The sequence below is a fragment of the Psychrobacter sp. MES7-P7E genome (assembly GCF_002863645.1).
Taxonomy (GTDB): domain Bacteria; phylum Pseudomonadota; class Gammaproteobacteria; order Pseudomonadales; family Moraxellaceae; genus Psychrobacter.
Genome location: NZ_PJBU01000071.1, coordinates 1 through 57,671, shown reverse-complemented (window position 1 = coordinate 57,671; position 57,671 = coordinate 1). Strand labels below are relative to the sequence as shown.

General features: G+C 43.3%; 49 protein-coding genes (1 of these 49 running past the window's edge). 19 read left to right on the top strand and 30 right to left on the bottom strand.

Going from position 1 to position 57,671, the window contains the following annotated elements; genetic code table 11:
- The 3 genes from CXF62_RS02570 to ispH form a co-directional block, all read right to left on the bottom strand.
- Positions 1–608, bottom strand: partial view of a thioesterase family protein gene (locus CXF62_RS02570; RefSeq protein ID WP_102092784.1) — the 5' portion only. 208 nt of this gene lie to the left of the window's left edge; only the first 608 of its 816 coding nucleotides appear in the window; its start codon is at positions 606–608; the stop codon falls past the left edge of the window.
- A 63-nt stretch (positions 609–671) separates the two neighbouring features.
- Complete coding sequence (locus CXF62_RS02565; RefSeq protein WP_102092783.1) at positions 672–920, bottom strand: hypothetical protein; 249 nt, start codon at positions 918–920, stop codon at positions 672–674.
- 53 nt (positions 921–973) lie between these two features.
- Positions 974–1,930, bottom strand: a complete 957-nt coding sequence (gene ispH / locus CXF62_RS02560; RefSeq protein WP_057761392.1) for a 4-hydroxy-3-methylbut-2-enyl diphosphate reductase — start codon at positions 1,928–1,930, stop codon at positions 974–976.
- 373 nt (positions 1,931–2,303) lie between these two features.
- Here ispH and gmk point away from each other — a divergent pair, with 373 nt between their 5' ends.
- The 8 genes from gmk (at position 2,304) to CXF62_RS02520 (ending at position 13,229) form a co-directional block, all read left to right on the top strand.
- Positions 2,304–2,930 carry a guanylate kinase gene (gene gmk / locus CXF62_RS02555; protein ID WP_102092782.1) on the top strand — a complete coding sequence of 209 codons (627 nt, stop codon included), beginning with the start codon at positions 2,304–2,306 and terminating at the stop codon, positions 2,928–2,930.
- Between the two features lie 164 nt (positions 2,931–3,094).
- Positions 3,095–3,355 carry a DNA-directed RNA polymerase subunit omega gene (gene rpoZ, locus CXF62_RS02550; protein ID WP_057761396.1) on the top strand — a complete coding sequence of 87 codons (261 nt, stop codon included), beginning with the start codon at positions 3,095–3,097 and terminating at the stop codon, positions 3,353–3,355.
- A gap of 339 nt (positions 3,356–3,694) precedes the next feature.
- Positions 3,695–5,893 carry a RelA/SpoT family protein gene (locus CXF62_RS02545; protein ID WP_057761397.1) on the top strand — a complete coding sequence of 733 codons (2,199 nt, stop codon included), beginning with the start codon at positions 3,695–3,697 and terminating at the stop codon, positions 5,891–5,893.
- Between the two features lie 113 nt (positions 5,894–6,006).
- Entirely contained in the window at positions 6,007–6,387 is a 381-nt protein-coding gene (locus CXF62_RS02540; RefSeq protein WP_057761400.1) for a RidA family protein, read from the top strand.
- Between the two features lie 147 nt (positions 6,388–6,534).
- Positions 6,535–8,823 carry a primosomal protein N' gene (locus CXF62_RS02535; RefSeq protein WP_102092781.1) on the top strand — a complete coding sequence of 763 codons (2,289 nt, stop codon included), beginning with the start codon at positions 6,535–6,537 and terminating at the stop codon, positions 8,821–8,823.
- 234 nt (positions 8,824–9,057) lie between these two features.
- Positions 9,058–10,239, top strand: a complete 1,182-nt coding sequence (locus CXF62_RS02530; RefSeq protein WP_102092780.1) for a cation diffusion facilitator family transporter — start codon at positions 9,058–9,060, stop codon at positions 10,237–10,239.
- Between the two features lie 307 nt (positions 10,240–10,546).
- Complete coding sequence (locus tag CXF62_RS02525; protein WP_102092779.1) at positions 10,547–11,251, top strand: hypothetical protein; 705 nt, start codon at positions 10,547–10,549, stop codon at positions 11,249–11,251.
- A 91-nt stretch (positions 11,252–11,342) separates the two neighbouring features.
- Entirely contained in the window at positions 11,343–13,229 is a 1,887-nt protein-coding gene (locus tag CXF62_RS02520) for a monovalent cation:proton antiporter-2 (CPA2) family protein (RefSeq protein WP_102092778.1), read from the top strand.
- A gap of 58 nt (positions 13,230–13,287) precedes the next feature.
- Here the strand turns inward: CXF62_RS02520 and CXF62_RS02515 are convergent, their stop codons facing one another.
- A complete protein-coding gene (locus CXF62_RS02515) occupies positions 13,288–14,217 on the bottom strand; it encodes a DUF2628 domain-containing protein (RefSeq protein ID WP_102092777.1) in 930 nt (309 codons plus the stop codon).
- A gap of 201 nt (positions 14,218–14,418) precedes the next feature.
- Here CXF62_RS02515 and trmB point away from each other — a divergent pair, with 201 nt between their 5' ends.
- The 3 genes from trmB to CXF62_RS02500 all read left to right on the top strand — a co-directional run bounded on the left by trmB (position 14,419) and on the right by CXF62_RS02500 (position 18,500).
- A complete protein-coding gene (trmB, locus tag CXF62_RS02510; RefSeq protein WP_102092776.1) occupies positions 14,419–15,258 on the top strand; it encodes a tRNA (guanosine(46)-N7)-methyltransferase TrmB in 840 nt (279 codons plus the stop codon).
- 1,057 nt (positions 15,259–16,315) lie between these two features.
- The gene (gene recA / locus CXF62_RS02505; protein WP_102092775.1) at positions 16,316–17,368 is read left to right on the top strand and encodes a recombinase RecA; all 1,053 of its coding nucleotides are present in this window, start codon (positions 16,316–16,318) and stop codon (positions 17,366–17,368) included.
- Between the two features lie 40 nt (positions 17,369–17,408).
- Positions 17,409–18,500 carry a regulatory protein RecX gene (locus CXF62_RS02500; protein ID WP_102092774.1) on the top strand — a complete coding sequence of 364 codons (1,092 nt, stop codon included), beginning with the start codon at positions 17,409–17,411 and terminating at the stop codon, positions 18,498–18,500.
- Positions 18,501–18,673: 173 nt separating this feature from the next.
- Here the strand turns inward: CXF62_RS02500 and CXF62_RS02495 are convergent, their stop codons facing one another.
- From CXF62_RS02495 to CXF62_RS02470, 6 genes are all read right to left on the bottom strand, one after another.
- On the bottom strand, positions 18,674–19,387 hold the full coding sequence (locus tag CXF62_RS02495; RefSeq protein ID WP_102092773.1) for a YidB family protein: 714 nt from the start codon (positions 19,385–19,387) through the stop codon (positions 18,674–18,676).
- Positions 19,388–19,628: 241 nt separating this feature from the next.
- Entirely contained in the window at positions 19,629–20,087 is a 459-nt protein-coding gene (locus CXF62_RS02490) for a hypothetical protein (protein WP_102092772.1), read from the bottom strand.
- A 52-nt stretch (positions 20,088–20,139) separates the two neighbouring features.
- A complete protein-coding gene (locus CXF62_RS02485; protein ID WP_057761419.1) occupies positions 20,140–20,421 on the bottom strand; it encodes an FAD assembly factor SdhE in 282 nt (93 codons plus the stop codon).
- 126 nt (positions 20,422–20,547) lie between these two features.
- Positions 20,548–21,441: a dihydropteroate synthase gene (folP, locus tag CXF62_RS02480; protein WP_102092771.1), complete on the bottom strand. Its 894-nt coding sequence runs from the start codon at positions 21,439–21,441 to the stop codon at positions 20,548–20,550.
- Positions 21,442–21,897: 456 nt separating this feature from the next.
- Complete coding sequence (gene ftsH, locus CXF62_RS02475) at positions 21,898–23,793, bottom strand: ATP-dependent zinc metalloprotease FtsH (RefSeq protein WP_057761422.1); 1,896 nt, start codon at positions 23,791–23,793, stop codon at positions 21,898–21,900.
- Positions 23,794–24,194: 401 nt separating this feature from the next.
- The gene (locus tag CXF62_RS02470; RefSeq protein WP_102092770.1) at positions 24,195–24,827 is read right to left on the bottom strand and encodes an RlmE family RNA methyltransferase; all 633 of its coding nucleotides are present in this window, start codon (positions 24,825–24,827) and stop codon (positions 24,195–24,197) included.
- A gap of 334 nt (positions 24,828–25,161) precedes the next feature.
- Between CXF62_RS02470 and CXF62_RS02465 the strand changes: the two genes are divergently transcribed.
- Together CXF62_RS02465 and CXF62_RS02460 are read left to right on the top strand one after the other, a co-directional pair.
- On the top strand, positions 25,162–25,473 hold the full coding sequence (locus CXF62_RS02465; RefSeq protein WP_102092769.1) for a YhbY family RNA-binding protein: 312 nt from the start codon (positions 25,162–25,164) through the stop codon (positions 25,471–25,473).
- A gap of 219 nt (positions 25,474–25,692) precedes the next feature.
- A complete protein-coding gene (locus CXF62_RS02460; RefSeq protein WP_102092768.1) occupies positions 25,693–26,463 on the top strand; it encodes a DOMON domain-containing protein in 771 nt (256 codons plus the stop codon).
- Between the two features lie 155 nt (positions 26,464–26,618).
- Here CXF62_RS02460 and CXF62_RS02455 read toward each other — a convergent pair whose 3' ends face one another.
- Complete coding sequence (locus CXF62_RS02455) at positions 26,619–27,347, bottom strand: CHAP domain-containing protein (RefSeq protein ID WP_102092767.1); 729 nt, start codon at positions 27,345–27,347, stop codon at positions 26,619–26,621.
- Positions 27,348–27,596: 249 nt separating this feature from the next.
- Between CXF62_RS02455 and CXF62_RS02450 the strand changes: the two genes are divergently transcribed.
- Positions 27,597–28,112 carry a hypothetical protein gene (locus CXF62_RS02450; RefSeq protein ID WP_102092766.1) on the top strand — a complete coding sequence of 172 codons (516 nt, stop codon included), beginning with the start codon at positions 27,597–27,599 and terminating at the stop codon, positions 28,110–28,112.
- A gap of 298 nt (positions 28,113–28,410) precedes the next feature.
- On the opposite strand, the gene lpxC is transcribed toward CXF62_RS02450, so the two are convergent.
- The 12 genes from lpxC to CXF62_RS02390 form a co-directional block, all read right to left on the bottom strand.
- A complete protein-coding gene (gene lpxC / locus CXF62_RS02445; protein ID WP_185156583.1) occupies positions 28,411–29,328 on the bottom strand; it encodes a UDP-3-O-acyl-N-acetylglucosamine deacetylase in 918 nt (305 codons plus the stop codon).
- 323 nt (positions 29,329–29,651) lie between these two features.
- The gene (gene ftsZ, locus CXF62_RS02440) at positions 29,652–30,857 is read right to left on the bottom strand and encodes a cell division protein FtsZ (protein ID WP_102092764.1); all 1,206 of its coding nucleotides are present in this window, start codon (positions 30,855–30,857) and stop codon (positions 29,652–29,654) included.
- Between the two features lie 266 nt (positions 30,858–31,123).
- On the bottom strand, positions 31,124–32,416 hold the full coding sequence (gene ftsA, locus CXF62_RS02435) for a cell division protein FtsA (RefSeq protein WP_102092763.1): 1,293 nt from the start codon (positions 32,414–32,416) through the stop codon (positions 31,124–31,126).
- 164 nt (positions 32,417–32,580) lie between these two features.
- Positions 32,581–33,369 carry a cell division protein FtsQ/DivIB gene (locus CXF62_RS02430; protein WP_102092762.1) on the bottom strand — a complete coding sequence of 263 codons (789 nt, stop codon included), beginning with the start codon at positions 33,367–33,369 and terminating at the stop codon, positions 32,581–32,583.
- A gap of 377 nt (positions 33,370–33,746) precedes the next feature.
- Positions 33,747–34,739: a D-alanine--D-alanine ligase gene (locus tag CXF62_RS02425; protein ID WP_228153139.1), complete on the bottom strand. Its 993-nt coding sequence runs from the start codon at positions 34,737–34,739 to the stop codon at positions 33,747–33,749.
- A gap of 23 nt (positions 34,740–34,762) precedes the next feature.
- Positions 34,763–36,202 (bottom strand): UDP-N-acetylmuramate--L-alanine ligase, encoded by a 1,440-nt coding sequence (gene murC, locus CXF62_RS02420; protein WP_102092761.1) that lies wholly within the window; start codon positions 36,200–36,202, stop codon positions 34,763–34,765.
- A gap of 66 nt (positions 36,203–36,268) precedes the next feature.
- Positions 36,269–37,354: an undecaprenyldiphospho-muramoylpentapeptide beta-N-acetylglucosaminyltransferase gene (gene murG, locus CXF62_RS02415; RefSeq protein ID WP_102092760.1), complete on the bottom strand. Its 1,086-nt coding sequence runs from the start codon at positions 37,352–37,354 to the stop codon at positions 36,269–36,271.
- A 295-nt stretch (positions 37,355–37,649) separates the two neighbouring features.
- Positions 37,650–38,621, bottom strand: a complete 972-nt coding sequence (gene gshB / locus CXF62_RS02410) for a glutathione synthase (RefSeq protein WP_102092759.1) — start codon at positions 38,619–38,621, stop codon at positions 37,650–37,652.
- 65 nt (positions 38,622–38,686) lie between these two features.
- On the bottom strand, positions 38,687–39,403 hold the full coding sequence (gene pyrE, locus CXF62_RS02405) for an orotate phosphoribosyltransferase (RefSeq protein WP_102092758.1): 717 nt from the start codon (positions 39,401–39,403) through the stop codon (positions 38,687–38,689).
- A 62-nt stretch (positions 39,404–39,465) separates the two neighbouring features.
- The gene (locus CXF62_RS02400) at positions 39,466–40,500 is read right to left on the bottom strand and encodes a hypothetical protein (RefSeq protein ID WP_102092757.1); all 1,035 of its coding nucleotides are present in this window, start codon (positions 40,498–40,500) and stop codon (positions 39,466–39,468) included.
- Positions 40,501–40,580: 80 nt separating this feature from the next.
- Positions 40,581–41,420, bottom strand: a complete 840-nt coding sequence (locus tag CXF62_RS02395; RefSeq protein ID WP_102092756.1) for an SDR family oxidoreductase — start codon at positions 41,418–41,420, stop codon at positions 40,581–40,583.
- A 101-nt stretch (positions 41,421–41,521) separates the two neighbouring features.
- A complete protein-coding gene (locus CXF62_RS02390) occupies positions 41,522–43,684 on the bottom strand; it encodes an Lnb N-terminal periplasmic domain-containing protein (protein WP_102092755.1) in 2,163 nt (720 codons plus the stop codon).
- 151 nt (positions 43,685–43,835) lie between these two features.
- Between CXF62_RS02390 and ampD the strand changes: the two genes are divergently transcribed.
- From ampD to CXF62_RS02375, 3 genes are all read left to right on the top strand, one after another.
- Positions 43,836–44,465, top strand: coding sequence for a 1,6-anhydro-N-acetylmuramyl-L-alanine amidase AmpD (gene ampD, locus CXF62_RS02385; RefSeq protein ID WP_102092754.1), 630 nt, complete (start codon positions 43,836–43,838; stop codon positions 44,463–44,465).
- Positions 44,466–44,577: 112 nt separating this feature from the next.
- Entirely contained in the window at positions 44,578–46,128 is a 1,551-nt protein-coding gene (gene murJ, locus CXF62_RS02380) for a murein biosynthesis integral membrane protein MurJ (RefSeq protein WP_102092753.1), read from the top strand.
- A 141-nt stretch (positions 46,129–46,269) separates the two neighbouring features.
- A complete protein-coding gene (locus CXF62_RS02375) occupies positions 46,270–46,893 on the top strand; it encodes a hypothetical protein (protein ID WP_102092752.1) in 624 nt (207 codons plus the stop codon).
- An 11-nt stretch (positions 46,894–46,904) separates the two neighbouring features.
- Here the strand turns inward: CXF62_RS02375 and CXF62_RS02370 are convergent, their stop codons facing one another.
- Entirely contained in the window at positions 46,905–47,615 is a 711-nt protein-coding gene (locus CXF62_RS02370; protein ID WP_228153138.1) for a GNAT family N-acetyltransferase, read from the bottom strand.
- A 125-nt stretch (positions 47,616–47,740) separates the two neighbouring features.
- Between CXF62_RS02370 and ribF the strand changes: the two genes are divergently transcribed.
- On the top strand, positions 47,741–48,820 hold the full coding sequence (gene ribF / locus CXF62_RS02365; protein WP_102092751.1) for a riboflavin biosynthesis protein RibF: 1,080 nt from the start codon (positions 47,741–47,743) through the stop codon (positions 48,818–48,820).
- Positions 48,821–48,895: 75 nt separating this feature from the next.
- Here ribF and CXF62_RS02360 read toward each other — a convergent pair whose 3' ends face one another.
- The 4 genes from CXF62_RS02360 to CXF62_RS02345 form a co-directional block, all read right to left on the bottom strand.
- Positions 48,896–49,135, bottom strand: coding sequence for a DUF2789 family protein (locus CXF62_RS02360; protein ID WP_102092750.1), 240 nt, complete (start codon positions 49,133–49,135; stop codon positions 48,896–48,898).
- A gap of 295 nt (positions 49,136–49,430) precedes the next feature.
- On the bottom strand, positions 49,431–50,414 hold the full coding sequence (locus CXF62_RS02355) for a malate dehydrogenase (RefSeq protein ID WP_102092813.1): 984 nt from the start codon (positions 50,412–50,414) through the stop codon (positions 49,431–49,433).
- Between the two features lie 376 nt (positions 50,415–50,790).
- Positions 50,791–51,471 carry a T2 family ribonuclease gene (locus CXF62_RS02350; RefSeq protein WP_228153137.1) on the bottom strand — a complete coding sequence of 227 codons (681 nt, stop codon included), beginning with the start codon at positions 51,469–51,471 and terminating at the stop codon, positions 50,791–50,793.
- Between the two features lie 488 nt (positions 51,472–51,959).
- The gene (locus CXF62_RS02345) at positions 51,960–54,080 is read right to left on the bottom strand and encodes a lytic transglycosylase domain-containing protein (RefSeq protein ID WP_102092749.1); all 2,121 of its coding nucleotides are present in this window, start codon (positions 54,078–54,080) and stop codon (positions 51,960–51,962) included.
- A 347-nt stretch (positions 54,081–54,427) separates the two neighbouring features.
- Here CXF62_RS02345 and miaB point away from each other — a divergent pair, with 347 nt between their 5' ends.
- Positions 54,428–55,921, top strand: coding sequence for a tRNA (N6-isopentenyl adenosine(37)-C2)-methylthiotransferase MiaB (gene miaB, locus CXF62_RS02340; protein ID WP_102092748.1), 1,494 nt, complete (start codon positions 54,428–54,430; stop codon positions 55,919–55,921).
- 99 nt (positions 55,922–56,020) lie between these two features.
- On the opposite strand, the gene CXF62_RS02335 is transcribed toward miaB, so the two are convergent.
- Both CXF62_RS02335 and CXF62_RS02330 read right to left on the bottom strand, forming a co-directional pair.
- Positions 56,021–56,257, bottom strand: a complete 237-nt coding sequence (locus tag CXF62_RS02335; protein ID WP_102092747.1) for a hypothetical protein — start codon at positions 56,255–56,257, stop codon at positions 56,021–56,023.
- 150 nt (positions 56,258–56,407) lie between these two features.
- Positions 56,408–57,622, bottom strand: a complete 1,215-nt coding sequence (locus tag CXF62_RS02330) for an RtcB family protein (RefSeq protein WP_102092746.1) — start codon at positions 57,620–57,622, stop codon at positions 56,408–56,410.
- Positions 57,623–57,671: the final 49 nt, after the last annotated feature.

Below are 57,671 nucleotides of genomic sequence, written 5' to 3'. Positions count from 1 at the left end.
AGACCCAATCTTGGTACAACACCATTGGCAGTATCGACCATACCTAATAGATGCACCAAGTCATCAGTCGGCTTGCCTTCAATCATGTCGAGATCATTAGTAATCCATACCATACCGCGACCAGAGCGACGGTCTTCTGTCGCTACTAGACGTACGCTTTCGATAAAGCCGCCCGGCCAGCCTTTCATGCCTTCCCAAACTGGCAACTCTTCAGGTTTGTATTCTGCTGGTTGATCTTCAAGTCCAGCAATCTCACTGGTATCTTGAGTAATAAGTCGCCATGCTCTTGCAATGATGGCATCGCGGCCACGGCTACTCATGACCGCTTCGACCAGCTCAATAGTCTTGCCCGGTCGGATACAGCGAGTAGTAATAGTAAAATCGTCAAGCGGTATTAACCCCAAGATATCAAGGCTCACACGTGCGATACGGGTGTTAGGCTGCGGCGCAAAGCTGTTGATCTCGGCTGTTAATAGGCCTGTTGCTGGCGCCATGTGCTGCTCATGCTCATTCCAAGCACCTTGAGCATGCTTGGTTGGCTGATAATGCGCCACACTGACACCGTCTTCTTGTAATTCTCGTTTGATAAATTTGTAATAAGCAGTCATAGCTATTCTCTCTTTCCTATATTTGGCACTTTCACCTGTATTTTTTATTTATGCTTGTACTTTCTATTTATGAATAAGCTCTTGTTTTCTTAGCGTGAGAATACGGCGAGCCTTTTGTAAGAAAAATAACAAACAGATCATAACTACTGCAAGCATCGCGTAGAAAAAGCTTTTTTCTGCCATAAACTTCATGATATTCATAAACAATACGAAAACTACTGCTGCCATCACTAGCATATTGAGTTTTAGTTGCTTGTTGACTTCAGCGAGCGTAGCCTCTGCCAATACAAATCTGGCTTTTGGTTCTTTCATGCGAGCTTATCCATATCAATGATGGTTCATACAAATATAAATACAAACACTAATTACTTACCAACCTGAGTGACAGGAATCCGCAACGCTTTTGGCAGACTAAACGTCACATTTTCTTCAATACCAGATAGCTCACTAGGTAGATCGCCACCCCAGTCTTGCAGCTGTTGCAATACTTCTTGGATCAACACTTCAGGCGCAGATGCACCAGCGGTCACGCCTATACTCTGCACGCCATCTAACCAACGCTTGTCCATCTCACTGGCATTATCGATTAAATACGCTCGGCAATTCATACGCTCAGCCAGCTCACGCAAGCGATTGGAGTTTGATGAGTTTGGCGAACCGACTACCAAGACTACTTCACAGCGACTGGCCAAATCTTTTACCGCATCTTGGCGGTTCTGTGTGGCATAGCAAATGTCGTCTTTGCGAGGGCCTTGGATACTAGGAAATTTTTCACGCAGCGCATCGATGACGCGCGCAGTATCATCCATCGACAAGGTTGTCTGAGTTACAAATGCCAAGCGTTCAGCATCTTGGACGGTCAATGCGGCCACATCACCTTCATCTTCGACCAGATGAATCTGCCCACCATGGCGACGATTAAAGCGTCCCATAGTGCCTTCGACTTCCGGATGTCCTGCATGTCCTATTAACACTGCATCCATTCCATCTTGCGCAAACTTTGCCACTTCGATATGTACTTTAGTCACTAACGGACATGTTGCATCAAACACTGTCAAATCTCGGCGCTCAGCCTCATCTTCAACCGCTTTGGAGACCCCATGAGCGGAGAAAATAACGATGGAGCCGTCTGGCACTTCGTGAAGCTCTTCAACGAATACCGCACCACGATTGGCCAAGTCTGACACCACAAACTTATTATGCACAACTTCATGACGGACATAAATGGGCGGCTCGAAACGTGTCAATGCTTCATTAACAATCGCAATTGCACGGTCCACACCAGCACAAAATCCACGGGGATTGGCAAGATAAATTTGCATAAAAAGGCCTATCATTGGATAATTTATAGTTAAAACGTATTTTTGAATTTTTTATTCAAAAGTTGGGGCGAAATCAATGCTCTACTTTAGCATAATTTGCTTTTATCGCTCTCTAAAATAGCTGTCTGCTCATAGCAATATTTTATAGGCAAATCTCAGCATACTTACGACATATTGCAAAACCAGCTTTAACTTGTATAAAAGCAGTTTATAATAATGCATCTATTATAATTTCTATCGCCATACATGATGGCGTTTTTTATTTTTTCCAGTCTTTGTTTTTGACTGAGGCACTGCTTAACTTTTTATCAACACGCATTTATTACAATACATTTTACGAGTTACTAAGACACCTTCTATTAGGATAAATTGTATGACAGGTTCATTATTCATCGTTACTGCCGCTTCAGGTACTGGCAAGACCTCACTGGTTAAGCAATTGCTTGCGACCACCAATGACTTGACTGTCAGCGTCTCTCATACCACTCGCGCACCACGTCCAGGCGAGATTGATGGTCAGCACTATCATTTCACAGATACCGATAGTTTTACCAATGGTATCAATGCAGGTCTATTTCTAGAGCATGCTGAAGTATTTGGTAACTATTATGGCACGTCAGAGGAAAGTGTTCGTACCCAGCTAGCGGCGGGTATTGATGTTATTTTGGAGATTGACTGGCAAGGGGCGACGCAAATTAGAAATATCTTCGCCGATGCCATTATGATTTTCATTCTACCACCCAGTATTGCTACATTGCGCCAACGTCTCTCAACCCGTGCGCAGGATTCTGTAGAAGTGATAGAGCGCCGCCTAGCTGGCGCGGTCACCGAAATGGCACAATACGTGAATGCTGACTATGTGGTGATCAATGATAATTTTGACGTAGCCTTAGCTGAGCTAAAAGCCATTATCGTGGCCGACAGGCAGACACTTGGTCGTCAGCAGCAGCGCTATCATCGCACGATTAGCAACTTGCTAAACACTCAGGTAGAAGAGTAAACTACGCACAAGCAGCTAATCTCGTAAGTAGATATAAAAAGCAACTACGCGACTTGGCAAAAAATGCTATAATATTTAGCTATCCCCCTTTATATTTTTGATATTATTTTTATTGAGTGGCGGGCAAGGTCCGTTACTAATAAAAACAACCGAGGTAGCTATTTATGGCACGAGTGACGATTGAAGATTGTTTGGATAATGTTGATAATCGCTTTGAGCTAATTTTGGTCGCAAGCAAACGCGCCCGTCAATTGGCCAAAGGTATTGCCGAGCCGTTGGTTGACGTTGATAACGACAAGCCTACAGTATTGGCACTACGTGAAATTGCCGCTGGCAAAATCACACGCGACATTCTAAATCAGCCAGAGCATAATTTTGCTACTAGCTCATTAGATTTAGCATTATCAGGCGACCATAGCTTCTAATAAGCTGTTTTGATAAGATGTATTTTATAGAGCCAATCGTGTTTTTATAAAATAAATACACATCTTGATCAACTATAGAGACCACAGCATAGGCTGTGGTTTTTTGGTTGTAATAATAATGTATTGGCTATTTTGGTCACCATTTATCCCCAAAATAGACCACTGAGTGAAATTTTTTCATCGCCCACACGCTTATCAGTTGACATTGAAAGCGATTTGCGATTAATTAGAGAATGGCGTACTCATCCTTAAGTTTTGTATGGTAGGTCATTATTTAGCCTCCATTTGCTTCGGTAAGTGGCCCAACAAGTAGGTCATGGAAAATAGGATCATTATTTTATGAGTCAAACCCTACCCAAACTCAGTCATCACCTCGTCGATGATGCTCAATATAATTTACTACGTTCGGTAGGTTATCTCACTGCTGCTGAGCGCCGTGATATTGTTGATGCTTGTGAGTTCGGAGATATTGCGCACATTAAAGACAAGCGCAAATCAGGGGAACCTTATATCACGCATCCAATCGCTGTCGCTGAGATACTAGCGGGCTTTCGCTTAGATCGAGATACCATTATTGCAGCAATTTTGCATGACACGGTCGAAGACACCGAAGTTAGTGATGAACAAATCAAGCAGCGTTATGGTGAAATTGTATCAAGACTGGTCGATGGTGTGACCAAGCTAAAGTCCTCTTCACATAACAAGCAGCAGAATAAAGCGGCCACCTTTCATAAAATTTTAACCGCCACTCTCGCTGACCCGCGTGTACTCATTATCAAGCTTGCTGACCGTCTACATAATATGTCTACGCTTGACGCAGTACGTCCTGAGAAGCAGCGCACCACAGCTCAAGAAACCTTGGATTTTTATGTGCCATTTGCCCGATTAATGGGTCTGAATGATATTGCTGACTATATCGAAGTATTGTGTTATCGCAATTTAGACTCTGATATGTACAACAAGCTGTCCGATAAACTGCTACAGCATGGGCTTGGACGTAACTTTCAAAGAGAGTCCATTCATCGTTATTTGAGTATCGTACTAAACAACTTGGATCTCAATGGTTTGGTCAAAGTGTTAGACAATCGCGTGGTCATATATCGTCAGTTTTTCCGCAATCGCGGTGAGATTAATGCGCTACTACGTCACTACGCGTTTGAAATCGTTCTCGACAATATCGAAGCCTGCGACAAGCTCGCCTATTATTTGATCAAAAAATATCAGATTGATGATACCCATATTGCGGATAATATTCGTCGTCCGCTGCCAGGTGGTAACCAGTCCCTCACCCTCATCTATGAGCGTGACAATGATGTGGTAAAAGTCACTATATTGACCAAGCAAATGCAGAGCGCCGCGAGACTTGGGGTCATCGGGGCAGAGCATGCATCTGATGTTAGCCAATCGGTCATCCAAGCGTCATTGCGCAACATGAAAGATTTGGTCGATGAAGACAATCTAAATGAAAACAGTCCTGATTTCTCAGCAGCAGTATCTACCATTAATGAGCTGATGGATTATCTACACTCTAGTAAAATCATTTGTTATAGCCCTCAAGGGCGTGCTTACGAGCTTCCACAGGGTGCAACGGCGCTAGATTTTGCCTACGCGGTCGGGCCTATGATTGGTAACGTTGCCGTTGGTGCAAATATCGATGGTAAAGCTGCAAAGCTTGGCACCGTGGTAAAAAATGGACAGTCCGTTGAGATAGAAGTGAATAGCCACTCAGAACCAAAAGCTGAGTGGTTGGGATTTGTAGTGACTAACAAAGCCCGTGAAGAGATTTTACGTTGGTTCAAAGATTTGTCTGTCGCTGACAAACAACACCATGGCAGACAAGCATTAGATCGTGCACTCCGAACGCATCAGAAAAGTTTTGATGACTTAACAGACGCTGATTGGAAAGACCTGACTGAATGGCGCGGTCTGACAGAAAAAGATGCGTTATTTGAACAAATAAGCTCAGGTACGCTACTTCCTCAGCTAGTCGTGACACGTTTGTTTAGCGACGAGCTAAGCGATCTACAGGCAAAAGTACATAGCGATGACATGACTCAACCGCAACAGCTGATTGCAAATGCTGCTGGCGTCGAGCTTGATTTTGCCAACTGTTGTCATCCGATATATGGCGACCCTATCGTAGGGCATTTATCACGTCATGGTTTGGTCGTTCATCGTCATAAGTGCTTCTCACTGGACGATATCCGTAAAGACAATCCTTATCAGGTGATCCAGTTACGTTGGCGCAATGACAATGCAGTCAAACAAGGCGACATCGGTGAGCATGACTTAAAAAACAGCGGCAAGATTCGTTTTCCTGCTTATTTAAAGCTCTCTATTGCGCTTAGTGACGAGCAAATCAGTGAAGTTATCTATCACTTGCGCCAGCTCAATATGGGGGTTGAAACCGTTGATGTTCGCAATACTGATACCATTATTCATATCGTGGTACGTAGTCGCAACCACTTAGCACAGGGTATCCGTGAACTACGCTCGCTGCTAGGTTTCCCTAACATTATACGGTTATATCAATTATAATAAGCGCATTTGCTGATTTGCATAACTGATATAGTCATGATGCAAATAGCTAAAATAGAACTGCTATTCTAGTAGCAATGAATCACTCACATAAAATATAAAAGGGATACCCCATGACTCGTCAAACCATCCAAACTGATAAAGCACCTGCAGCGGTCGGCACTTATTCACAAGCTGTAAAAGTCGGCAATACTGTTTATATTTCGGGTCAGCTTGGTTTTGATCCTGACACGATGGAGCTAAGAGAAGGTTTTAAAGCACAGGCTGAGCAAGTATTTGAAAACATTAAAGCTATCTGTGAAGCAGCTGGTGGCAGTCTAAATGACGTGGTCAAATTCAATGTATCTTTGACTGACTTGAGTGATTTTGCTGTCTTGAACGAAGTGTTTGTCGCCAATCTAAGCGAGCCGTACCCTGCCCGCGCTGCCGTTCAAGTAGCTGCTCTACCTAAAGGTGGTGTGGTAGAAATTGAGTCTATTCTTTATATCGAATAAGACGATATTTAATGCTTAGTATTAAGTGCTAATTTTAGCAACAGCCTATAAGTCATATCACAATAAGCTTAGCATCATGCTAAGCTTATTGGTCTCCGTTCTATTATTCTGATCTCATATTCACCTAATAAGACTGCGAAGCCGTTTATGTTGGTACAAGTTGCTCTGCCCGTTCCCCTTTATCGGGTGTTTGACTATAGCCTACCAGCTGATATGCTTGCGTTGCCAGACAGTACGATACCGCAAATTGGCAGCCGTGTTGAGGTTTCATTCGGTCGTCAGACTCTGATTGGTATTGTGATTGCTCATATTTCACAAGACGATAGCAGCGTACCTGCTAACAAGATCAAACCTATTAATAAATGTCTAGATGCTGAGCCTATTTTGGACTCGGACATGCTCAAGCTTGCCTACTGGTTGGCACGCTATTACCACTATCCACTTGGCGACGTGTTAGCAGTTATCCTGCCAAGTCTTGTCCGTCAAGGCAAACCATTAGACTTGCTGATTACCCATTGGCGCATTTTGCCTCATATTACTGATGATGATTTTCGAGCCAATGCCAACAAACAAAAGCAGCAGTTCGACATGCTAAAGCTACATGGTCAGCACGGCGCAAGTGAAGATGTATTGCTACTAGAAGGGATGCAACGAGCCTTTTTAAAGACGTTAGAAGATAAAGGGTTAGTCGAGCGCTATATTCAGCCAAAACAAGCACCTACTCCAGTCAAACTGGCAAAAATGCCACTTGATCTCAATGATGAGCAGAAACTTGCTGTCGACGCTATTATCGCTGCCCACGAATCCGATACTTATACTGGTTTTCTGCTCAACGGTATTACTGGTAGTGGTAAAACCGAAGTCTATCTGCAAGCGATGCAAGCTGTATTAGAGGCTGGTAAACAAGTTCTTATTTTAGTGCCAGAGATTGGCCTCACACCGCAAACGCGGGCAAGATTTGCCAGTCGGTTCGCGGCCCACATTGTGCTATTGCACTCTGGCATGACCAATACTCATCGCTTGCAAGGTTGGCAAGACTGCCGTACGGGTCATGCACAAATCGTGATCGGTACACGTTCGGCTGTGCTATATCCTTTCTCAGACTTAGGCCTGATTGTCGTTGATGAGGCGCATGATGGCTCGTATAAGCAACAAGACACGTTACGTTATCATGCCGCTGATGTCGCTCTCTATCGAGGTTTGCAATACAAAATCCCAGTGATACTTGGTACTGCCACACCTTCCCTTGAGCATTTAAAACTGGTCGATGATGGCAAACTAGCAGAATACCAACTGCTTACTCGTCCGGGTAATGCCAAGCCTGCAACCATGCAGCTGATCGATGCTCGCTTGCAAAGTACTCATCAACAAGCACAAGATGACGGTGCGCGCTATGATACAGGGCTGACGGACGCCATGATCGGGGCGATACGGCAAACGCTAGAAGCCGGTGATCAAGTACTAATATTTTTGAATCGTCGTGGCTATGCGCCTGTTCTATTGTGCGAGGCTTGTGGCTGGCAGGCAGATTGTCCGCGCTGTGACGCTCACCTGACCGTTCACTATAATAGCCAAGCCCAGCGAAACAGTTATTCAAGCAACTCTTATTTGAAATGCCATCATTGCGATTGGCAAGCCTATATCCCTACCGTATGCCCTGATTGTGGTAGTCAAAATTTGGATGCCAAAGGCATGGGAACGACAAGGCTCAGCGAAAATCTACACGCAATCTTTGCTAATCCTCAAACCAGCAAAGAGCTCTATCCGATTATTCAAATAGACCGTGATACCACAAGACGCAAAGACAGCTGGGAAAATATTTACGAGCAAATTAATAAAGGCAACCCTGCCATATTGGTCGGTACACAGATGGTTGCCAAAGGGCATCACTTCCCCAACGTTACGCTGGTTTGCTTACCCAATGCTGATCGCGGATTTTTATCAGCAGACTTTCGCTCACCAGAGCATACCGCGCAGCTCATGATTCAGGTGGCTGGCCGTGCTGGCCGAGGTGACAAAGCTGGCCGCGTATTGATTCAAACGTTGCAGCCTGATAACGAGTTACTATTAAAACTGGTCAAAGACGGCTACTTGTCATTCGCGCGCGAGCTACTGCAAGAACGTCAAATGATGGGCTTACCTCCTCATCGACATGCTGCATTGATACGCTGTGAAGGCAAAACATTGGCAGCCACTACTCAAGCGCTCAAGGATGCTATTGCGCATTTGCCGAATGCTCATAACCTCGCTGTTCTCGGTCCTATTGATGCGCCCATGAGTAAAAAGAACAGCCGCTACCATGCACAGCTTTTGCTACTGGCTAAAGATCGTCGTCAATTGCACCATGTGTTAGGACAGTGGTGGCAGCCAGTGCTTGCCCTACCAAGCGCTAAATACCTTAAGCTCACTTTGGATATTGATCCTGTCGGTTGGTAGTTCTCACTCAGCTTTCAACAAATGGGTGAATATCTTTCTGCTCCTCTTCTCATCATGTTTACTTCGTCGTTACAGCTTCTCATGCTTGGCTATGTTAAATTTATAACCATCAAATGGTATGTGGTAAAGGCTCTACGCCTACTCTACCAATAGCAAGCATCACTTATTAGTAAACGTCACTTATTAGTAAACATCATCTATCGAACGCAACTATCAGCGAATTTGAGTATTATTATGAATCCAAATAATCCAAACTCTGACGAGCACAATCATAGCCAACAGTATGATAATACGGATGTGCCTAAGTACGTTCGCGAAGATGAAGAAAATAACTACACTCAAGAAAACCAAGGCCATCACGATCATGATGAGCATCTAGAGCAAACAACCACAGCACGAGATACCAAAGGCTATCAGCGCACCTTGCTGTTCAGCTTTATTATCATTACTGGTTATATGTTTATCGAAGCCATTGGTGGCTGGCTCACTGGTAGTTTGGCTCTGCTATCTGATGCAGGGCATATGTTGAGCGATGCGATAGCGCTTGGTGCCACTTTGGTCGCATTTAAAATCGGCGAAAAAGCGGCTACCCATCAGAAAACTTTTGGCTACAAGCGTTTTGAGATATTAGTTGCTACGGTAAATGGCGCTACCCTTGTGATAATCGCTTTGATGATTTTTTATGAAGCGATTAAACGCTTTAACTCACCGCCAGAAATTGCGACCCAAGGCATGCTTATCGTGGCGACTATCGGTATACTGATCAATATTTTGGTCGCTTGGCTAATGCACCGAGGTAGTCAAGGTGGCGAGCCACACAGCCATAATCATGGTACGGATGATGCCAAGGTCGCAGAGCAGAAACCTAATAATGAAGAACCCGTTAACCTTAATATGCAAAGCGCCTATTTGCACGTATTGAGCGATTTGTTAGGGTCAGTAGCTGCGATTATCGCTGCACTACTTATGATGGGTTTTGGTTGGGTATGGGCAGATGCAGTGGCATCAGTAATCGTTGCTGTGCTTATTTTAATCAGTGGCTACCGCGTTGTACGTGATTCTGTGCATATATTGATGGAAGGAACGCCTGCCAATATATCGCTCGTCGATGTAGAGCAAAAATTACTCGAAGACTCTCAAGTACAAAAAGTACATGACCTACATGTTTGGAGTATTACTAGCGGTCTCAATGCACTCTCTTGTCACGTGGTGGTCGATGGTGAAATGAGTATCCATGAATCAAATATTCTGATTACCAGTCTCGAACAAAGACTGCTAGAGCTTGGTATTCACCATGCTACTATTCAGGTCGAAAGCTCGCCTCACCCGCAGAATATCGCACATAGCGATGCATTGGTCTGTGATATTTCGGGACAGCTACCTGATGGTAATAGTCATATTGGTCATAACCATTAACGATACATTTTCAGCTAAGTGATTGAATAAAGAAGTCAATAAATTGAAACACGACCTAGAAAATACAAGTATAGGCATCTGATACTGGTTCATACTAAAAGTTACGTAGAATTAGAACTAGAATCTAGATCACATTAAGACAGTCGTGATTTGCGACAAACTTTTGCTTTATTCCATTCAAAAAACTTAAGTTCAAATCGGCTTATGTGGTTATAATAACTATTATAAAGTTTTGTTTAGCACCCCAGTTAATTTTTATAATCATACTTTTTGGTATTTTCACTCTATCTATTGATGATACAACACTATGTCTAGACGCTCAGCACCCTTTGTCGCCCCAGACTATATCGATGATCCTGCATCAAAAGATGGCAAAAAACACGCCAAAGTTTTGTTATCAACGCTGCAAGAAGACATTGCAAACTTTCGTAATGAACAGTTTCCACCTGATATTTTGCGCCAGATTCGTGATATGCCTATCTACGAAGGCAACTTAGCGGAGGTCCAAACCTATCAGCAACGTTGGCAAAATCTGCTTGAGCGTGCAAAGGATTTTTATCCAGCGGCCAATATGCCACCTGACTATCTGCCGCTCCCTGCCAGCCTTGAAATACCGCAATTCATCTATCACGTTCAGCGTCTACATTTAACTAAGACACGCGCCAAAGAATCTAAAAGCTTTGGATCAGTAGGCGCCCTGACTGATAAATGTGGTCAATATACGGATGATGAAATTGAGCGCATGACAGCGGTGCTAGATAACGACGAGGAAGCGCGACTGGTAGCGCATCGTGAATTTATCGATCTGCGTGCCTATGTTTTTTGTCGCGATAATAAGGGCGAAATGCTAGAGCCTGAGCGAGTACGCTTTTATCGTACGGGTCTTATTGTACATGCCCTGCCTGACTTTAAGATTGTAGATAGTCGCCAGACACCGCGTAAACGCCGCAACGATGCTTATAATAATCCGCTTGCAGACAATGGTGTGTGGAAAATTTATCGCAAAAAATAATAGATACTAGCGCGATATCGTTTTAGCCATACTGATTTTAGTCACGTTGATTTTATATCGTATATTTTATTCAAATTTTTAAGGAGCCCAGATGTTTGCTGCCGCCGCCGGCTCACCAAATCTTATGTTGCAAGCCACTATCTTTTTGGGAGCAGCATTACTCTTTGTCCCTCTCGGTAAACGCTTCGGCATTGCAACGGTTTTAGGCTACCTTATCACTGGACTCATACTGGGCCCAAGTGGCTTGGATGTGGCAGGCGACGCTGAAAGTCTATTGCACTTTTCAGAGTTTGGCGTGGTCATGCTGCTGTTCATTATCGGGCTTGAGCTCCAGCCTTCGCGGCTCTGGGCATTGCGCCGCTCTATATTTGTATTGGGCGGTTTGCAGGTCGGTTTGACTGGTACGCTACTGATGTGGCTCCTACATCAGTTTTTCTCCTTACAACTAGATACCGCCTTTATTGTTGGTTTTGGTTTGGCGCTATCCTCTACCGCGTTTGTACTACAGATACTGACTGAAAAGCAGCAGCTTTCGAGCACGCATGGTCGAGAAGCCTTCACTATCTTGTTATTCCAAGATATTGCAGTCATTCCGTTGTTAGCAGTCATTCCGTTCTTATCAGGGGTGCGTGAGCAAAGCTACGATTTGATTTATTTTGGTAAGGTATTTGCTGTCTTTGCCGGTCTGATTTTTGCCAGCCGTTATGTGGTTCGACCCTTCTTTAAATTTGTGGCTTCCAGTGGTGCGTCAGAACTACTGACAGCGGTTGCGCTATTTATCGTGATGGGCGTGTCTATTTTGATGGGCCAAATTGGTCTATCAATGGCATTAGGTGCATTTTTGACAGGTGTGTTGTTGGCAGATTCTGAGTATCGCCATGAGTTAGAAGCCAGTATCGAACCTTTTAAAGGGTTGCTATTAGGTCTGTTCTTTATGTCAGTCGGTATGCTTACCGACGTCAAACTCATTTTGGCAGAACCCATCTTTATTATTGGCTGTGCGCTCGCCTTGATGTTTATCAAATTTGCAGTGATTGCAGGTATTGCAAAAGTATCGGGCAATCGCTGGCCGACCAGTATTAGATTAGGCGTGACCTTAGCCCAAGGTGGTGAGTTTGCCTTTGTCTTGTTCAGTGTCGCTACTGCCCAAAATGTCTTGCGTCCCGAACTTGCCAATACTCTTAACTTAGTCGTTACCATCTCGATGGCGCTAACACCTCTGGCATTCTTGTTATTAGAAAAAGTGGGTGAGCCGCTATTTGCCAAGAGCAAGCCGAGCCGCGAATACGATACCATTCCCGATCATGAACATCAGGTCATTATTGCAGGCTTCGGCCGTGTCGGTCAGATTATTGGCCGTGTACTGCGCATGCATAATATCGAATTTACCGCCATTGAACGCTCTGCAAACCGAGTAGATTTTGTAAGAAAATTCGGTAACCAAGTCTATTATGGCGATCCGAAAAATCCTGAGATTTTACGAGCGGCAGGCATTCAAAAAGCGCGGGTGTTTATTCTTGCCATCGATGACTTAGAACGCTCTATCACCACCGCTCAATACTTGCGCAAAAACTATCCTGAACTGATTGTATTGGCAAGAGCACGTGATCGTCAGCATTATTATCGCTTGCGTGAAGTTGGCGTGCGGCACATTTGGCGTGAGACTTATTTGTCGTCTTTGGACATGTCACGCGAATCACTACAGTTATTAGGCATCTCACCAGAAAAAGCGCGAGAAACAGTAAAAACATTCCGTGATTATGATGATGACTTGATCGAACGCCAACAAGCAATTTACGATGATGAAGCTAGCATGATTGAGTCCGCGCAATCAGCAATGGCTGAGCTTGAAAGCTTGTTTGATGAAGATATTGGTAAAGCACGTAAAATGGATTTGACCGATTTTTATGAGGCGTTAAAGAGCCAAGCAACACCAGTTGAGGAAAAGAATGATACTGCAACGGACCCTAAGCATTAACCCTAAACAGTAGCTCTCAGCACTAGCAACATCTACAAGCACTCGTCAAATACAGCCCCTAATCAGCTATGCAGTTTTTAGGGGCTTGTTTTTTATTCAGTGAGCTGGTGCAATCCCAATTATCACTGTCTGGTATATGATAAAAGACCAGCGTCTGCTCGTTTAAATAGCGTATTGGAAACGTCACGTTCTGAATCGTTGCCACTACCGCACAGTCGGTTTTTGGCACACCAGCGGCCTGAGTATCGACATGCATGCGTAGTTGCTGCTGCTCGGTACTCAGGGGCAGATTTACTGGGCACTGCCTTGTCTGCTGATAAATCAACGCCACTCGATTTTGGGCATTCTTTGCAATATCATAAGCATCAAACAACACTTCGTTTGCTTTTGGCTTGGCAATAATCGGTAAGAACTGCACCTTAATCACCAATAACGAAAATGCAAAAAAACCAAACCCTAATGCCAGTCCGAACAAGCTAACACCGCCTTCTCTTTGCAGATGTGCCTTCTGTGCTGCCTCATCTCGCGGATGGTCATTTATCGCATCAGCGATCTCACGCCTTGCCATACGGTAGTAATACGCATCCGTCCAGCGTGCCACCATAAACGACCAAAACAGCCAAATAACAGCGGCAATACCGATACGTGTTACCATCTGATAAGCATCTGGTACATAGGACATCGCTATAAATTCGAAGGCGACTAGCACTAATGCCACATTAAGCTGGATAAAAGACCACCCTGCGACACTATAGACGATCGCATCCATATAGCGCTTGCGATATAGCAGCCAAGGGAAAGTGATAAAAAATGCAGCCCAATGCCATTTTGGTGACAGATAACCTTGCTGATCAAACTGCTCAAAGCGTTTGAGATAATAACGCTGGCTACGATTACCGATGAACCATTTGTCTAACTGCTTACGTTTAGCAGGTGTTAACGATTCTTGATAAAATGGTGGCGGTGAATCTGTCTCGATAAATAACATGGCAACACGCTCTACTTGCTGACTCTTAGAAAAAGCATTTAAAAGATACCATTATATGATAACGCTAAAACCCGTGTGTAACATAGAGAAACCCCAGCACTGACCAGCAAATACGCGAAAATAGGATTGTCCGTTCACAGTTGTATGGATTTGACTTATAATAAGCAAACATCACCCACCTAATTAAGCCTTACGAATCCTATGAGTCAACATTCTGATATCAATGACAACGTCAATAGTACCGATACTACTGATGAGCAAACCCTTAATAGCACAAGCGAGCCTATCAATAACGATAACAGCACTAGCCAAGAGATAGAACCGACCTCTGACAAGCATATCCGCATCGTCAATACGTTTATGAAGCGCCGTACGCACATGAACAAAAATGCTGAGCTTGCACTAACTGCTCCAGAATTTTCTGAGTATTTGGTCAATAACAGTTTTGGGGATGGCGATCTTACCGGTATTGACAACCTACGTACGTTATTTGCTGATAGCCCTAACGGCGCAGATGCACCGCTTACGGTAGAGATTGGTTTTGGCTTGGGTGATTCGTTTATTGAAATGGTGGCCGCTGACCCTACTCGTAATTTTGTCGGTGTAGAAGTGCATGAGCCTGGTATTGGTAAATGCGCTTATATGGCTGGCACCCAAGATTTGAGCAACGTAAAAATCATCAACGGTGATGCCATTCAATTGCTCAAGCAGCTACCAGAAAACCATATCGACCGTATTCAGCTATACTTCCCTGATCCATGGCAAAAGAAGCGTCACTATAAGCGTCGTTTTGTCAGTCCTGAACGTATGACCATCGTTACGCGCAGCTTAAAACAAGGCGGCTGGTTCCATACAGCAACTGACTGGGAGCATTATGCATTTTGGATGGTTGAAGTACTGGATGGTTTCGCTGGATTGACCAACAAAGCAGGTACAGGTAATTTCACTGAGCGTCCTGACTTTCGTCCAATGACTAAGTTTGAACGTCGTGGCCTCGACCGTGGGCATGGTGTTTGGGATTTGATCTATATCAAAGACTGATTAATACAGCTTTACTTTTAAATGTTTTGACAAAGCGGCTATCTGACGTAGCCGCTTTTTTGTGGCCTTCTATAGGCTGTAGAAAATATCTCTAAAAATACTAGACATCCTATACATAACTATGTCTGCTGATATCTTAGCTGTATATCTTGAGTCATACTCCTGACTTTTAATACCTATAGTATGATTATGCATAAAAAAAGATAAATTTATAATTTGTGAAACATAGCGCTCATAGCGTTGTTTGTAGACAAAATTGCTCCTATAAAATGATTAAAAACGAGATATAGAACCCGTTCCCAACACTAATAATCTACGTAAACTTATGTATTATAAGGCTTTACAGAGTTCTCCCCATAAGCTGTGGATAACCCTGTGTATAAGTCACCACTTGACAAGTTTATAGCTAAGCAACTTAAAGGATAAGGTAAAATCGTTCATTTTTTGTACAATTTATAAATCATTTAAAATCAAATACTTATATTAAATTCACACACATAAAAAATTATTTTAAATAATTTCTAAAATAATTTAATTATTCATAATGTTTCACAATTAGCGAAAATAAGCCTTTTATTTGTTGTGGACAACTCCTAAATCTATTGACAAGCATAGTCATTATCAGGTTCAAAACAACAACGACCTATCGCATTATTTCCGTAGATTTTAGCTTCATACCATACGACAGATAGTGTCGTCTAGCATCCCTCAACGCTCATTATCGTGCTTTGCTTTTGCTATAATTACCTTATCAAATCAACAGCGTTAAGAAGTTGAGTCGAGTAATTAGCACGCCAAGTCTGACTTAAAAACAACGATAACGACAGTATACTACGGACTTATTTTTACTTCTCTCACTATTTAATTTTACTGTATAGTAGAACGATACATTCGATACTACTACCTATACCAGTCACGTGACAACCTATTTTTCGATAAAACAGCCAAAAAATAATTGCCGATTTCATAACAGTCAGTATGCGTTTGTCAAAAGTTTTAACAGTACCAATATTTTATTTATAGCATCAACTTAACTACCGAAAACAAGGAATCCAATATGGACGACAATAAAGCCAAAGCCCTCAAAGCGGCATTAGGTCAAATCGAAAAGCAATTTGGTAAAAACACCATCATGCATCTAGGCGATGACTCGGCCATTATGGATGTCGATGTGGTCTCTACAGGCTCTCTAGGATTAGACATTGCGCTTGGTATTGGTGGTCTACCAAAAGGCCGTATCGTTGAAATTTACGGTCCAGAAAGTTCAGGTAAGACGACGATGACCCTGCAAGCTATTGCAGAATGTCAAAAGCAAGGCGGTACCTGTGCCTTTATAGATGCCGAGCATGCGCTCGACCCTGTTTATGCACGCAAGCTTGGAGTAAACACTGATGACTTATTGCTCTCGCAGCCTGACAATGGCGAGCAAGCACTTGAAATTACCGACATGTTGGTACGATCAGGCGCAATCGATATGATCGTGATTGACTCAGTAGCTGCGTTGACACCACGTGCCGAGATTGAAGGTGAAATGGGCGACTCACACATGGGTCTACAAGCGCGTCTGATGAGCCAAGCCCTACGTAAAATCACTGGTAACGCCAAACGCTCTAACTGTATGGTGGTCTTTATCAACCAGATTCGTATGAAAATCGGTGTTATGTTCGGTAGCCCCGAAACGACGACTGGTGGTAACGCGCTGAAATTCTACGCCTCTGTACGTATGGATATTCGACGTATTGGTGCGGTCAAAAATGGTGATGAAATCATCGGTAACCAGACCCGTGTCAAAGTTATTAAAAACAAAATGGCACCACCTTTCCGCCAAGCTGAGTTCGAAATTACTTACGGTGAAGGTACGAATCACTTAGCCGAAGTTATCGACTTAGGCGTAGAGATTGGAGCGGTTGGCAAAGCAGGATCTTGGTACAGCTATGGCGACGAAAAAATCGGTCAAGGTAAAGCCAACTCTGTGCTTTTCTTAAAAGAGAACCCTGCCATTGCTCAAGAAATCGAAGACAAGATTCGTGACGAAAAGCTTGGTACAAAGAAAAATAGCAAAGCCGACGAAACTGCAGATGCAGAACAGGCTTCTGAACCTGTACAATAACGGTTTAGCGATTAACCGTTGTCAGTTAATATGATTCATTATGAAAATTAAAACCTTAGCTGAAATTCTAGCTGAGTCGGCACCCGACTCAGCTAGTTCTGTTGATAGAAAATCAAAAAAACTGTCCAAAGATTCTCATACGAAAGAGCCTAAAAAACGAGAGAAACCTAGTAAACGGGCTATTCGTTCAAGTAAAGATGATTCAGTCACGAATGACGCTACTATTGATACAGCGTTTTTTGAAGACTCCTCTCCTAAGTCAAAGAAAACGTCTAAATCTAAAAAACGTAAAAAGCGTTTTCATCCAGCGGCTAATTTTACCGCTGATCCTAGTGATACCCCTACATATCAGCCACCCGAAGCGCAAACCATTAAAGAGATGCTGGCAGAAGTCAAACTCGACATTCAGAACGACGAAATTAGTGATGGTTTGACAAATGGTACTAGTGATAGTACTAAGCCGCTATCCAAAAACTCAGAAAATGAAGCTGAGCTTTTTGCTATCAATGATAGTGAAACAGACAGCCAAAACGATAACATACCAGCCGCGCTCAAAGCCTACTTACGAACCCCTGAACAAAAACAAGCAGAAATCGATGCGATCAAAGCAGAAAGTCGATTGCGTTGGCTCGCATTTTATTACTTATCACGCCGTGAATACGGTAAGGCTGAGCTAAAGCAAAAGCTGATCGACAAAGAACAAGACCCAGAGAAAATTGACGCACTGCTCGATGAGTTTGAAGAAAAAGGTTATCAAAGTGATTACCGCACTACCCTAATGCTGATACGTGAGAATATCCGTAAAGGCCGCGGACGTGGTCGGATCAAACAAGAATTCTATCGTAAGAAAATCGCTATGCCAGGTAACATCGATGAGCTAATTGATATGGCAAATACTGAGTCTGATGAATTTAGTGAGTTTGTAGATGATGATGCAGACAACCTAGTCGATGGTGTAGATTGGCTAAAACTGGCGGTGATAGCACGTACCAAAAAATACGGTAATGACATACCAGTTGAGCAAAAAGAAAAAGCCAAGCAGTTACGTTTTTTACAGTATAGAGGGTTTAATACCGATATCTGCTTTGCAGCACTTAACCATACTACAGAGACGCTAGACGAGCGATTTTAAGGGCTTACTATCACTGTCGCTGCCAAACGGTATTTACCGACAGTCATGCTCTTGTGATAGACGTAAAAAAGAACACGTTATATAACGTGCTCTTTAATCAATACTATCAATTGTTTTAATCTACATGACTTTTAAGTATTCAATTAGAAATTTTCGAATTCTAAGCTGCCAAACTACTTAAAATTACCAAGACGGCTAGATAACTGGCTAATGATTTGATCTATCTCTTCATTGGCCTCAGACTCATTATCCAGATTACCATTAGGGGTTAGCTGATTCATTACCTCAGGTAACAGCTCAGCAAGTCCCTGTCTTACCTCAGTTTCATTAGCACCAGTATGAGCGGCCACTTGCTGAATTTCGTTTTCGTCAAATAAACGATTGATTTCATTTGGATCTAAATTATCGTTTGCTTCGTTATTACTCATCCAAGAGCGTGCTTGACCTTCGTAACCCATACCAGTGATTTTTGACAATGCACCGCTCAAACCACCATTACGTTTGATCCAGCTAAGTACCATAGGCATCAATGCAGCAACGAGCATACCTTTACCACCAAACCCACTATTAGTACGCTGGCCACCTAATACACTACCTAAAATATCACCTAGTCCACCAGCACCTGAACTCATACCGCCGCGCTGACTACCGCCAGTGAGACCACCAATGATATCATCTAAGCCAAAACCATTATCTGCTTGACGGCTATTTTGTTGAGGGCTATAACCACCTGCCTGACTGCCACCGCCCAGCACACTACCTAAAATATCACCTAGTCCGCCAGTCTGCCGTGTTTCAGTACGTTGGTTAACTGGATTGCGTTGAGCGTCGTCTGGATTCATTGCACTACGTGCCACTTGGCTCACTAAATTCCCTAATAAGCTCATTATCTATTCCTCTTTTTATCGTATTGTTTAGTACAAAAATACTGCTAAAATTTATGAAACATCATATCTGCCTACATGTTCTTTAATAACAGGACAGCAGACTTATGAGTTTTATTTTCTATTTTTAATATAACAGATTTTAATATAACAAACCTCTTTGTCCTTTGAGATAGCTATTTTGTTATGACGTGTAGAGATTTCTCATCGTAAAAGGAGAAATATAAGACCAATAAATACTCAGCTATCTAATATTACCCTTACTGATATTGGTTAAAATATTTAATTGTCGCCATTGCTCAGAATTTACTTGGTCGCGGAATATAGTAGTCGAAAACGATCTTTGATAAGGTTCAACGATATCGAACTCGATACTCATTGCCCACTTATAACAATTTATATCGACTAACTCTGCTTGCCATAACTCATCGCCGCGACCCGTTCGTATCAGTAACTGCCATTCTTTATCGACACGCTGACTGAGCGATGGCTGACTAATATGTAATAGGATTGGTCTCGATATAATCAGATAACTTGCAACTGCTGCCGAGACTATTAAGATTAGTAAATACTGCCACAAAGCCAAAGATGCAAACCATGCCAATATCATCATAACGCCAGTCAAGCCTACATATAGCAGCGCGCGTAAATAACTGGCAGGCTTGATAGCTGTATCAATACGTAGCGAGGTTACTGGCGTCATATAAGCGTACCATGGGAAACGTTAGATATTGTGCTGACCCGTTCCTTAAGAGCTAAACCAAATCTTTGGTATGGCGCCATGTTTTAATCTTATTGACCAATGCCCAGATATCATCCTCTTCTGGACGATTTTGATTGGTAAAATAATCTAATAGATCAGGGTCTTCATGAGTCAGCATTTCTGCAAAGGTTGCTTGCTCAGTAGCATCTGCTGTCAGATACAGCTCTTTGACGTAAGGATCAATATAAAAATCCAATTCTTTTAATCCGCGGCGAGCTTGATAAATGATGCGGCGCTGTTCATTGGTTGGTTCTGGCTGAGTTGTACTTGTCATAGATTTACTCTTGTTAATTTGGATAGCTTTGTGGGTTTAGATAGTTTAAAAGTAGACGTTAAGCATAGCGTATAGAATATTTATAGTCTTGAAACCTCACTATGCATTCGGACATGTAGAATGAAATTAACAACGATATGCTGACAGTTGACTCCATAAGGCCATTGCTTGCTGCATCATTGCCACGTTATGCGTACGAATAATACTTGCGCCTTGTTGTAGCGCAAACAACCCAGCAGCGGTTCCTGCCGAATCACGCTCTACCGCTTGCGTCATACTTACGGATTGCACCCCACTTTTGGTCAATACTTCTGCCAAGAAACGCTTGCGAGAAATGCCAAACATCATCGGCAGCCCTAATGTCTGCAAGCTACTCAGCTGATTTAATAGCGCGCAATGATGTTCATAGTTTTTGGCAAAACCAAAACCTGGGTCGATAATGATATTGCTTCGTTTGACGCCGATGCTCACTACTTCGTTAATACGGTCGAGCAGCTCTGTACGCACTTCATCGATCACATTGTCATACTGTGCCAGATTATTCATTGTCGTTGGCTCACCGCGCATATGCATTAGCATAACAGGTATATCAAGCTTAGCCGCTAGCTCTGGCGCACCAGTACGTTTCAGTGCTCGTACATCGTTCCAAATGTCAGCACCTTCATTAAATGCTGCCTGCATGACTTCAGGACTGCTAGTATCAATCGATAACCAAATGGCATCACCACAGTGCTGACGAATGGCTCGGACCACTGGTACAACTCGTTGTATCTCATCATCAGTCGCCACAGTTTGCGCATTTGGACGAGTAGACTCACCACCGATATCGATAATAGTAGCGCCTTCATTTATCATCTGCTGACAATGAGCGACGGCTTTATCTACTGCGTTAAACTGCCCACCGTCTGAAAATGAATCTGGCGTTACGTTTAAGATGCCCATGACATGTGGCTGCGACAAATCTAAGGTTTTATCACGGCTAGACATTTGATATTTGGGTAAAGGTTGGAAAAATGACATGAATAATCCATCACAAGTAAAATTTATAATGCAGCTTTAGGTCGTATTGAACATTCGACCATGGCACTGATAGAGACTATTTTTTAGACAGTTCGACGTTAAAAATAGTAAGTTTAGTCATTCTAAGCGTGTATTTTTAACAATGAAATGGCAAAAAAGAGTCCTGTCTCCTTCTGTTAATATTAGAGCTGAGCCTAAAACTGCCGCCAGATCCATACAAGCAGTACGTTGCAAACCTAGTTAAGGCTGGAGCATTACCGTCACTTTATGCCTTGTCTGGAACAGTTTTAGCGATTAGCAGTGCCTATTTGTGAATGTTCAACACGCCCTATTTATTGTTATCTATGCTTATGATACCAGTAAATCCTGTGGGGTTCTAAATCCTTCATAAAATGATGACAATAAAAAAGCCCTTTATCATAAAGGGCTTCTTATTAAACATGAATCAGTTAGAGCCTACATCGCTGGTAATGGTGGCGGTGTAGCACCCGTTGTTTTAACGTCGTTCTTCGACAAGTTTACTTCGTTATGCTGGTAAACTCTTGGTGGACGAGGTTCTTCACCTGCTAAGATATCTTGCAGTTGGTCACGATCAATGGTTTCCCAGTTCATAAGTGCATCAACCATCGCATGCATTTTGTCTTGGTTGGCTTCAATCAATTCACGAGCGATATCATACTGCTCTTCTAGCATACGACGCACTTCTTCATCGACCTTCTGCTGCGTAGCTTCAGAGATAGTACGACCGCCACCGCCGAAATATCCTTGCGAGTTGTCGTCATCTTCGTACACCATGATACCAAGTGCATCAGACATACCGTACTTCGTGACCATCGCACGTGCCATTTTAGTAGCGCGTTCAAAGTCGTTCGAAGCACCCGTTGACATCTGATTAATAAATACTTCTTCAGCGATACGACCACCAAACAAAATAGCAATGTCGCTCAGCATTTTCGACTTATACATACTAGTCTGATCATGCTCAGGCAACTGCCAAGTCACACCAAGGGCAAAGCCACGCGGCATAATAGTAACCTTATGCACCGGATCTGTACCTGGTAATAGCTCAGCTACTAACGCATGACCCGCTTCGTGATATGCAGTTGCACGGCGTTCTTCTTCGCGTATGACCATGGATTTGCGTTCAGGACCCATATATAGCTTGTCCTTCGCATCTTCAAAGTCATTCATATCGACGCTGGTCTTGTTGCGACGCGCGGCAAATAATGCAGCTTCGTTTACAAGGTTAGCAAGCTGTGCACCACTAAATCCAGGCGTACCACGAGCAAGAGAGCTTGCGTCTACACTGATTGTGTTTGGCAGTTTCTTCAAATGAACTTTCAATATTTGTTCACGGCCTTTGATATCCGGCAAACCTACTTGTACCTGACGGTCAAAACGACCTGGACGCAATAATGCTTTATCAAGTACGTCAGCACGGTTGGTTGCGGCAATAACAATAACGCCTTCATTACCTTCAAAACCATCCATCTCAACCAATAGTTGGTTCAATGTCTGCTCGCGTTCATCGTTACCGCCGCCCATACCGGAACCACGGTGACGACCGACTGCATCAATCTCATCAATAAAGATGATACAAGGAGCACTTTTTTTCGCCTGTTCAAACATATCACGAACACGAGATGCACCAACACCGACGAACATCTCAACAAAATCAGAGCCTGAGATTGAGAAAAACGGCACTTTGGCCTCACCAGCAATAGCTCTTGCTAACAACGTTTTACCTGTACCTGGAGGACCTACCATCAAGATACCACGAGGAATCGTTGCACCCAACTTGGTAAATTTGTCTGGATCACGTAAGAACTCAACCACTTCAACGACTTCTTCTTTGGCTTCTTCACAACCGGCCACGTCTTCGAAGTTAACATTGATTTGATCTTCTGTCAGCATTTTCGCTTTTGATTTACCAAAGCTCATTGGACCGCCGCCTTTACCGCCAGCGCCGCCCTGCATATTACGCATAAAGAATAAGAACAGACCAATAATCAATAGAATTGGGAAGCTGGCTATCAGTAGTTGCATCAATACGCTTTGGCGCTTTGGTGCAGTTCCTTGAACTTCGACTTGGTTCTCACGTAGCATTGGCATGAGCTGGTCATCTGACACAGCTGGTCTGATGGTCTCAAAAGATGAGCCATTTTTCTTTTCGCCGGTGATCTGTTCGCCGTCAATTTCGACACTGGCTACTTGGTTTTCTGACACAGCGGTCACAAACTCAGAGTAGTTAAGGTTATCTGGCTCAGATGATTGATCAAAGCCGCTAAACACCAGCACTAAAACGCCGATTACCACCAGCCACAATAAGGTATTTTTTACCATGTCGCTCACTAGTTATTCCCATCCCTTACTTATTGGTGTGTTTATTAAACACGTGACGTCTATAAACGTATTGCTCATTTTTAACGAATATCCCGATAATAAAAAGCTGCTAAATTAAACTTATATGATTTATAGGTAGCATAAAAATTGTTTTTATAAATAATCAGTATGAGATAAACATAGATATACGATCATTGAGCTTGTAAAACGCTTATTATCAGACGACTTTGCCTAAAACGTATGCTAAAAACAAAGGTAATATACCATGATATGTGGTGCTAACCCGCATAATTCAAGCAGGTTTCACGATTATTCATTTAACAATTGACGCAGCTTTTATATCGCGATAATAACACTTTATGGTGGTTTACCCTCTCGCTTACAATAGTAGCAACTCATTGATGTTAAAACTATTTAATCGCCACCCAAAACATCTCTTTTGAGCGTGGTCGTGACGCACCTGGCTTTATACTACGAATCTTACTAAAATCCTGCTGCATCTGCTTGCGTAATTCTTGTGTACCCTCACCTTGAAACACTTTCATAATAAGTGCGCCACCTTTTGGTAAGGTTGCAAGCGCGAAGTCTACTGCCAGCTCACATAAGTACATCATACGTGGCTGATCGATAGCACTGTTCCCAGCGGTATTGGGTGCCATGTCAGACAATACCACGTCGACTTGCCTATCACCCACTTCTGCCATAATAGCGTCAAACACTTCAGCTTCACGAAAATCGCCCTGAATAAAGGTCACATCAGGCAAGGTATCCATCGCCAAAATATCAGAGGCAATCAAGATACCATCGTCACCTACCAATCGACCAGCGACTTGTGACCAGCTACCAGGCGCACTGCCCAAATCTACGACCGTCATGCCTTTTTTGATCAGGTTGGTTTTTTCATTAATCTCTAATAATTTATAAGCGGCACGGGCACGGTAGCCATCTTTTTGAGCTTTTTGTACATAATGATCGTCAATATGCTCTTTCATCCAAGCACTGCTGCTCTTTGATAGTTTTTTGTTTTCGATACGCGTGGCCAAAATACCTGCTCCTATTGCTTTACTAAATCTAGCTGCTCTAATTGCTCTATCACTTACAAACTGATATTAATCCGTTGCGGATTATTCTAAATACAGTGTTGATCAGATTTTTTATTCATGGTTGGTTGCAAACTGACCAAATTCTATTGGTTAAATAACTGTTTTATAAGGCAGTAGCGTTTATAATGTACCAAACATTCAGTTTAACATTTTCGTCACGTAAAATCGTGCAAAATCCTGCTGATCTCATGCAAGATGGTCACAGATTATCTATAATGATCAATAACTGTTTTTAACAGTACCATTTTTATTTTTACCAACACTTAGGAATTCTATGCAACTCGATAACGCTACCATCAAACGTCTAAAAGGCATCGGTCACGAGCTAAAGCCTATCGTTATGATCGGCAACAAGGGTATTACCCCAACCATTACTGAAGAAATCGATCGCGCGCTAACAGATCATGAGCTTATCAAAGTGAAATTGCCTGCTGGCACGAAAGAAGAGCGTGACATCATTGGCGCTGAACTTGCTAAAGCGGCTAATGCGTCTTTGGTTCACTCTATTGGTCGTATGGCATTATTACTACGCAAAAACCCAAATGCCAACCCAAAACTGTCTAACCTAGCACGTCACGCACAGTAATATGTCATGACCGACTAGCATTAAGTGATTGGGTTTTATGTTCACTTATATCATAGCCAAACAATAATGAAATACAATGGCCGCGACGCATCTTGCTCGCGGCTTTTATGTTTTCCGATAGTCTCGGTTATACTTATCATATATTATTAGTGCCCTGAATTAGTATGATTTCTCTTGTCACTATCACCTCTTTATTATTACCGTCGAGATGTACTCATAATGAACCAATCTTTTAACCTCTGTATAGCCACAGAGACGATAGCGAAAGACGCTCAGCAATTAGGCGTGTCTATAGAAGATCTTGAGAATATCTCTATCGAAGTAAGTGCAGAGATCATCCAGCAACCAGCTTTACAACTGGTGCTGACCTATCAAGTAACTCTGCCTAGTCAAATTCTAACCAATCAACTCAATTGGCCAACATGGCAACAAACTCAAGTAAATTTCACTGATTACCTATGGGAAGAAACGTGCCTTGAATGTTTTATTGCTGGCAGTGAGATTAATGGCTGTAGGCTTGATAACGAAGATATTGTAGCAATTCACCATCCAGAACCGCACCAGATACTATTTCAGCAAGCAACCGCTTATATAGAGATTAATGCGAGTCCTGATGGCCGCTACGCACTCTATGAGTTTAAAAGCTATCGTCATCCTGCCACATTACCACCAACACCTTTATATAAGGCTGATGGACACACACGTGACTCTATTGAGTGGACGGATAATATAAATACACAGGACGTAATGCAGAAATCGTTGTTTGACAAATCACCAGCAGCGTATTCCATTCATCGCTACGAGCGAGGCTTTAACGTTCCTCTGGTCGAACTTCCTAATCAAAAATATGCCATTGCAAATACGATTATTGAGCAGATACATCCTTGTGTTATTTTACAGCTCGGTAAGACCGCTTTATATTTTGCCTCTCAGCACGCCTCCCCGCCTGATTTTCACAATCGTGACTATTGGCCAAAATTTGAGCTTTGATTTGTTTATATGAGCTGAACTCATTTAAATACAGCTATTCTTAGATATAATTATTTAAAGCACAAAAAAAACCCAGTAATGTCATAAAGAGCATTACTGAGTTTGGAGAAAACTTTAGTCTTATTTAAGTGATACTTACTTCATTTAACCGATGTTTATTTGTCAGCCATCGCAAGGTAGATACCACGATCTGATGCATCATCAACATACTGCGAATCACGCCATGTCGTATAGCTGTATGTACCGCTATAAGGGCTAATGCTATTTTGACGGAAATCAGATACCCAGTCATTGCCATCAAAAATCTGGATATGGCCATGTGGACGGCTTGACGTGCGGTTATAGACAACGACATCACCAACTTGTGGTGCCATGTCGTTACTGATCTTGGTAAAGCCGGCTTGGGCTAGCGTGCCACGAGAAGCGTACTGATAGGCTGAAGGGTTAGGCGTAAATTCGTAACCTGCAGATTGTAATGCTTTACGTACATAGCGAGCACAGTAGCCAGAGCTTCTAGATAGTGCAACGCGAGAGGCATTTGCTGCTGCAATAGCAGGAGCAGAGTTGCGGTCAGGTACACGGCTTGCTTGCTGCTGACGCTGTTCGTAAGACAAACGACTGGTCAGTGAAGCTAGTTGGTATTCTTTTTGCTTAGCATGAGCGCTTAGGTTGTCAATTGCTTGACTGATCTCATCGTTGCTATATACATGGGCACCACTGCTAGTGCTATAGATGTTGCGACTAGAACCATAGTTCGCAGAAGTAGAAATATTTGTGATGGTATGACTCAAGGTATTATTTGGTTGAAAGGTTGTTTCGGCAGCACCACTCGTCTGTGCGATACCCATTCCCAATACTGACAAAATTAATAAAGCTTGTTTCATAAATTTACTACCTATTGTTAATACAAGTCTGCTCGTCATCCATAACGAAGCATCAATTAATTTAGAGGATATAATCATCAAATAGACGTGATAAAATCCCTATTACAACGGTTCATTCTTTTCAAATAGCGACTAGTGCCAGTAGTACCTCCCACCTAGTCAACTATCTTATAAGCCATCTGCTATATATTGCTTTTAGCATGTCTGTTATGAGTATCGAGTTTGTCACCTATTAGATGAGTACTTACGATGTCAAAGAAACAACCTAATCGGCTTGCCCAGCTTATAGATCATCAAGCATTTGCCGGTAGCGCGCTACCTCAAACCCTTGCTAATAACATGAGACTATATATAGAAGCGACCAACGAGATAAAAGAGCTATTGGTAGACTGTCTACCTGAAGAAATACTCAATACCTGTTGGGTTGTAGGCTTAACACCTGAGCAGTTGATATTAAGTGTTAGCTCAATGACAGCAGCAAATCATATTCGCTATTTACATAGCTCGTATTTGCAAATACTAATAGAGCAGTCAATTACATTTAAACAACTCAAGCAAATTCGCGTCGTTGTGGCTAAAAGCTCTATCGATAATTATTCATCTAAACAATCATCAACATCATCACTGCACTTGCCAAATTCTCGTAAAGCCAATGAAAATCAGGCGCTTAGCCAGAACACAAAACGGACTATATCACAGGCCGCAGAGCATGTCACCACTGATGAGAATCTCAAAAAAGCTCTTTTGCGTTTGATTAATCATTAAAAATACCGACCATTAAATGTAAAGTTATGTAAATAAGCGCAGGTGATGGCATTGATAAAGATGGATTTTTGTAATGTATCAGGCAAAAAAAATCCTTCATTAGTTACATCCAGATTATGGATATAGCTAACGAAGGACTTAAAGACCATCTACAGCTTTTGTATTATGTGCCTTAACGGAAAATTCGTATATTTATATAGACAATATATTCAAAATATAGAATATTATATAAATGTAATTGTGAGCCTTCTATGTAATATTGCGTAAATGTTTCGATACTTCCTGTATATTCCTGTATTTATCCTTCAATAACCAAATCGTTAAGCGGTAAATACTCGATAGGACAGGTTACATTGTCATCAAAAGTTACAATTTCAAAGTTATCTTCGTCAGACAGTATTTCACGTACCAATAAATTATTTAGAGCATGACCAGACTTATAGGCATTAAAACGACCTAAAATTGGGTAGCCAATCAGATGCAAATCTCCCAAAGCATCTAAAATTTTATGACGGACAAACTCATCGTTAAAACGTAAGCCTTCGGCATTAAGTATGTTGGCATCATCGATAACGATGGCGTTTTCCATACTGCCGCCAAGTGCTAAGTTATTTTGACGTAGCGCCTCTATATCACGTAAAAATCCAAAAGTACGCGCAGTGCTTAATTGTTCGATGAAATTCTGTGTAGAGAAATGCAACTGTGCATGCTGAAAGTTCTTATCAAACGCAGGATGATCAAAATCAATTTCGAAATTTAATTCATACCCTTCATAAGGACGTAGCTCTGCCCATTTATCTTCTAGTTTTACTCGTACTGGACGTATAATTTTAATAAATTTCTTGGCCGCTTCTTGCTCACAAAATCCTGCATCTAGTAAGAGCGCGACAAAAGGCGCAGCGCTACCATCCATAATTGGTATCTCTGAAGCAGAGACACGAACTAACAGATTGTCTACTCCTAGACCAGCAATGGCACTAAGCAGATGCTCAACCGTGCCCACTCGTGTACCGCCAAATACTAAGTTCGATGACATCATCGTGTCTTGTACTAAAAACGCACTCGCTGGAATTGGTTGACTACCTTCTATATCAGAGCGCTCGAAAACAATACCAGTGTCAATCGGCTGTGGATGAAACTCCAAGTCAACAGGCTGACCACTATGTAGACCAGTACCCGTAACGGCTATTGCTGTTTTTATGGTTCTTTGGTTCATGGTTGTCTTCTCACATATTTTGTTACAATTGACATAGTGTACCATTACCGGCCCCTTATTCGCTATATATAAAAAGCGCTAATTTTCTTATCTCCTTGATTGATAACACTTATCGTCAACTTCCTATTGCTGATTTTTACTTTATATGGTCTATCTAATGCTATAAAAAAGTGAGACTCACATACGTTTCGACAATCATATACATATAGATTACATAGAAAACTCTCATAATTTTTCTTATAGAAAACAATTCACTTTCTTTAAACACAAAAAAGCCAGCGTTAAAACGCTGGCTTTTTCTTACTCACAGTAAATTAGAAGTACTATTTATTCTGTTGACGCTTTAAATAGTCTTGGATACTGTTTGTTTTAGTCTTAGGCTGCTCTTGAGGTGAACTTGCGCTAGGACGTGCAACGCTATCCTGATACTGCTGAGCTTGTGACTGCTTCTGACTATTTAAAGCGCTAGTATGCACATTAGGATCAACAGGTTGCGTGCTATTAACAGAAGGTACTGGCTGCTCTACTACTTCTGGCTCTTGACCTGCGTTTTCATCTAACGTTAAGCCAGTTGCGATGACAGTTACATGTAAGTCGTCACCCATTTTTTCATCAATCACAGAACCGTAGAAAATATGAGCGTCGTCAATATCAGTAATTTCTTCGACTATTGCACTGATTTTGCTCATTTCATCTAGTGACAATGACTCTGAGGAAATAACGTTAACCAGTAGACCTTTTGCATTTTCTAAACGCAAATCATCAAGTAGTGGTGATCTGATGGCTTTTTCAGTCGCTTGACGCGCACGATCATCACCGCTGGCACGGCCAATACCCATCATCGCATGACCTTTCGCAGTCATTGCCGTACGGATATCGTTAAAGTCAATATTGATCATACCTTCGCTAGCGATGGTTTCCGCAATACCTTGAACAGCATGCAGCAATACATCATCTGCTTTTTTGAAAGCATCTTGCATAGAGATGTTGCCGTATACACTCATCAACTTATCATTCGGAATCGTGATAATTGAGTCGACAAAGTTGGTAAGCTGCTCAATACCTGCTTTAGCAGCTTTGATACGCTTACCACCTTCGAATTTGAATGGCGTAGTCACAACCGCAACTGTCAGCACTTCCATTTCTTTAGCAATACGAGCAACAACTGGCGCTGCGCCTGTACCAGTACCGCCACCCATACCAGCAGTGATAAATACCATATCTGAGTGCTCAAGCAATGCGCGAATCGCTTCTTCTTCACTCTCTGCTGCTTCACGACCCACTTCTGGATTTGCGCCTGCCCCTAGACCACGGTTCGTTTTTGCACCCAGTTGCAGTTTATGCGGTGCAGTGAGACGATCTAGCGCTTGTTTATCTGTATTGGCACAAACGAACGTTACACCTCTGATGCCTTGCTGTACCATATGTTCAACTGCATTACCGCCGCCGCCACCAACACCGAATACAGTGAAGCTTGCTTGGCCATTATTTTGAAGCTGATTATCATCTGGCATGGTGTATTTTGACATAAAAAAGATTCTCCAGTTGCAGATAGCGTGTAAGTCGATACATAGTAACGCACTCATGTGGCGCGCTATCGACATACTATATATAAATGTATTTAAATAAAACAGGGTATGGCTAAAATCGATCAGTATAGACAATAATATGTCATTATTACTTAATACTTTATTTTTAAAACGAATTTATTCGCAATGTTACTTTATTTTTTTGTTTAACCAACTTAGAGACATTCCATAATGTATAGATGCTCTAGATATGAGGTTAAACAGATCTATAATATTTTCTTTAAAACATTTGCAAACCGTTGACCCGCACTTCGAAATACGCCTGATACTCGATTGTTTTGAATCGCTTCAGGTTCGCTTTTTTCGCTACGGCGGAATTGCTCACTTTGACTATATAGCAATGTGCCAAAAGCCGTCTGATAAGCACGGTCATTCACTTGACTATTTAGTAGCTTAAATGATTCATCATTATCAAAATGATTATAAGCACTGATAGCAGGATGAGTATTGGTCAGTACAACAGGCATTTTTAGTAGCTTCTTGGCAAAGGGTATCATACCTTTAATCGTACTACCGCCGCCAGTCAACACAATCCCTTTATCGATATAGCCTATCAAACCTGCTTCGTGTAATTGACGCGCTACTTCAGTGAATATCTGAACGTAACGAGCCTCAATGATTCGTGCCAAGTTATAGATGCCAATATTGATTTCGTCGCCCGATCCTTGAGGCTTGAATAAAAAGAAGGCGCTTGGGTCGACACTATTAACATCAGCTGTACCATGAGACTTCTTCAGTTTTTCAGCTTCAATCATAGAGATACCAAAATCAGCTGAAATATCCATCGTCACCTCATGACTGCCTGTTGCTATACAATGTGTAAAAATCAGCTTATTTTCTTTATACACACAGATGCTGGTCGTACTAGCGCCGATATCGACCAAGCAAACCCCTTGCTGGCGTTCCTCAGTCATCAAACTATACTCAGCACTGGTCACTGCATCGAAAACAATATGATCAATGCCAACGTCACAACTTTGTAACAGCTTTTGGATATTCTGACGGCTGGCAACAGGCATCATCATCATGTGGTGCATCACGGTGATATTGTGTGCCATCATTTCGATGACATCATCCACCATAAAGTCTTGCTCATCGACATAAATACCTTGCTGACAGCAATGCATCAAATAATAGTCAGATGATAAATCACGCGACTTTGCATTGGCCAATGCTTGTACCATGTCTTTGGCACGTACAACTTCATCTTCTACTTTGACCTCTCCAGCACTGTTTTTGCTAGATAGCTCAGGGGTCGCAAGCGTTAACCAAACACTATGTACACGGCAGTTAGCGGTGTCTTCTGCTTCTTGGATAGCTTGTTTGATAGCACCTTGCAGACGTTCACGATGCTTTATTTGACCTTGATAAAAATCGCTGTTTTTAACTTGTCCTACGCCCAAAATACGAATGTCTTTTGCAGAGACAACATTGCCTATGACGACATATACTGCCGTGGCACTTAGATGGACAACAACCAGATTTTCATTATTTTTCATGGTACCAGACAAATTATCGCTAAATAGAAGAGCAAGTGATGCTCTTCTATTAAATCATTAAAAAAAGCGTTACTAATACGCTATGATGTTGTATATATTTTCTTCAAACTAAATAAACCGTATTAGACCACATCGGTTATCTATAGATGTAGTGCTTACTTAGGCTATTCTGATTCAGCACTCTGTGTCACGTTCCAAGCGATGGTAAAGCCATTTTTATATCGTAAATCTACAGACTGTATTTCATTTCGACGCGTACTTAACTGATTGCCAAGCAGCTGGCTTAAATTCAGTAGTTTTTGCGCCGTATTTTCATTGTCTACAATCACACGTAATCCATTGTCAAAGCGGATTAGCCAAGTCATTCTCGGTGACAGAATGATATCTTCGACCTGCATACCAAGCGGTGCATACCAATCATTGACCTGCTGCATTTGTTGCATAATAACTGGCGCTTGAGACATCTCACCCTGTAAGGTCGCAAAACGTTCTTGTGTTAAATCCCTACTATCAGCAGGAACAAATACAGCGCCTTTTGCATCGACCAAACGTTCTGTACCAAAATTAGCAACTGCTTGCTTGGGTAATGCATTGATGACGATGCCGCGTTGCCAATCACGAGAGATACTCACTTGGTCTACCCAAGCTAAGCCCATCGTAATGTCGCGTAATGTTTGCAAATCAGAAGTAAAAAAGCTACTTACTTGCTGTTGCTCCATCACGTCTTGTAATGAGCGATATTGAGCAGCAGACAAACCTTGATTACTGACATAAATATTTGCTGGCGGTGCATCACGCAGCGCTTTGCCGCCCATCATTAATATTAGCACTAGCAGACCTAAGACCAGTACCATAAATAGATACTTTACCGTTGCCGGTATTTGGATCTTAGATTTTGGGCAACCGGCTTTATCACTCATCAAGTCAGTTACCTCGTTGACAGTTTGAGCCATAACGACCTTTGTCCCTATATTTGCATAAAACTGATCATGCTATTTATTGATATAAATCTGCGTATTTTTGGCAGAAGCTTATTAAGTTGATATGTTATCAAATTTTATTAAAAATATAGCTTATATACAGCGATTACGTTGATTTAAACGTAACATTTTTCTTAAATTATGAATAAGTTATCAGTTGTATTCACAAAACAACATAAATATCACCAAAATAGACCTATTCTTACAATATTAACGTATTTTATGGTTAAACAATAGCCAAACACCAACTAGTAGCAGCGAATTTACACAAGTTTACACGAAGCTGTGGTATAGCAGCTCTAGTGACACAAAGAGTCATCACTATCTGCTCAATTTAATTGATTTGACAGTTATAGCGTTTGTGCCAAAATATGCCAGCATAGTGCATCAAAATCTAATCCACGAGCTTTAGCTGCCATCGGAACCAAACTGTGACTGGTCATACCTGGTACGGTATTGATTTCAAGCAACCAAAAATTGCCTGCTTCGTCTTGCATGGCATCGATACGTCCCCAGCCTTTTGCATCTACTGCACGAAATGCCGCAAGGCTTAAATCTTGCAAGTGCTTTTCGTCAGCAGCGCTCAATCCACAGGGGATGTAATAACTGGTATCGTTACGATTGTACTTGGCTTCAAAATCATAGAAGTTAGTAATGTCAGCAGGCTCAAGGCGAATAACTGGATAGGCTTCGTCATCGATAATCACAATCGTAAATTCGCGACCTGTAATCCAGCGCTCAGCCATCACCGCATCACCACATTCCACTGCAGTTGCATAAGCAGCAGGCAGTTCGTCAAGGTGGTTGACCTTGGTCATGCCAATACTTGAACCTTCATGAACTGGTTTAATAATAAGTGGCAAACCTAGCATGTTAACCACTTGCTGCCAGTCAGTATCAGCCGTCAATAATGAAAATGGTGCAGTTGATAAGCCGCAGCCTTGCCACAATTGCTTGGTACGTACTTTGTCCATACCTAGTGCAGAAGCTAGAATCCCTGAACCAGTTTGCGGTATATCAAACCACTGTAATACGCCTTGCAGCAAACCATCTTCGCCGCCACGACCATGTAACACATTAAACACGCGGTCGAATTTGCGTAGCTCAGTAATGTCTTGATGCTTTGGATCAAAGTGAGTGGCATCAACGCCTTGGTTTTGAAGCGCTTGCAATACTGCCGCACCACTATCCAAAGACACGCTACGCTCATTGCTACTGCCGCCATAAATAACGGCTACTTTGCCAAACTGACTGGCATCTTTTACATGAGTCGTCGTGTCTACAGATGTATCATTGGTAGCTGTATTTTGAATGCTATTATTATCTTTATTATCAGTTGTCATGAGGATCGTCCCTAAATTTTAGCTTACTTAATATAAAGGTTATTGGCAGCCAAATCGATAGCAATCTGCCCGACATTACCAGCGCCTTGGGTAATCAGCATGTCGTTGGCTTTTAATAAACGCTGCATAACAGGGGCTAGATTGTCTTTATCAATAATAGTCGGTTCAACTTCACCGCGCAAACGGATACTGCGCGCTAGTGACTTGGTATCAGCGCCCGTAATCGGACTCTCCCCTGCTGAATAAACATCTAATAATAATAGCTCATCAACACTCGATAGCACTTCTACAAAATCATCGTAGCAATCACGGGTACGGCTGTAACGATGCGGCTGAAATAGCATCACTAAACGACGATCAGGGAAGCTTTGACGAGCGGCTTTGATGGTCGCATCGACTTCTTTTGGATGATGACCATAATCATCAATCAATAAGACATTACCATCATCGATATCGACAGAAGCGTGCTGCTCAAAACGACGACCCACGCCTTCAAATTTCTGCAAGGCACGCTCAATCGCTGCATCATCAACGCCTTCATCGGTCGCCATCGTAATAGCAGCAAGAGCGTTATAGACATTATGTGTACCAGGAATGTTTAACGTTAGGCGTAATGGCTCACGGTCACGGCGCAATACGGTAAAGTGAGTTTTAGTTCCTTCCATTACCAAGTCTACAGCTTGTACATCATTGAACGGCTCAAGACCAAAGGTCAATACTGGACGACCGATATCATCGATCATTGCATACAGTTCAGGGTCATCACCGCAGACCACTGCCAAACCGTAAAACGGCATGTTTTGTAGAAACTGGATATAAGCGGCTTTTAATTTATCAAAGCTGTTCTCATAAGTTTCCATATGGTCTTGGTCGATGTTGGTCACAATCGCGGCCATCGGATGCAATGACAAGAACGATGCATCAGACTCATCAGCCTCTGCTACCAAGAAACGGCTGCTACCCAATGCCGCATTTTTGCCTGACGCATTTAACTTACCGCCGATGACATAGGTAGGATCTAGCTGTCCTTCTGCCATCATTGTGGTTAGCAAACTCGTCGTTGTCGTTTTACCATGCGCGCCAGCAACTGCGATACCATGACGATAGCGCATTAGCTCACCAAGCATGTCAGCGCGGCGTACTACTGGCAGGCGAGCTTCAAGCGCTGCTTTTACCTCAGGGTTGCTACGATCAATCGCTGATGAGACAACGATAACATCGGCATTGGCAATATTTTTGGAGTCATGGCCTATCGATATCTCGATGCCAATCTGCTGTAGACGCTTAGTCACCAAGCTTTCTGCGATGTCAGAACCACTGACCTGATAGCCTTGATTGTTCATCACCTCAGCGATACCACACATGCCTGAGCCACCAATACCGATGAAATGCAAATGCTGGATACGGCGCATTTCTGGTATTTCAATCAAACGCTTAGGTAGAGCTTTCGCAGAGGTAGGCATAAGGATCTCTCTTTATTAAAGGTCAATAAAATTTAGTAAATTCAAATAAAGGGTATAGATGACAGACTATAGCGCTTGCCAAATGATGTCGGCAACTTGCTTACTCGCACTACGGTTGGCCAATGCATGGCCTTTTTCTCCCATTGCCAAGCACTTCTCTCGATTGAGTACGCCAAGCTCGTCACTTAGACTTTTGGCAGTTAGCTCTGACTGTGGCAGTAGAATTGCAGCATCATGTGAGGTCAGCGTGCGCGCATTAGCCGTCTGATGGTCATCCACTGCATGCGGTAGCGGTACAAAAATAGCGGCGATGCCGACGTTTTGAATCTCGGTCACGGTCAATGCACCTGCGCGGCAAACAATGATGTCTGCCCAGTTATAAGCTGCAGCCATATCATTGATAAAGGGCTGTACAGTAAACTGATGGTTGTTTAGGTTTTGTGCGCTATAAGCTGCTTGCGTGGCTGCTTCATTGTTGCGTCCACACTGGTGTAGGACTTCAAATGGTTGATCTAGTAATGCTAATGCTTTTGGTACTGTATCATTTAATACCTGAGCGCCAAGTGAACCGCCGACTACCAACAGTTTAAGTGGTGAACTGTCATTTACATCGTAGCGTATGGTTGGCTCTGCGACACCAGTAATGGCATTACGTACAGGATTGCCCACTGTCTCAAGCTTGGCATCTTGCTGACTATCGGCAAAGGTATTTTCAAACGCTTGTAAGGTTTTGGTCGACAGTTTAGATAGGTAGCGGTTACTCATGCCAGCGATGGCATTTTGCTCATGGATAATCAAAGGCGTATTAGTCATACGCGCAGCGATACCGCCAGGTGCAGTGACATAACCACCGAACCCAACGACCACGTCAATCTGATTACTGCGAATCACTTTTACGGCTGCCATCGTCGCAGCTAGCAGAGTCATTGGTAGCTTCAATAATCGACCAACACCTTTGCCACGAAGCCCTTGCATATTAATAGCATGAAAGGGATAACCTGTCGGCTCAACCAAACCATTTTCCATACCGTTTGGCGTTCCCAACCAATGAATCACCGCACCGCGCTGGGTCAGCTCGTCGCTCACTGCAAGCGCTGGAAAAACATGCCCGCCCGTACCAGCTGCCATCATCAATATATGCGGTGTTTTCATGAACGCCTGCCTATCTTTACTTTATTTATATGAAGGGTTTATCTCACTACTGCGGTAGCAATTATGAAAAATAACGACCTAGCCAAAGCCCGCATAGTATAGAGGAAATCATTGTGTTATATACAGTACTTTATGCAGCAAAAATAACAAAAATCCAAGCCATGATCGGTCACAGCTTGGCGTCGTGTAATGCTAATAACGGTAAGGAAAATTAATGACTAACAATACCTCAAAATACGGGTTTTACGTAGTCAGAATACTCCTTAACTCAAAACTTTCCTGAACATAGCGAAAGCTACGCAGTAAATTTATTTTCAATCGCCATGATAAAGTCGGTTGCGATATCTGTACCGCATTGGTCATCAATCTCACGTACGCATGTTGGGCTAGTGACGTTAATCTCAGTGATACGTCCACCGATCAAGTCTAGACCAACGAACATTAGACCTTTTTCTTTGACGATTGGTGCCACAACTTCTGCTACTTGACGTTCGATATCCGTCAATGGCATGGCAACACCGTTACCACCAGCTGCTAAATTACCACGGGTCTCGCCTTTGGTTGGAATACGAGCCAAACTATAATCTACCACGACTCCATCAACGATCAATACGCGTTTGTCGCCTTCTTTGATTTCTGGCAAATAACGCTGCGCCATGATGGGCAAAGTCTCAAGCTCAGTTAGTATCTCTAACGTCACTCCAATATTTGGACTATCAGCAGTCAAACGGAAGATGCCAGTGCCGCCCATACCATCTAATGGCTTGACGATGACATCCTGCTGTTCAGCGATGAACTTACGAATGTGTGCTTGTTTGCTAGTCACAATCGTTGGGCTCATATAATCGCTAAACCACGTCGCAAATAGCTTCTCATTACAGTCGCGAATCGCCTGTGGGTCATTGACCACGAGTACGCCTGCTGCTTTAGCATGGTCAAGCATATAAGTGGCATAAATAAAGCGCATATCAAACGGTGGATCTTTGCGCATCAAAATCACGTCATAGTCGGCGACTGGCCCTGTGCTTTTATCACCCAATGTATAGAAATCTGCAGGATCACGCTTTACTGTCAGTGGCTGCGTATCAACCATCAACTGACCACGGTCCAACCACAGGTCATGAATCTGACAATAACCGAGCTGATGGCCACGGTCTTGAGCGGCCCACATCATAGCGAGACTGGTGTCTTTTTTATAATTAACCCGCTCGATCGGATCCATAATAACGAGTATTTTTAGCGACTTTTCTTGTTTTTGTTGGCTCATGATAAGACTCACTTACGTTATATTGTTGATATGAAACAAACTGATTAAACAACATCAGTGCCCAACTATACGCCGTACTGCTCACGGTAGTGTTGCATTTTGGCTAACTGGGTCGCGTCTTTATGCTGGCCGTTTTGTGCACCATGGTCATCAGCTAAATAACTGATCAAATCATCGATATCGACCAATGCACGTACAGGCACTTTTAGTGTCGCGGCAAGCTCTTGGATAGCAGAGTGCTCGGCTTGACCTTTTTCTTTACGATCGAGTGCAACGATAATACCAGCAACGCTTGCGCCTGCTTGCTCTAAAATCTCGACCACTTCGCGCATGGCTGTACCCGCTGTGATGACGTCATCAAGCACCCAAACGGCCTTGCCACTTACGTCAGCACCGACCAAATTGCCGCCTTCGCCGTGAGTTTTGGCTTCTTTACGGTTATAGCCCCATTTGGCATTAATGCCATGATGTAGCCATAACGCTTGCGCTGTCGCTGCGACAAAAGGAATACCTTTATAAGCCGCACCAAAGATGACCAGCTCTTGCGCATCAGCACCATCATTTGCTGCACTCATTTGTTCAACCAAGGCATCTGCATAACCACGTGCTAGTAACGACAACATCTCACCAGTCGCAAGCAAGCCTGCATTAAAAAAGTATGGACTGATACGACCAGACTTTAGGACAAACTCACCAAACTTAAGCACTTGGTTGTCTAGAGCCAGTTGAATAAATTGATGAGATGAAAACGTAGGGTCTTGAGGGCGTGTTACATGAGACATTATGACATTCCTATCAGCAAAAAGAGGGGACAAAAAATTTGCATTATTGTACGCATTATTGATCAGCTTGACCAACCATTGATCTCATAATCCTGCATATTGGCATAGCGAGTCAGCAAACCACTACGCGATGAGATATTAAAATAGCTTTGTCCATCTGCTCGGACTTGTATCTCCCAGCCCAAATGATAAGCGGCAACAATAATATGACCAGCAAATAGTCGAATCTGACGATAAGCGTGGCGCTGCGACGGCTCACAAACGATCTGACTGAGCAAATAGCTACGCACATGCTGACATATTTCTGCGGCGCTATAACTATGATTGATACTCTTACGGGTACTACATTGCTTTAGCGCATGGACGGCCACGCTACATGTCATGATATCCGTGGCCAAACTGCCCTCACCTGTCTCAAACTGCTGCGGTTGTAGTATCACTTGCCAATCGTCGGCATACAGACTGTTGAGTAGCTCATCAGGATTATAGCGTTTGGTCAATGCGCGCATAGATAATGCAGAATTTTGAGCCCTGCTGTCATTATTTGAGTCATTATCTGAATCGTTGTTTGACTCAACCACTGTAGAGTTATCAATAGGCAAAAACCCATAACGGTTCAGTTTTGGATAAGCGCGAATCGCCTGTTGAATATCCGACATATCTAATAATGTCATATCTGATAATGTCGATATTAACGGCTGCTCACTATGATTCTGATAAAAGCTGTCCGGCAATTCGATAAGCTGTGCCGCATTCAGCAATGATAAATGCTCAGCCAGTGCTTCTGAAGCAATCAGCGACCACTTCGATAAGCTGTCTGCATTGGGCTGATAGAACCGAGTCGAATTGCCATAAAGCCTGCGCAATTGACCATTTAGGCGACGAGCAGGCTCAGGTATATCACTTAATGGTCTGGCAGGATCAAGAGGAGATTGTTTGGGATCAAAGTTAGGATGTACGATCGCAGGTTGCTGTGAATCAGCTAATATAGACGATTGACCAGCCTTTTTTTGGACGTGACCTTCTGCCAGCTGCCCGCCCTCTGTTGCCAGATTAGCATGAGACAAACGGTCATCAGAAGTAGAAGGCTGGGACATGAAATCTCCATAGATTAGAAAATAAATAAGAACGATTATACCAAGGGCTATTTTACTCTTTAAGGCTTAACTCTAAAGGCTTACTCTTGATGATTTAAAATATCTCGGTAACCTGTCTGCCAATCAGCATAATCAAGCCAAGCTAACGGAATGTTGCTATGCAAGCGCTTTCCTGTCACTGAAGTTTTTGTATTATCAATAGTAGGAGGTGTCTCGCCAACCTGCTCACTAAGCCAAACCTCTAGCTCAAACGTAGTAACAGGTCGATAGTCCGTCGCTAAATAGACAGACTTTGGTGTCTCTATCGTCAACACTTTGGCGATGATATTGACCAAGTCGCGATCCATAATGCGATTGCTCCAATGCTCAGCTGGCACTGGATCTTTATTTGACTCACGAGCCTTGCGTAGTCGCATTAAGCGCTCGCGACCGTAGATACCACTGGGGCGAATAATAATGGCTTTATCACCAAAGCCTTGTTGCAGCGCTTGTTCTGCTTGCAATATGAATTTCGAGGCTTCACGCGCAGGCGTAACAGGTGCAGTATGCTCATCAATCCATTCGCCATTATCCTGACCATAGACACCAGTAGAAGAAATAAATACCACACGTTCAAGTTTAATAAGCTGTGGAGCAAGCGTTGCTAAATGCTGACTAATCGCTAGATAACTGTCGTGATAACCGCTGGTTGAATACTCGTCAGGGGTGACGATAATCGCAATATGAGTAAATGCTTGTAGCTGCTCAGCCGTCAAAGTCAACGCATTAGTCTGCAAAAAACCTGCACTATCTACCAAATCATAGTATTCGCGCTCACTACGAGCCAGCCCAGTCACACAATAGCCATCTTGGGCAAGTTTGTTGGTCACTGGTAGGCCGATATCACCTTGTCCAATAATTAGTAAATTTTGCGTACTCATAAAGCCTGTTTTCCTTTATACAACTTTCTTTATACAACCATTACAGCGCTTAGAAGCCATTTTGTTCAAATTAATGCCTAAACCAATGTCTAAATCAGTGCCTAAAAATACCGTCTGTACGATAGCTGTATATCATCATTGGCATCGATACGATCTTGCCATTCGTAATTGGCATTAATACGTAATGCTTGTTTTTTATCAATGTCGTATTGCAGCCCTAGGTTTGAGATTGGTTGCCAATAATGACCACGGACGTTGGTTTCATCGCTGTTGCCATGATACCAATATGGCAATTGCAATTCAGCTTGCGCGCGTAACTGATTGTTAATCTGATAACGGCAGCCTGCATTGATACCTGCGCCTAGACGAAAGCCTTTATTGATACCTCGTCCTACTTGCCCTGTACCTGCCAAAAACGTATAGCACAGTTGCGGCGGCATCTCACCAGTACCTGAGGCTGGTGTACCAAATGCCCATGACCAGCCTTTTTCGTAACCCACGCTGCCGACCAAATGATCCGTACCTGCCTCTTGCAATCCATCGTTTACTCGCGTCACCTCGATACTGGCACCCCAAGTATTGCCTTTTTTGGCAGCATTGACAGGGTTAAAAGAGCGGCCACGAATCAAAGTGACGTTTTGCAAGGTCACACTATCTGGCTGGTTGGGCTTACTGTTATCTGTGTCATACAGTCGTAATGTCGCAGCCAGCCCTTCTAAATTAAAAAACTGTGGATACCCTGAGGCGTGGTCAAGCGTATCATGAAACCCCGCTCGAAACCCAATATCTATATAGTCATCGTCACCACGCTGCCCTATACCTATCGTGCCCAATTGTAGCGGATGCCTGTCTATTGGATTATTATCCGATACGTCGATTTGACGCTTGAGCAGTGTTTGCCCATCAGCTGACATGCTCGATACAGGGTTGAGCTGCGCAGACTTGATCTCATTCACGGTTTGTTTGGCACTATTGTGATAGCCCAACTGCGCGCGCTGTTGTTTTTTCTCATTGAGCTGAGATTGACGTAAGGTATTATCAGCAGGTGTATAAATCGTACTTGCCAACAACTGCTCATCATTTAATAGTTGAATCACATCAGAAGGCACGACTGCATAAGACAATTGACTCAGTAGGTTTTGCTGCGGACGGACCACATCAATAAGACGTAGAATCTCAGAAGCACAATTGTCCGTGGTAAAGTAATACGGCATCTTTAACGCTTTGGTTTCCCAAACGTGGCGCATAATCTGCTGAACTTCCGCTGGCGTCAGACTCAACTGATATGTCCACGTATCACGTTCATCATCTTGCAGGTATTTCGCTAGCATTTCTGGATATGGGTCGATTTCGATAGCGCTGTTGTAGCTACCAATCATTGACTTAGTAGCATATATCGGGAAACTGTCGTTTGGATCACCGTCTACCGTATAGTTCAGCGCATAAGCCTTATCAATTTGGTTTGGATCGGCGATACTCGCTTTTGAGTCAATGCGTAACAGCGTATGAGCAAACGCAGAGAGCGGATTGTCCAAATACTCCTGCGCAAACATGATAGATAGCTGCTCAGGCGCCAATGTCGACATCCATTCATCCAATTCTGGACAGTCAGCAGATAGACTTGCAGCATCGATCGATAGCACCTCTGTCAACCATGCCACTCGCGCTGGGAAACGACATAAGACAGAATTATTATTGGCATCAGTTTTGGCTTGGTCGTTACCAGTCGCTGATGATGGCACCAACTCTTGTGTGAGTGCCACAAGCATCGCATCTAACTCTGCACCTGAATCTCGTTGACCATTTTTACTTAAAAAAAAGCTCGGATCATCAACCAAACTCTCGGTTTTCTTTTTACCCAATACACTGTTTTTATCATCGTAAAAATACAACAAGCGTCGCCATGTTGTATGCTGTGCCAACTTGTCGGCTTTTACTTGCTGCCGCCATGTTGATAGTAGCTGCTCTGTCGCTAAGCTTGATTCAGATAAAGTACTATTTTGAATATTAGGTTCAGCATTACTGATATTACCCGACTCAGCTAATACATCCGAATTAGAATAAGTAGGTGCTGTGCTAGTAGGTGCTATGCTAGATGCATCAGGTGACAATGTATCTGATTCAAGGACAGACAGGGGCGTTGGTAGAAATGCCTGTGTTTGAGCCGAGAGCAATAACCCTACTACAGCCAATGGTAAACGTGCTCGCAGGCCAATGGTCATTAGCGTACAATCGATAGGTATGGACGTCAGTTTTATAGACATGAGGTAAAATCTCGCACGTTATTATTCATACGCTATCAGCGTTATTAAAGTTGCTGGGTCAAAAAATCAAACACATCGCCTACTATCATTTAGCTACTTAGATAGATTGTCTATCACACCATTATCAATACTAGTATAAAAAGAGAGCATTATGCCTGCATCATTGCCAAACTCATCATCTACGTCACCAATGACCATCAAAGACGGTCTACTATCAACAGCTACTTGGTTGGCTTCACCCAATTACAATGTAAGGCCAAAAGATTTAAGTATTGACGCTATTGTCGTACACAATATTAGTCTACCACCGAATGAATTTGGTGCCTGCGACGCTAGTGGCACGCATTATGTAAAAGCATTATTTACCAATCAATTAGACTGGGATGCTCATCCTTATTTTCAAACAATTAAAGGCGCAGAAGTATCAGCGCACCTATTTATCGAGCGTGATGGCGCTATCACTCAGTTCGTCAATTTCAACGAACGGGCGTGGCATGCTGGGCGGTCTAGCTACTTGGGTCGACCTGAATGTAATGATTATAGCATTGGCATCGAGCTCGAAGGGTCGGATTTTGTGTCCTTCACCTCTGCTCAATATGAGAAGCTAGCCGACGTAATTGCCGCCATTTATAAGGCCTACCCCAAAACACGTCGCCACTTAACAGGTCACAGTGATATCGCGCCTGGGCGTAAGACTGACCCTGGTGATTATTTTGAATGGGCAAGATTGCGCCAGTTAGTGGCTGATGCAACGAAAAACGGTGTACCGTCACATAAGTGATTTCCACACTCAATCCATTTATCTCAATGGTGAAAGTGATATAATTTGTCAGTTTTTTATCCATATCACATCAGCACATAACTCAATATACAACTTAGCAAGATAGGTTCTCATGGCAAAAAGTCGGTTATTTCGTTCAACCATGGTGGTCAGCAGTATGACCATGTTATCGCGTATTTTAGGTTTGGTACGTGATGTTGTATTGCTAGGGGTTTTTGGTGCAGGTGGTTTGATGGATGCCTTTTTGGTCGCCTTCAAAATCCCAAACTTCTTACGACGACTGTTTGCAGAAGGTGCGTTTAGCCAAGCTTTCGTGCCAGTACTGTCCGAATACAAAGAAAAGTACAGCTTACAACAAGTGCAGATTTTGGTCAGTCGCACCTCGGGCGCATTGTTGCTAGTGTTATCGATGCTTACGGTGGTGGTCATCTTAATCGCACCTTGGGTGGTGACGTTGTTTGCCCCTGGGTTTGCCGATCAACCCAACAAGTTTGCCATCACTGCTGAATTACTGCGTCTTACCTTTCCGTATTTGCTATTCATCTCTATGACAGCCTTTGCGAGTGGTATTCTGCAAAGCTACGGTCGTTTTGCCGCACCCGCCTTTGCGCCAGTGCTGTTGAATCTGTGTATGATTGGTGGGGCGCTGATTTTTGCGCCAATGTTTGATACACCCATCATGGCGCTTGGCTATGCCGTTGCTATCGCAGGCTTGCTACAGTTCTTAATTCAACTGCCGCAGCTCTGGCAACAAAAGCTGCTTGTCGCACCAAAGATTGACTTCCAGCACGAAGGCGTTCGTCGAATTTTGAAACTGATGTTACCTGCTATCTTTGGTGTTTCTGTCACTCAGATTAATTTACTATTAAACACCATCTTTGCCTCGTTAATGATTGGCGGTTCCGTCTCTTGGCTCTATGCAGCTGAACGTATGAGCGAGTTGCCATTAGGTCTAATTGGCGTGGCGATTGGTACTGTCATATTACCAAGCCTATCAAAAAGTGAAGCTCAAAAAGACGACGTCAGTTTTAAAAAGACCATCGACTGGGCAGCACGTCTTATTATCTTGGTCGGTGTGCCTGCCTCGGCTGCCCTATTTGTACTGGCAGATGTATTAATGCAAGCACTATTTTTACGCGGTGAGTTCACCTTACGTGATGCACAAATGAGCTCACTGGCTCTACGTAGTATGGCAGGTGGTATCTTAGGATTTATGCTTATTAAGATCTTTGCCCCTGCATTCTTTGCACGTCAAGACACCAGAACTCCTGTCAAAATCGGCATCATCTCTGTCATCGCCAATATGATCTTTAGTGTTATTTTTATCGGAATATTCTATTTCTTAGAGATACCACTACATGGTGGTCTGGCATTGGCTACGACTGGCGCTGCTTTTGTAAACGCAGGCTTGCTATATTACTTCTTGCACAAGCGTGATATTTTCCGTTTCGGTCCGCATTGGAAAAAACTATTTACGCAGTTTGTTATCTCGACTGGCTCTATGATTGGCGTGCTTTATTTTATGCTACCTTATTTTCCTACCGATGAGGCTCAGTGGCAACGTATCGTCGCGCTGATTATTATGTGTGCCGTCGGAGCGCTGGTTTACGGTGTGGTATTGCTAGCGACTGGTTTCCGTCCGCGTCAGCTAAAGCACGGTTAGGATAGAGTATAAGTATAAGTATAAGCAAACTCATGGCAGGCTTACGAAACCAAAACAAGCCTGTTATGAGAAATGACAATGCTCGCTGCTGATAATTGTCATAATAGATCATTAATGAATACATGACATTTGAGGTTTAATATGACAACGAAACAGCCAATCTTCCAGCGCTTACCAATTCTGCTAGCAACTGGTGTACTAAGCACTGGATTACTTATTGGCGGCTGTAGCAATAATGAGTCGGCTGAAACTGCTACCGATAATGATGATGTGGCAGCGACCGTTGATACCTCAGAAGACGTCACATTAGACAATGATACGACTGACCAAGCAGAGATTGCTGACAGTGCTAGCGAAACAGGCGAAATTACAGATGGCACTGAAGATAAGACGGCGATTGATAGTGACAATATTAATCCAGTCACTGAAGCGGCCGAACAGAAAAGTCTAGTGACCAATCCGACTCAAGCCGGTACGCCAGAGGATACTGTCAAGCAAGCCCTAAACAGCTTATATTACGGTGACGTGAAGGATGCGGCGTCATATTACCAAGTCGATATGGCAAACTTCGAAGAAGAGCTTGCCAATACTCAGTCTGCATTTCAGCAAACGGTGGATGGCGTTACGATTACTGATACCAAATACAACGATGACAAAACTCGTGCCACCATCACTGGCGAGCTGATGCTAAAAGGACAGAACGAACCTGCACCACTGACCTACCAGCTACAGAAGATAAAAGGTCAATGGAAGATTTTAGGTTAGAACGTTTTAAATTAAATTGTTCCAGGCGCTTTATCTGAGATATCATCTGATGTCATTGATTTACCAAGCATCACAACATCAGCGATAAACCCTTCCATATCACAAACTTCAGGCATATAACCCCATTGCTCAAAGCCAAGCTTACAGAATAATCCTAAGCTTGGATGGTTGTGAGCAAAGACGAGGGCGATGATATTTCGAATACCTAGGCTTGGTGCTTGCGTCAACATCCAACGAGTCAGCAAACTGCCTAACCCTTTGCCTTGATAATCTTGATTTAGATAAATGCTAATCTCGGTACTAATGTGATAGGCCGTACGCGCGTACAAATCGCTGAAGCTGCCCCATGCGACTATTGGCGCCTTTGTCTGAGCTCCATCATCTGATGGTAGTACTTTGACCACATATATCGGTCTGGTTGTGCTATCCAAATGTTCATTAAACCAAGCAGCACGCTCCTCTAGCGTAACCAATGCAAGATTGGCTGTTGCTTGTTTGCCCGGTATGCTTTGATTATAAATGGCTAAAACTTCTGGTAAATCTTCTTTACTTGCACGCTGCACAACGAACTGATCGGTAAGCTGATATGTCGATAGGTCGGTTGGTATAGTATTTAAGGCAGCAGCAGACATAAGATCTCCATCGTTGTCGAGATTGTTGTTAGGGTTGGTATTAGCATCATTGGCAATAAAGAATAGCCACCCTATGCGCCATACTTGCATTACACGTAGACTATAGGATGTTAGTGTGGCTATTTTACTTTATAATGGCTGGTTTTAGACACATCAATTTTAAGCATAGATGTGTTTTTTCGTTTTTTATTTGGTCTCATCATAGCTGAAAACTTATGAAAACCTATTTTCTTGAGCAACTGATTTCGTCGCCACACACCTCATCTACGGACACCGTCCCAGTAGAGTTGGCATCTTGCGTGCTCACTATCGGCAATTTCGACGGTGTGCACCTTGGTCACCAAGCCATGCTAGCCCAAGTTCGTGAGATTGCGCATACCCAAGATTTGGGTGCAGCGGTCATGATATTTGAGCCGCAGCCACGCGAGTTTTTTGCACCTGCTAAAGCGCCTGCGCGCCTGACCAATCTGGCAGAGAAGCAAGCACTGCTAGCAGAATATGGTGTTGAAACATTGATCGTAGCAGGGTTTGATACAGAATTTCGCTCGCTATCAGCACAAGCATTTGCCGATATATTAGCCAAGCGTTTGAACGTCAAAGCGTTGGTGTTGGGCGATGACTTTCGCTTCGGTCATGATCGTACTGGCGACAGTCAGTTTTTGCGTGGCTATGGTTTGGATGTGACCAACCTGCATACGGTCACTGATAGTAATACTGATGATAGTGTTGATAGCGACAGTGTTGATACTATCGATAACGACGCTGCCCGTATCAGCTCTACTCGTGTGCGTGATTTACTATTGGCAGGTAATATTCAAGCAGCCAACCGGTTACTTGGTCGTGACTATGCAATCACAGGAGTGGTTGTGCGCGGCGATCAGATAGGTCGAACGATAGACTTCCCTACTGCAAATATCGATTTGCAGCGTATAAAGCCTGCCTTGCATGGTATTTTTGCGGTCGACGTGGTGAGCTTAGATGACAATGGTAATGTGATCGCTGATGGTTTGACTGCGCTTGCCAACGACGGTCATACAGGTGTTGCCGGCTTGCGTCCGCATAGTTTGTTCGGCACGGCTAATATTGGCAAAAGACCTTCTGTCGATAAAGGTGATGACTGGCGTCTAGAAGTTCACTTTCCGCAGTTGCAAGCTGATTTGTACGGACTGAACTTACACGTGCGTTTCCTACACTTTTTGCATGGTGAGCGTCGCTATGATGGAATAGAAGCCTTAAAAGCGGGTATTCATCAAGACGTCGCAGATCTACTTGAGTGGCGCAAAAAGCAAATTTGATGTTTAGTGTTAAACCAGACATAAAAACCCCCGCGATATTAAGACTATCGCGGGGGGTTTTATGTCTATAAATATTTATGCATCAGGATGTAAACGGACATTTAGCTCATCAATGGTTTCTACCCATGCGGCATCTTTTTGCCATTCCTCTTGCAAAAACATACGCTGATTATCTGTCCAAATACTAGACTCTGTCAGTTTTTCTTCGCTAGCTAGTTGGTTTGCTGCGATAAAACTATCAATTGCCTCGTCAGAGCTGTCTAGGCCTAACTGAGCAAATAACTCATTCATACTATATTCTGGTTCACCCAACATAAATTTCTCCTTAAATGGTACGAATAGGATCGTACTTATTGTTTAATGTGCTTATTATTTAAATTGACATATTCATTGTAGCAAGCTTTATTTTAATAGCTGTTAATCAACGTTTATCTAACGTTATCAATTGTATTAACGGTAAATTGCTTTTATTCATTTAAGACAGCAAGCTAAATTGCTCTCATTTGCCTATTTCCTATAGACATAAAAAAAGCCCTCACATTTCAGAGGGCTTTTTCGTGCTACTTATCTTTACTACTTAAATCATAGCTTACTGGATAGCAGCTTAGATTTACGGTAGTAAATGTGCTACTGCATCACGCTCTTCACTAAGCTCTTGCTCGGTGGCAGCCATTTTCTCTTTAGAGAAATCTGATGATACATCAACGCCGTCTACGATAGACCAGTCGCCGTTAGCGCATGTGCATGGGAATGAGTAGATCAAACCTTCAGCAATACCGTATTCGCCGTTTGAGTAAACGCCCATAGATACCCAATCGTTCTCGTCAGTACCTAGTGCCCACGTACGCATGTGTGCGATAGCAGCGTTGGCAGCAGAAGCCGCAGATGATGCACCGCGAGCTTTAATGATCGCAGCACCGCGCTGTTGTACTTCTGGGATATAAGTCGCTTCGTACCATTCACGATCAACTAAATCTAGCGCAGGCTTACCGTTTACTGTACAAGCGGTTAGGTCTGGATACTGAGTTGACGAATGGTTGCCCCAGATGATCATTTTTTTCACGTCATTTACAGTGCTGTCAGTCTTACCAGCCAACTGTGCCATAGCACGGTTATGGTCTAGACGAGTCATTGCAGTGAAGTTGCGTGGATCAAGATCTGGTGCATTGCGCTGAGCGATAAGTGCGTTAGTGTTGGCAGGGTTACCGACTACCAATACTTTTACATCACGGCTAGCGACTTCGTTCAATGCTTTACCTTGTGCTGAGAAAATCGCAGCATTGGCTTCTAGCAAATCTTTACGCTCCATACCTGGGCCACGAGGACGTGCACCAACCAGTAAAGCGTAATCGATATCTTTGAATGCGACATTAGCATCGTCAGTTTGGACGATACCAGCCAACAATGGGAATGCACAGTCTTCTAGTTCCATGACCACACCCTTTAGGGCGTCAAGAGCTGGCGTAATTTCAAGTAATTGCAAAATAACTGGCTGATCTTTACCTAGCATCTCGCCAGATGCAATACGAAATAGCATCGCGTAGCTGATATTACCAGCGGCACCAGTGACGGCAACACGTAAAGGCTGTTTCATTGACATTGAATACTCCCTAATTAATTATTAGATAATTCTAATGAACGATTATCATTTTAGATATCGACTTGTTTGCCGCATAGCAGCATGTATAAACCGAGAGCTAGTGTAGCACTTCATCGCAGTGACCGTCTAGATACAGTCATAGACCCGTCAGGGATTATATTGTTACATTTTATACGAGAGGATTTCTGCAGAGGCTAAGCGCTTACGGATAAAGCGCTAGAGGGCTTTAGCACATAACAACTCAAGCACATTTTCACTATGCTATACGTAGATATAATGGTCAAAATAGGCAGTTTTCACTATTAGATTGAACTAAATGAAATGAAAAATGGTATCAAAAAAGAGGTTTAAGCAGATAACTAAGTGAAGATTATCGCCCACCTGAAATGATAAATTTACTGCCACAGCTGTCTACAACGTCATGACAAGTCCCAAAATCACTACCCTCATAACACACGTGTATATCAGTGAGTATCGATTGGCGACGGCTGCCTTCTTGACAGATGAGGTCCACACTATTTGAAGACATACCACTATTGAGGCGGGTCATTTGACTGATAAATCGTGATTTGGAAACGGTATAACTATTACCCGTATTTAGCTCATTCGGTAGTTTTAATCCACCTGCATAGTTAGTAATCTGCCGAAAGTAACTGCTGGCGCTAAGCGGACTACAGGCTCCATAGCGTTGCCACGTTTGGCTACGTACCGTTGTGTCAGGCATGATACGGTTGACAACTTTTAGTTGTAGCGGTGTAAGGCGTGGCTCACTACCACGACCGCAGCGCTCACCATATCCCATATCCAGACCAGATACAGTCAACGAATACCCTTCTAAACACTGGCGCATACGTGCCCGCGTCGGCTGCATATTACATAATGCTGGGGTCATCTCAATCATCAATACGCGCTGACCAGTCTTAACCGTGCTAGCCGCCTGTGCTGGTAGCAGCATAACGCCTTGTATAAGCAGTAAAGCGCCAAAGCTCATCGTCGCTTTGACACTGCCTACGCTATGTTTACTAGCCAAACCTGCACGCAATTGCACCATAGAGTTAGCGACCTTATTGCTCAGGTCTGTATCCGTCTTTGTATTTGCCTTCGATAAAAAGCATATCCGATTAGATAACGAATATTTGGTTTTTGGCGACGTAGACAGACTAAAATATTTTTTGATCATAGGACTGAAGGCAGTTAGTTAGCAATGATAAGACATAGGCTATAACTTAAATCATTAGACGCGATACATAAAACACGCATTGACCTAAGAACAAGACTGAAAAATAGGGTTTCTCATTAAGGCAATGGTAACAAAACGTTTTTTTTAATCTATAGCAAAAACGTAAACGTTGACGACATCGTCAGGAATCTCGATAAATGTTGATAAAGCACTGAAGGATAACGGCCGTGAAATTTACCTTAGCTAGATGAGTGCTGCTTGAGCAAATCAGAGTTGATCAATTGACAAAGCAAATTAGCAGATAAAAATAAACCACTAACAATAAATCATTAGTGGTTTATCAAATGCAAGTTCAGTGATTAAAATCCAGCTGGCACCGTACCCATACGCTGAGTAATCGGCTGACCACGACCCAACAGACTGCTATAAATAGTGGCGTTTTCCATCACGTGTTTGACATAGTTACGTGTCTCAGGGAATGCAATCGACTCTACATATTGATCTGCGGCAAGTGAGCCATAAACTGGCTGCCAGCGTTTGGCATTATTAGGTCCAGCATTATAGCCTGCGGTTGCCAATACTGGTTGATAATTGAGTTTGCCCAAGATATCACCCATATACCACGTACCATAGCGGATATTGGTATCACCGCTATTGGCACGGCTCGCACTATACGTCTCGCCTAGGTTACGAGCGATATATTTTGCGGTATCAGGCATGACTTGCATCAGTCCACTCGCGCCTACGTTTGAGCGCGCAGAAGATACGAAACGGCTTTCTTGACGCATAATACCGTACGCCCATGCTGGATCAATACCTGCTGCCTCACTATAACGTACGACTGCGCTTTGATGCGGCATTGGATGCGAGAGTGCTAAGCTATCCACCCTATCAGTATTATCAACCGCATAAATCGATCGATCGAGCCAGCCCATATCATAGGCTTGACGAGCAGCGGCAATAATTAAATTGTCATCACGATTGTCACGAGCTTGCTTCACTGCCCAGTTCCACTCGCGGTTGGCATAAGCACGACTGGCTTCAGAGTTGTATAACGCAAACGCACGGGCAAAGTTGGCATCTTGCATGACGCGCGCGCGGTCAGCAGTACTGACATTGGGCAAATTACTACCACCTAAACGGCTAGCATCAAAACGCTGCCCTATTTTATCTTTTGCCATCAGGCCATAGTAGTCATTACTCTTTGCTAGGTTCTGATACATTTTTTTGGACGTATTACGCTTGCTACTATCGCTTGACTGCTCATAGGCACGAGCTAGCCAATACTGCCACTGGGCTTCTTTTTGCGTTTCGCCGTCCATTTTTGAGATGGCTTCCACCACATCATCCCAACGACCGAAGCGAATCGCTGCCATAGCGTAATCTTCTGCTTCTTCAAAATTAAAGTCATTGTCCAAACTATTGCGGAACCAATCCACTGCTTCAGCGTTAAAGCCATCGTCAGTGTTGTGATTCATACGCTGCACGCCAAGCGTACGATAAGCATAGCGCCGGGTTTCGTCATTCAACAATTTGACCGCGCGCTGATTGTCTTGTTTGATATCAAACTCTAACTGTAACGCTGCCTCACGATAAGACTTGTCAGCCATACGGCCGATTGCGTACATATATAGGTATTGATTGGTTTGGCTTGCAGGCTCACGACCAAAACGGCTAAAGAAAGAAGACGGATTAAGCTGAATTTCACTGAGCGCCGAATAAGCAATTGGCGTACCAAGGCGTGAGGACAATGCCATAATATCACCGGTCTTGCCTTTACGTAGCATACGTTTCAGACGAGCAGCACGATCTTGATTACTAATCAGCGCGTTGTTGTTCATCTCCATCGCTAACTGATCGCACAATGCTGGTTGCTTTTTAGTGGTTAGCCACACATCAGATTTGGCTGCCATAGCACGCATAGTATCACCGCCATTATTAAACCCAAGCGCAACGGCACAGCGCTCACTGGCATCGGCATTGGTAATTAAATTCGCGACTTGACGTACTGATGCATAATCATTTGACCCCGCTTTGGTCTCCGCAAAATCCGCAACCAATTTCTCAGCCATGACCGTATCTGGATACTGACGCACAAACTGCGAGACGGCCGCTGAACTCTGTGAATTGAGATCTAGATTCATACGCCAATAGGTCGGATACATCGCAAACAACCCACCGCTCATGACTTGCTCATAGTTATAGAGCTCGCTTACATCACCGCGGTCTGCGGCGATAGCGGCTGCCATAAATGAGTCAATACTACTGTCTTGTTGATAGTTACCTTCTTGTTGGTAGCTTTCCTCATCGCCCCACGTCAACTCGGCACAAGCGACTTGTGACACACCAAGTGCACTGACCGCTGTTGCCACGCTCAACGCGCTCAACCGTAACGTACTGGCTGCGATCCGCTTCGACGCGCGCTTTTGACTGATTGATTCTTCATCCTTGATGCTATGCGCAACACGCAACTTTGTCATACTGACTCTCTTTATGATATCTCTACAAATATATGAATAACGGTTCGCTAAGTACCGCCAAGGGTATAGCAATCATCATACTATACTCATTGTGCTTTCAACTATCTCCTTTACCTTTTGTTAATAAATAGGACAGCACGGTGTAACATAGAAGTGATAACGAGCCGCAGTTTTTATGAATAGTAATATGAACGACAGTAAATAATTGATACTGCTATGAATTATTTATCATATTGATACCCCATCGCTCGTGCTAATTTTTCACATTGGCACAGGGTTGTGATAAAATACGCCACCTGTTAATCGGCTACTCCGCTATATTTTTGGTCAATCATGGACTTATCCTTATGAGTGTTACTGTATTCAATCCCCGCATCGATGACGATGCTGTTGCTGAGACGACTGTCACCGCACGTGCTGTCACTGCACTCAAAGAAGCAAGTTCAGCCCAAGCGCCCGTCGAAAAAGCAGCGACAAAAAAGGTCTTTGTCACGACACAAGGCTGTCAGATGAATGTCTATGACTCTGGCAAAATGCTAGACGTGCTCGGCGATTCGCATGGTATGGAAGTCACTCACGATATCGATGAGGCCGATGTACTACTGATGAATACCTGCTCTATCCGCGAAAAAGCGCAAGAAAAAGTCTTTTCGGAATTGGGCCGCTGGCGCAAACTAAAAGAAAAACGCCCTGACCTTGTCATTGGCGTTGGTGGCTGCGTCGCTTCACAAGAAGGCGATAATATTCAAAAGCGTGCGCCTTATGTCGATATGGTATTTGGCCCGCAAACCTTGCATCGCCTGCCAGAACTATATGACCAATCAAATGAGCAACGTGAAATTGCGCCTAAAAATCGTATTGGTACGATTGATGTGTCGTTCCCTAGCATTGAGAAGTTTGACTTTTTGCCAGAGCCAAGAGTAGAAGGCTACAAAGCGTTTGTCTCTATAATGGAAGGCTGTTCAAAGTATTGCTCATTCTGCGTTGTTCCTTATACCCGCGGTGAAGAATTGTCACGTCCACTCGATGACGTATTGGCTGAGATTGATAGCTTAGCAGCGCAAGGCGTGCGTGAAATCAACCTCTTGGGTCAAAACGTCAACGGCTATCGCGGTGAAAAAGATGATGGCAGTATTTGCCGTTTTGCCGAGCTATTGCATTATGTCTCGCATGTCGATGGTGTCGAGCGTATTCGCTATACGACCAGCCATCCGCTTGAATTCACTGATGACATCATTGATGCGTATGCACAATTGCCAGAGCTGGTATCACACTTACATCTACCGGTTCAAAGTGGCTCAAACGCTATCTTGGCAGCGATGAAGCGCAATCACACCATTGATGTTTATATCAATCAGATTAATAAGCTTAAAGCCATTCGTCCTGATATTCACTTGTCGAGTGACTTTATCATTGGCTTCCCTGGTGAGACAGATCAAGACTTCCAAGATACCTTGAACTTGGCGAAAGAGTTGAACTTCGATCACTCTTATAGCTTTATCTATTCTAAGCGTCCAGGTACGCCAGCCGCTGAGTTGCCAGATGATGTGAGCTTCACCACCAAGAAAGCTCGTTTGGCTGAATTCCAGAAAGTCATCATTGACTCAACACTTGCCAAAACGCATGAAATGGTCGGCACCACGACTCGCGTCTTGGTTGAACAAGTTGCCAACCGTCATCCTGATTGCTTAATCGGTACGGCAGATAATACTCGTACCGTTATGTTCCCTCATGATGTTGAGAAAATGGATGAGCTGTTAGGTAAACTTGTGAGCGTACGTATTACTGATTTCGTTAGTCCGCACATGGTGAAGGGTGAGCTAATCGAAGTATTGGCATAACCGTTACAACATAGTTACGAGTAAATAAGAAAAGGCCATTCACTATTATAGTGAATGGCCTTTTTTGTCGTTTAAATTTAATATTAGAACGAATGCTCGCTATTCTGAGAGCCAGTCTGTCTGCCGTAGCTGCTGCTTAGTTTCGCGGCGGCGTTTTTTCCGGACGATATCGATATCCTCTTTTTCATGAATACCACCTTTTCTTAATAGTGGATCCAGTGCCAAGTAGTTGCGCGGCTTGACTGTGCCTAGCGAGTGTTGCACACCTGTCTCAGCTTGCTGCTCTAACTGTCGTTCAATCTGTTTGGCCTTTTTTAAGGTTTGTTTTAAGCTCATATTGTTACCTATATTTTTAACAACTCTAAATCTGTTTTATATGTTCGAGTGACAGCATAGTGGGATCACGACTAGGAAATCGAGCGCAAATAGTACACTTCGTACATTTAGCTCGATTGACACCGTCGTGACTCCCTATGGTTTTACTCATTAGCCTTTAATACACATGACCTGCTTAAGCGTATGCACCACCTCAACCAAATCCGTTTGATTGGCCATCACTTCATCGATGTCTTTATACGCTCCGGGTATTTCATCTATGACACCTTTGTCTTTGCGACACTCGACGCCATCCGTCTGCGCTTTTAGCTCGTCGATGGTAAATGCTCGCATGGCTTTACCACGGCTCATCTGTCGTCCTGCCCCATGCGAACACGAGCAAAACGATTCAGCTTCGCCCAGACCACGTACGATAAAGGACTTTGCGCCCATAGATCCTGGGATAATCCCAAGCTCACCAGCATAGGCACTGATCGCACCTTTACGCGTCACATAGACTTGCTCACCGAAATGCACCTCTTCATTGACATAATTATGATGACAATTGATGGCTTCTTTGGTCAGCTGAAATCGTGGTAATCCCGCTTGTGGCGACTGCAAGGACTTAATCACCAAACGCATCATCTCGCGGCGGTTCTCTAACGCGTAGTCCTGCGCCCAGCCTACTGCTTCGACATAGTCAGCAAAACTATCAGACCCTTCGGCAAAGTAAGACAAATCTCGATCTGGCACATGACCAAAGCGCGATTGACGCTCTTTTTTTGCTAAATTGATAAAGTACTGGCCGATACAATTACCAATACCGCGGCTGCCAGAATGCAACATCACCCAGATATCGTTGTTTTCATCCAAGCACAACTCAATAAAGTGATTGCCACCACCGAGTGTTCCCAACTGCTTCGCCCACGTACGCTCAAAACCTTTAAGCATTTTGAGTAAACCTGGATGCTTATCAGTAATCGGTTTGAGGCGTTTGCCCAACGGATCAAGCGTTGAATTTTTGGCTTGGATTTGCTTATGCATATTGAAGCCGACTGGCACTTGTTGCTCCACTACTGAGCGTAATGACCGTAAGCTATCAGGCAGATCGCTCGCTGTCAGGGACAAACGTACCGCGTTCATACCGCAGCCAATATCTACCCCAACTGCGGCAGGAATAATGGCAGACTTGGTCGGAATCACGCTGCCAACGGTTGCGCCTTTACCCACGTGTACATCAGGCATGACCGCAATGTGCGAATGTACAAACTCTAGCTGAGCCAAGTTACGTAATTGCTGCATCGCACCTTGCTCAACATCGGTGGTGTAAATTTTGACTGGTACGCCGTGTTTGCGATTTTTGTTTAATACTAATTGAATGCTCATAACTTGTTATTTCCATTTTGTTATTTTATAACCATGCATTTTTTATAAT

Excerpts from the sequence above, each read along its gene's own strand:
- CXF62_RS02565 (WP_102092783.1), bottom strand. The coding sequence starts at position 920 with ATGAAAGAACCAAAAGCCAGATTTGTATTGGCAGAGGCTACGCTCGCT.
- ispH (WP_057761392.1), bottom strand. The coding sequence starts at position 1,930 with ATGCAAATTTATCTTGCCAATCCCCGTGGATTTTGTGCTGGTGTGGAC.
- gmk (WP_102092782.1), top strand. The coding sequence starts at position 2,304 with ATGACAGGTTCATTATTCATCGTTACTGCCGCTTCAGGTACTGGCAAG.
- rpoZ (WP_057761396.1), top strand. The coding sequence starts at position 3,095 with ATGGCACGAGTGACGATTGAAGATTGTTTGGATAATGTTGATAATCGC.
- CXF62_RS02545 (WP_057761397.1), top strand. The coding sequence starts at position 3,695 with ATGAGTCAAACCCTACCCAAACTCAGTCATCACCTCGTCGATGATGCT.
- CXF62_RS02540 (WP_057761400.1), top strand. The coding sequence starts at position 6,007 with ATGACTCGTCAAACCATCCAAACTGATAAAGCACCTGCAGCGGTCGGC.
- CXF62_RS02535 (WP_102092781.1), top strand. The coding sequence starts at position 6,535 with ATGTTGGTACAAGTTGCTCTGCCCGTTCCCCTTTATCGGGTGTTTGAC.
- CXF62_RS02530 (WP_102092780.1), top strand. The coding sequence starts at position 9,058 with ATGAATCCAAATAATCCAAACTCTGACGAGCACAATCATAGCCAACAG.
- CXF62_RS02525 (WP_102092779.1), top strand. The coding sequence starts at position 10,547 with ATGTCTAGACGCTCAGCACCCTTTGTCGCCCCAGACTATATCGATGAT.
- CXF62_RS02520 (WP_102092778.1), top strand. The coding sequence starts at position 11,343 with ATGTTTGCTGCCGCCGCCGGCTCACCAAATCTTATGTTGCAAGCCACT.
- CXF62_RS02515 (WP_102092777.1), bottom strand. The coding sequence starts at position 14,217 with ATGTTATTTATCGAGACAGATTCACCGCCACCATTTTATCAAGAATCG.
- trmB (WP_102092776.1), top strand. The coding sequence starts at position 14,419 with ATGAGTCAACATTCTGATATCAATGACAACGTCAATAGTACCGATACT.
- recA (WP_102092775.1), top strand. The coding sequence starts at position 16,316 with ATGGACGACAATAAAGCCAAAGCCCTCAAAGCGGCATTAGGTCAAATC.
- CXF62_RS02500 (WP_102092774.1), top strand. The coding sequence starts at position 17,409 with ATGAAAATTAAAACCTTAGCTGAAATTCTAGCTGAGTCGGCACCCGAC.
- CXF62_RS02495 (WP_102092773.1), bottom strand. The coding sequence starts at position 19,387 with ATGAGCTTATTAGGGAATTTAGTGAGCCAAGTGGCACGTAGTGCAATG.
- CXF62_RS02490 (WP_102092772.1), bottom strand. The coding sequence starts at position 20,087 with ATGACGCCAGTAACCTCGCTACGTATTGATACAGCTATCAAGCCTGCC.
- CXF62_RS02485 (WP_057761419.1), bottom strand. The coding sequence starts at position 20,421 with ATGACAAGTACAACTCAGCCAGAACCAACCAATGAACAGCGCCGCATC.
- folP (WP_102092771.1), bottom strand. The coding sequence starts at position 21,441 with ATGTCATTTTTCCAACCTTTACCCAAATATCAAATGTCTAGCCGTGAT.
- CXF62_RS02465 (WP_102092769.1), top strand. The coding sequence starts at position 25,162 with ATGCAACTCGATAACGCTACCATCAAACGTCTAAAAGGCATCGGTCAC.
- CXF62_RS02460 (WP_102092768.1), top strand. The coding sequence starts at position 25,693 with ATGAACCAATCTTTTAACCTCTGTATAGCCACAGAGACGATAGCGAAA.
- CXF62_RS02455 (WP_102092767.1), bottom strand. The coding sequence starts at position 27,347 with ATGAAACAAGCTTTATTAATTTTGTCAGTATTGGGAATGGGTATCGCA.
- CXF62_RS02450 (WP_102092766.1), top strand. The coding sequence starts at position 27,597 with ATGTCAAAGAAACAACCTAATCGGCTTGCCCAGCTTATAGATCATCAA.
- lpxC (WP_185156583.1), bottom strand. The coding sequence starts at position 29,328 with ATGAACCAAAGAACCATAAAAACAGCAATAGCCGTTACGGGTACTGGT.
- ftsZ (WP_102092764.1), bottom strand. The coding sequence starts at position 30,857 with ATGTCAAAATACACCATGCCAGATGATAATCAGCTTCAAAATAATGGC.
- ftsA (WP_102092763.1), bottom strand. The coding sequence starts at position 32,416 with ATGAAAAATAATGAAAATCTGGTTGTTGTCCATCTAAGTGCCACGGCA.
- CXF62_RS02430 (WP_102092762.1), bottom strand. The coding sequence starts at position 33,369 with ATGGCTCAAACTGTCAACGAGGTAACTGACTTGATGAGTGATAAAGCC.
- CXF62_RS02425 (WP_228153139.1), bottom strand. The coding sequence starts at position 34,739 with ATGACAACTGATAATAAAGATAATAATAGCATTCAAAATACAGCTACC.
- murC (WP_102092761.1), bottom strand. The coding sequence starts at position 36,202 with ATGCCTACCTCTGCGAAAGCTCTACCTAAGCGTTTGATTGAAATACCA.
- murG (WP_102092760.1), bottom strand. The coding sequence starts at position 37,354 with ATGAAAACACCGCATATATTGATGATGGCAGCTGGTACGGGCGGGCAT.
- gshB (WP_102092759.1), bottom strand. The coding sequence starts at position 38,621 with ATGAGCCAACAAAAACAAGAAAAGTCGCTAAAAATACTCGTTATTATG.
- pyrE (WP_102092758.1), bottom strand. The coding sequence starts at position 39,403 with ATGTCTCATGTAACACGCCCTCAAGACCCTACGTTTTCATCTCATCAA.
- CXF62_RS02400 (WP_102092757.1), bottom strand. The coding sequence starts at position 40,500 with ATGTCCCAGCCTTCTACTTCTGATGACCGTTTGTCTCATGCTAATCTG.
- CXF62_RS02395 (WP_102092756.1), bottom strand. The coding sequence starts at position 41,420 with ATGAGTACGCAAAATTTACTAATTATTGGACAAGGTGATATCGGCCTA.
- CXF62_RS02390 (WP_102092755.1), bottom strand. The coding sequence starts at position 43,684 with ATGTCTATAAAACTGACGTCCATACCTATCGATTGTACGCTAATGACC.
- ampD (WP_102092754.1), top strand. The coding sequence starts at position 43,836 with ATGCCTGCATCATTGCCAAACTCATCATCTACGTCACCAATGACCATC.
- murJ (WP_102092753.1), top strand. The coding sequence starts at position 44,578 with ATGGCAAAAAGTCGGTTATTTCGTTCAACCATGGTGGTCAGCAGTATG.
- CXF62_RS02375 (WP_102092752.1), top strand. The coding sequence starts at position 46,270 with ATGACAACGAAACAGCCAATCTTCCAGCGCTTACCAATTCTGCTAGCA.
- CXF62_RS02370 (WP_228153138.1), bottom strand. The coding sequence starts at position 47,615 with ATGCAAGTATGGCGCATAGGGTGGCTATTCTTTATTGCCAATGATGCT.
- ribF (WP_102092751.1), top strand. The coding sequence starts at position 47,741 with ATGAAAACCTATTTTCTTGAGCAACTGATTTCGTCGCCACACACCTCA.
- CXF62_RS02360 (WP_102092750.1), bottom strand. The coding sequence starts at position 49,135 with ATGTTGGGTGAACCAGAATATAGTATGAATGAGTTATTTGCTCAGTTA.
- CXF62_RS02355 (WP_102092813.1), bottom strand. The coding sequence starts at position 50,414 with ATGAAACAGCCTTTACGTGTTGCCGTCACTGGTGCCGCTGGTAATATC.
- CXF62_RS02350 (WP_228153137.1), bottom strand. The coding sequence starts at position 51,471 with ATGGTGCAATTGCGTGCAGGTTTGGCTAGTAAACATAGCGTAGGCAGT.
- CXF62_RS02345 (WP_102092749.1), bottom strand. The coding sequence starts at position 54,080 with ATGACAAAGTTGCGTGTTGCGCATAGCATCAAGGATGAAGAATCAATC.
- miaB (WP_102092748.1), top strand. The coding sequence starts at position 54,428 with ATGAGTGTTACTGTATTCAATCCCCGCATCGATGACGATGCTGTTGCT.
- CXF62_RS02335 (WP_102092747.1), bottom strand. The coding sequence starts at position 56,257 with ATGAGCTTAAAACAAACCTTAAAAAAGGCCAAACAGATTGAACGACAG.
- CXF62_RS02330 (WP_102092746.1), bottom strand. The coding sequence starts at position 57,622 with ATGAGCATTCAATTAGTATTAAACAAAAATCGCAAACACGGCGTACCA.